Raw genomic sequence first — 57,671 nt, 5'->3', positions numbered from 1 at the left:
TGGCCATCGCCCTGTGCAGCTCGGTGTTTTATCAGCGCCTTGGGCTGGTAAAAACCGCCGTGCTCGGCATCGTTTTACAGGTGATTTCCACTTTCGGCATTCCCTTTACCAGCAATATCTATGTGATTTACCTGTGGCAGGCGCTGGCGGGGTTCTCGTTCGGTATGGCCTTTGCCGCATTCATGTCGCTCAGCGTAGTGAATACCTCGTCTGATGAACAATCCACGCGAATGGGACTATTCCAGACCATTTATTCCTGCGGCATGTTTGTCGGGCCGGTAATGATGGGCGTAATGATGCAACATATTAACCTGTCGTCCGGTTATATATTGATTGCCGCCCTTTCCGTTGTGGCCGCTATTGCCACGCCGCTGTCCGCTCGATGGGTATATGCCCGTAAAACGCAAACCTCAGCCCAATTATTAAAAAACGGTGCGTACGCTGCCGCGCCGGATCAATAACCCTTTCTGAAGTAAACACCCTTTCCCGGCTCGCCGGGAGGACAACTGACATCTGAAAAAGGTAAGGAGAAGCGAGTGTCCTGGAAATTAAAAACCGGTAAATCTACCGAAGAGCGCCAGCAAGCCAACCAGCAAATAAGAGAAACGGTTGAACAAATACTTGCGGATATTGAAAAACGCGGAAATAAAGCCATTCGCGAATTATCCATTAAATTCGATCGTTATGACCGTCAGGATTATCGTCTGACGTCCGCGGAGATTGACCGCTGCATAAAACAGTTAAGCCGCCAGGATATTCAGGATATTGAATTTGCCCAACAGCAGGTGGCGAATTTTGCCCGCGCGCAGAAAGAATGTCTGCGGGACCTGGAAATTGAAACGCGTCCCGGGGTGATCCTCGGACATAAAAATATTCCGATTAACGCCGTAGGATGTTACGTGCCTGGCGGAAAATATCCCCTGCTCGCCTCCGCGCACATGTCGATCATCACTGCCAGCGTGGCGGGGTGTTCAAGAATCATCAGCTGTGCCCCGCCGTTTAACGGTCAGCCCGCCCCGGCGATTGTCGCGGCGCAAAAAATGGCTGGCGCAACGGAAATCTATGCCCTTGGCGGCATTCAGGCGATAGGCGCCATGGCGCTGGGCACGGACTCGCTGGCACCGGTCGACATGCTGGTCGGGCCCGGTAACGCCTTCGTTGCGGAGGCCAAACGCCAGCTGTTCGGCCGGGTAGGTATCGATCTGTTTGCCGGTCCGACGGAAACGCTGGTGATTGCCGATGACACTGTTGACGCGGAAATGTGCGCCACTGACCTGCTGGGCCAGGCCGAACACGGCGTCACCACCCCTGCCATCCTGCTGACGAACTCGCTTCAACTTGCCAAAGAGACGCTCAGCGAAGTGGAACGGCTGCTGGAAAAGCTCCCTACCGCCGACATTGCCCGCCAGTCGTGGCAGGACTACGGGGAAATTATCGTCTGCGACAGCCACGAAGAGATGCTGCTGGAGGCAGATCGTATCGCTTCCGAACATGTTCAGGTGATGACCGACCGGGACGACTGGTTCCTGGCTAACCTGACCAATTACGGCGCGCTGTTCCTTGGACCGCGTACTAACGTGGCCTACGGCGATAAGGTGATCGGCACCAACCACACCCTGCCCACGCAGAAAGCCGCACGTTATACCGGCGGCCTGTGGGTGGGCAAGTTCATGAAAACCTGCACCTTCCAGAAAGTCCTCAGCGACGAAGCCACTGCCGAAATCGGCAGCTATTGTTCCCGTCTGTCGCTGCTGGAAGGGTTCGCCGGACATGCCGAGCAGGCCAATATTCGCGTGCGCCGTTATGGCCAGACGGAAGTTCCCTACGCTACACCGGCCCCGGTCAGGGAAAAGGTGTAAGTCATGACGCTTTTGCAAACGCCCTCTTTCACCCTGCACGGCAAACGCGCGCTGGTGACCGGCGGGTCAAGAGGGATTGGCTTCGCCGCCGCCGTCGCCCTCGCACAGGCGGGAGCAGAGGTATGGATCGCCGCCCGGGGCCGCGAGGCGCTGGCGCATGCCACAGGTCTGGCAGCGGAACACAGTCTCGCATTTCACCCGCTGGAACTGGATATTACCGACACTCAGGAGGTGGCGCGTGTGCTGGCGACGTTGCCCACGCCCGACATTCTGGTGAACAGTGCCGGGCTGGCCCGCCACCAGCCGTTTCTTGAGGTGAACGAGGAAAATTTCGATGCGGTGATGGCGCTTAACCTGCGCGCCACCTTTTTTATCAGCCAGCATGTGGCGCGCAGAATGCGGGCGGACGGTAAGGGGGGATCGATTATTCACATCTCATCGCAAATGGGACACGTTGGTGGCCCCGAGCGTAGCGTGTACTGTGCCTCCAAATTCGCGCTTGAAGGGTTAACCCGAACGATGGCGCTGGAGCTGGGCGATGCGGGGATCCGTGTCAATACGCTGTGCCCGACCTTCATTGAAACCGACCTGACGCGTTCGTCGCTCGCCGACCCGGCATTTCGCCGCTATGTGCTGGACAACATCAAACTGCGCCGGCCAGGCAGGCTGGAGGACATTATGGGGCCGGTGGTGTTCCTCGCCTCTGAGGCCGCCGGGCTGATCACCGGCAGCGCCCTGATGGTTGACGGCGGCTGGACGGCTACGTGAGGGATGCAATGGAATATCCGCTTCTGGACAATACCGATCTGCCACTGGTGCTGCTTGGCGGCACGCTGTGTAACGCCCGGCTCTGGCAGCCCGTCATTGAACGGCTGAACGTCTCAGCGGTGCTGTGCATCACGCTGACGGGCGCAGAGTCCGCGCCGCAGGCGTCACGGCGGTTATTAAAGGTTCTGCCGCCGCGCTTTCTGCTGGCAGGCTTTTCGCTCGGCGCGATTGTCGCGCTGCAAATGGCCGCCGACGCGCCAGAAAGAGTGAACGGGCTGACGCTGATTTCCGTTAATCCGTTGCCCGTTGCGCCAGACACCCTCGCTTCACGCCGGGAAGCGGTACACACCGCACAGGCGCGGGGCCTGGCCGACTGGCTGGTCTCCTCGCTGTGGCAGAGCTATGTCGCCCCGTCACGTCTGTCCGATCGTATCCTGCAAGAGACTATTTGCCGAATGGCGCAAGAGTGCGGCATTGAGACCTTTGCGAAGCAAACGGAAATGGCCATTCACCGGCAGGACAACCGGGCTGCGTTTAACGCCCTCTCCTGCCCCACATTACTTCTAAACGGCGCGCAGGACGTTATCTGCACGCCCCATCATCATCAGCTACTGGCAGCAGGCAACGCGAACGTGACCAGGCATACGGTGGAGGCTGGCGGGCATTTTATTCCGCAGGAAACCCCGGATGAGATCGCGCCGCTGCTGCGTCAGTGGATAACGGAGTGCATACAGTGCGCAAAAACAGTTTAAAGACCGCATTTCTGGAAAATACCCCAATCGTTAACGGCTGGCTGGCGATCCCGTCCGGGTATAGCGCGGAAATTATGGGCCATCAGGGTTACGACGCCGTCACCGTCGATTTGCAGCACGGCATGATTGATTTTGCCAGCGCGTTGTCGATGCTACAGGCGCTATCGAGCACGCCTGCCGTGCCGCTGGTGAGGGTGGCAGATAACGATCCGGCGCAAATCATGCGCGTATTAGACGCCGGCGCGTATGGCGTAATCTGTCCAATGATCTCCAGCGCGGAACAGGCTCGCCGTTTTGTCGCTGCCTGTCGCTATCCACCGCTGGGTGTTCGCTCCTTTGGTCCGGCCAGAGGTCTACTCTACGGCGGCAGTGATTATCCACAGCACGCTAACGACGAGATCCTGACGCTGGCAATGATCGAAACCCGCGAAGGGCTGGCGGATCTTGACGCCATCCTTGATACCGAAGGACTGGACGGTGTGTTTATTGGCCCCAACGATCTCTCGCTGACGCTGACCGGCAGCGCCAGCGCCGAATCCCAACATCCCGAAATGCTTGCTGCTATTGAGCGGGTGATTCACTGCTGCCGCCAGCAGCAGAAGATTGCCGGTATTTTCTGCACTTCCGGCGCGGCCGCCGCAGCGCGTATTGCGCAGGGTTTCCAGTTTGTTACCCCTGCAAACGACGTTATGCAGCTGGGTCGCGCCTCACGTGAAGCAATTGCCCTCGCCCGCGGCAACGCCATCCCTACCACCGGTGCATCCGGTTATTAAAAGGAGAAATGATGAAAACAATCCATCTTACCCAGAGCCAGGCACGAACACGGTTAATCGCCCCCGACGATATGGTTTCCTGCAATCTTGCTTTTATTGATTGCAAGCTGCCCGGTTCGCATCTCAAACAAAACTATTCCTTCATCGGCCCGGGTGTAACTCAGTCCAGCGAGCAGATTGTTAATATCCCCGAGCCGCACGGCTTTAACATTGGCGCGGCGGCTATGCCGAAAGGGGTAACCAATAACCTGCATCTGCATTTCACCGCAGAAGTGTTCCTGATCCATGAAGGGACATGGCGTTTTCGCTGGGGCGCCAACGGCGAGCATGAAGCGGAATTTAGCGCGCCCACCATCCTCTCAATACCGACCTGGATCTTCCGCGGTTTCACCAACGTCAGTAAAGAAGATACCTGCGGCATGGTATTTACCGTGCTCGGCGGGGACAACACGGGCGGCATCATCTGGCACCCGTCAGTGCTGGCGGCCGCCAGCGAGTACGGTATGTATCTCAGCAAGGATAATATGCTGATTGCGCAGGAGGCAGGTGAGCCAACGCCCGATCCCGCCACGCTGCTGACGCCGCTGTCAGAGCAATATATTGCCGGTCTGCGTGACTACAGCGTTGAGGAGATGCGCCAGCGTGCGGTAACCGGCGATGATCGCTGCTGGTCAGCGCAGGGACTGCTGGACTCGGTGCTGCCGGGACACGGCGGCGAAATTGCGCCGGTTATCGGTTTCGGCATTTCACAGGATCGGGATTCCGCTCCCGCTATCCTGAGCCCGCACGGTTTTTCCGTCGAATGGCTGCGGCTTGCTGACGACCACATTGTCGGTCGCCATCTCTGCCCGGATATTCAGGTGATCATGGTCTTTAAAGGCCAGCTGGAGGTGACCTGGAACGAGGCGGGTAAGGAAGTCAGCATTATCGCCCCGGAACGTTCGGTGATCTCCATTCCGGCAAACAGCTGGCGCCGCTACCGCGCGGTTGATGGCAATGTGGAGTTTATTCTGACGACCCGGGGCGATCAGCGTAAGCGCCTGTACTGGGACGAAGCGATCCTGCACCAGGCGAGAGAACACAATCGCTGTCTCGATCCTGATGGCTACGTGGCGGATGCCGACATCCTGCCAGCCACGGCCCGTCGGGCCGGAGAAAAAGTAGAAAAAGTGCCAGCAGCTAACTGATTTTTACGGCAAAGTGGCGCAAAATAGGGGGGCAGGGATCGCCTGCACCATCATCAATAATGATGCACATAAAACGGATTGCATGATAAACATGGATGGAAAATCAAATGTACAGACCCATAGTCGTTATCCTCTTTATTCTTCTGACGCTCGCCGCACTGATTGAAATGGGGATTATCTCTTTCGGCTAAACCTCCCCCCTCAGAAAGGCCACATTTGCGGCCTTTTTATTTATGAAATATGTGAAGTCGACAGTTTATTTTTATGCGTAGCAGAATCCAAACCCAAACCGAAAATATATTTTATTAATGCGATTCTTTGAAATATATCATACAGCAGATGATTTACCCTAACTTAAATCATAATTAAGCAGTCATTAATATTCTCTGGAATTATAAATAAAGCCTGTGTATTCAGTATTATCCCCCTATCATCTCTTCCACTACCTAATCCCGACCGCCTGTACGCCAACGCCTCTGTGGCGCGGTCCGCATAGCCAACAAAATATATTCGCGCTATCAATTAATTTTCTCTGCAATCACAGTGCAGGGTTTACAGACACTTAATTTGCACATTCAGATATTTATAGCTATATCATTTTTACAGCAAAATAAATAATACCTGCACAAATAATAAGGCTTATAAAACACGAAAATATAAATAAATAACAGTTTCTCATGTAAATAATTAGCTTCGCCCTGATGTTGCCACGTTGATTGCTGGCGGATCTCGGTCGCTCTAAAGAAAGCAACGGTAAATACTGTTTTATTCACAGTATTTTCGCCGGGAGCGCCCTCATCCCTTCAGAAAATATGGCCACGTCTGACACGCCGTAAACAATAACTCTGCTGGAGTAATAACTGTATGAGCCAAATATCTGTTATATCGAAACTAACTGGCGTGGAAACGACCACGGAAGGGACACAGATAACACTCGATCACTCCTCAATCGTTAAACTTAACGTGGATCGCGCCGACATCTCAGGTTACTCCCGCAGCGGAAACGATCTGGTGATTACCCTCAACTCGGGCGAAGTGATTACCCTTAAGAATTTCTACGTCACCGACGCGCAGGGCGTGAGCCAGCTGGTGCTTGAGGAGAGCGACGGTGCGCTGTGGTGGATTGAAGATCCAACCGGTGCCGCCACCTATGAATCCATCGCCTCCACGGACGCCCTACTGGCGGCGTCAGGGAGTGATACCGGCGGCGCCGCAGCGTGGCCCTGGGTGCTGGGTGGCCTGGCCGTCGCAGGTGGGATTGCCATTGCGGCGGGAACCGGCGGTGGAGGTGGCGGGGATGACGATAACAACAGTCCGAATCCCGGCAATCCGGGAAATCCTTCCGAGCCAGATACCACGCCTCCGGATGCCCCCACCAATCTACAGGTCTCACCTGACGGCAAAACCGTTACCGGTACCGCTGAGCCGGGCAGCACGATTACCCTGAAAGATGCCGATGGCAACACCATCGGAACGGGCAAAGCGGGTAGCGACGGGAAATTTACGATTGATCTCGGTACGCCACTCACCAACGGGGAACAGATCACCGCCACCGCCACCGATCCGTCCGGCAATACCAGCCAGGGCGGTCAGGTTACGGCACCGGATCTCACCGCGCCGGATGCCCCGGCCAATCTGGAGGTCTCCCCTGACGGCAAAACCGTCACCGGTACCGCTGAGCCGGGCAGCACCGTTACCCTGAAAGATGCCGATGGCAACACCATCGGAACGGGCAAAGCGGGCAGCGACGGGAAATTTACGATTGATCTCGGTACGCCGCTCACCAACGGGGAACAGATCACCGCTACCGCCACCGATCCGTCCGGCAATACCAGCCCGGGCGTTCAGGTCACGGCACCGGATTTAACCGCGCCGGATGCACCCGAGATTGTCACCGTCAATGATAACGTGGGCGCCGAAACAGGCCCGCTGAGCAACGGACAACGCACGGACGATGCCCGTCCGACGTTCAGCGGCATCAGTGAAGCCGGCACCGTCATTACCTTCTATGACAACGGGAAACCGATTGGCACCGCCACAGCCGATGCGACCGGGAAATGGAGCTTTACCCCGTCGACCAACCTGTCTGAAGGCAACCACGCCATTACCACCACCGCGACCGATGCCGCAGGCAATACCAGCCCGGCGTCCACGGCGGTAACTTTTGTAGTCGATACCGTCGCGCCTGGCGCGCCAGCGATCGTCAGCATCACCGATGATGTTGCGCCTGGCACCGGCACGCTCGGGAGTGGAAGCAGCACCAACGACCCGCGGCCACAGCTCACCGGCACGGCGGAAGCGGGCTCGACGGTCACCATCTATGATAACGGCATTGCCATTGGCACAGCGGTTGTGGGCAGTAACGGAAGCTGGAGCTTTACGCCGTCGGTGAATCTGAGCGAAGGCAGCCACCAGCTTACCGTGCGCGCCACCGACGTCGCCGGTAACACTGGCCCGGCCTCGCCGGTCTTTACCGTCACGGTAGATGTCACCGCGCCGCAAACGCCTTCCGGATTTATCATTAACGACGACACGGGCGTACTGAAAGGGGCGATCGGTGCCGGGCAATTTACCGATGCCTCAGAGCCGCGCCTGACGGGCAGAGGCGAACCGGGCAGCACGATCACGGTTTACGATAACGGCGTTGTTATCGGCACCACCACCGTTCTGCCGAACGGTACCTGGAGCATCACGCCGACGAGTCCACTGGCAGAAGGCACACACTCGATTACCCTGCGGGAAACCGATGCGGCAGGCAACCAGAGCGGTCTGTCTCAGCCGATCAACTTTACCGTCGATCTTACGCCGCCAGACATGCCGGTTGCGACGCTCAACTCCGCAGGCACCCAGATCACCGGTACCGCCGAGCCGGGCAGTAAAATCGTCATCACCAACAATGCCGGGCTGCAAATCGGGACCGCCACTGCCGACAGCAACGGCAACTATGTCGCCAACCTGAACCCTGCGCAGACCAACGGTGAGATTATCTCCGTGGTCGCCTCCGATGCCGCAGGCAACCAGAGCTCACCGGCGCTGGTTAACGCAGCGGATATCACCCCGCCTGCCGCACCGGGCAACCTGGTGGTGGCGGAAGACGGGGCCAGCGTCAGCGGAACCGCCGAGCCAAACAGCACAATCATCATTAAAGCGCCGGACGGTACGATCATCGGCCAGGCCACCGCCGGTCCGGACGGCACCTTTACCATCCCGATTTCGCCAGCCCAGACCAACGGCGAAGCCCTTGAAGTGACGGCCACCGACGGCAGCGGCAACACCAGCCCGTCTGGCTTTGCCGACGCGCCAGACAGCACCCCACCGCTGGCGCCGGAAAACGTGGTGATCTCTGCCGACGGCACCACCGTAACCGGTACAGCCGAGCCGGGCAGTACCGTCACCATTCGTGAAAATGGCGTGAAGGTCGGGGAAGCGGTCGCCGACGATCAGGGGAATTTCAGCGTAGATCTGATCCCGCCGAAAGCCAACGGCGAAGCCCTGACTGCCGATGCCACTGATACCGCCGGAAACACCGGTCCGACCGCGCCGTTTGACGCGCCGGACATCACCGCGGCACAAACCCCGGTCATCACGGGCGTGGTGGATGATGCCCCCGGCGTCACCGGTCCTGTCAGCCAGAACGGTCTCACCAACGACAGCACGCCAACCATCAACGGAACGGGCGAGCCTGGCACCACCATCACCCTCTACAGCGGTACTACCGAAATTGGCACCGCAGTCGTGTCGGCGAACGGTCAGTGGTCCATCACGCTGGAAACCGCGCTACCGGACGGCGGGCACGTACTGACGGCGACGGCGGTTGACGCCAACAATAACCTCAGCGGGACATCGAACACCTGGAGCATCACGGTGGATACCGCCGCCCCGGGCGCGCCGGCCATTACGCAGGTCATTGATGACGTACCGGGCCGCACGGGTGCGCTCGACACCAATGAAACCACCAACGACACGCTCCCGACGCTGAACGGTACCGGCGAGCCGGGCTCCACCGTGACGATCCGTCTGGACGGACAGGATATTGGTACTGCCGTTGTCAACAGCGGTGGCGCATGGACCTTCACGCCTACTACCCCATTAGTGAACGGGCAGCATACGTTCACCGTCGTCGCGAGCGATGCGGCGGGCAACGCCAGCGCACCATCAGCCGGCTTTACCTTTACCGTCGATACGACTCCGCCACCGGCGGCCACCATCGACACCGTTTCCGATAACGTGGGGCCCGTGCAGCTTCCGCTTAACAGCGGGGACACCACCGACGACACGCTGCCGCAGTTGCAGGGAACCGCACCGGACGGCACCACCATCACGATCTATGACGGAACCACCCTGCTCGGCACGGCGGTGCTCGACGGCAGCGGCGGCTGGAGCTTCACGCCAACCACGCCGCTGACGGACGGCCCGCACTCGCTGACGGTCCATGCAACGGATGAGGCGGGTAACACCACCATTTCGCCGCCGTTTGAACTGGCGATCGACACCACCGCGCCTGCAACGCCGGATATTCCTGAGATCACCGTCAACCCGGACGGCGGCACGCCGGGGACGGCCCTGAATCCTGGGGAGACCACCCGGGATACCACGCCAACCCTGAGCGGCTCGGGCACGCCGGGCGATACCGTCAACATTTACGATGGCGCCACCAAAATTGGTGAAGCCGAGATCGATGGCGACGGTAACTGGAGCTGGACACCCACCACTCCGCTGCCTGACGGCACCTACGATCTCTCCCTGACGGTGACCAACCAGGACAGCGCCGGGAACGAAAGCGCGCCGTCCACGCCGGTGACCATTACCATTGATACCGACGCGCCTGCCCAGCCGGGAACCCCAACGGTGACAGACAGCGTAAGCCAGATCACCGGTCCCGTGCTGGATGGCGAATCCACCAACGATCCGCGTCCGGTCCTGAGCGGCACCGGTACGCCAAATGACGTTATCACCATCTATGACCAGGTGGGTACAGGCGAGCCGCAGGCCGTGGGCAGCGTTACGGTGGACGGTAACGGTAACTGGAGCTGGCGTCCTGAGGACAACATTGGCGAAGGGACGCACGAATACACGGCGACCGCCACCGATGAAGCCGGGAACGAATCTGTGCCATCAGCCGGTATCACGATAACGGTCGATACCCTCGCCCCGGACACCCCTGTTATCAGCGACATCGCCGGCGCGCAGAACGGCGGGTCCACTAACGACACCACACCGACCCTGAGCGGAACCGGCACCACCGGCGAGACGGTGATCATCTACAACAACGGCGTGGAAGTGGATCGCGTTGAAGTCGTCAATGGCGGATGGTCCTACACCCTGCCGACGCAGACCGACGGCCCGCTGAATATCACCGTGGCTGCGGTGGACGATGCCGGTAACGTTAGCCCGGTAAGCCCGGTCTTTACGGTGGAGGTTGATACGCAGGCGCCAACCGTGCCGCAAATTGACGCCGTCTCTGACAGCCAGCTGACCAACAGCGTGCTTTACACCCGCGACGGTACGCCAACCCTCACCGGGATTGGCGAGCCGGGTTCGAGCGTCACCGTTTCTGTTGATGGTGTCGCATCGCCAGTGGTCGTGGAGGTTCAGCCGAACGGGACGTGGTCCTGGACCGCCGACCCTGCGCTTGCGGAAGGGCCGCACACCTTCTCGGTCGCCGCGAGTGATGCCGCGGGGAATACCTCCGTCAGCTCCGGCGATCTCAGCGTGACGGTGGATACGCTGCCGCCTGCAACGCCAACGAATATCGACATCGCCGAGCAGGGTACGCCGCTGACCGGGACGGCGGATGACGGAACCACGGTGACGGTTAAAGACGCCAACGGCAATATCATTGGAACCGGCGTTGCGACGGGAGGCTCCTTCACCATCGCCCTCTCCCCGGCCCAACTCGATGCCACTACGCTGACGCTCACCGCCACGGACCCCGCAGGCAATGTGAGCGACCCAACCACCTTTGACGTGCCGGACTCTCCGCTCGAGCTGCCTGCGGTGCCGGTGATTACAGCGATCAACGATGACGTCGATCCCGTCATTGGTGATGTGAAAGATAAAACCACCAATGACACCACGCCTACCCTTACCGGCACCGCCGATCCGGGTAGCGTGATCGCCATTTATCAGGATGGGGTGCTGGTTCCGCTGACCAACGTTGTTGCGGATGTGAACGGCAACTGGAGCTACACGCCGCTCCTGCCGCTGACGGAAGGGCCACATACCTTTGCCGTGACCGCCACGAATACCACCACCGGCGCGACCAGCGGGCAGTCGCCGATCGCGACCGTGACCGTCGACCTTACCGCCCCGACAGCGCCAGCCATCGGTGCGGTGACCGATGACGTAGGTCCGATAACCGGCCCAATCGCCGACGGGCAGAGTACCAACGACAACCGTCCTACCCTGACCGGGACAGGCACGGCCGGGGACACCATTACCGTGTACAATAACGGCGACCCGCTGGGCACCGTTGTTGTCGGTCCGACCGGCACCTGGAGCTACACGCCGCCTGCGCTGGACGACGGCAGCCACACCCTGACCGTGACCGCCACCGACCCGGCAGGCAATGAGAGCACCCCGTCGGCCGGGATCACCATTGTGGTCGACACCGTCTCCACCACGCCGGTGATTACCAGCGTGACGGATAACGCAGGCAATGCGGCAACGCCTGTCCCAAGCGGCGATCCAACCAACGACACCACGCCAACCCTGACCGGTACCGCCGAGCCGAACAGCGTCGTCGCCATTTTTGATGGCGCCACGCAGATTGGTACGGTGGCGGCAGACGGTACCGGCGCCTGGACATTTACCCCTGAAACCGCCCTCGGAGAAGGAACGCATGACTTTACGGTCAGAGCGACGGATCCGCAGGGCAACGTCAGCCAGCCGTCCGGCGTCTGGAGCATCAATATCGATCTGACGGCGCCACAGGTGCCGACGATCGATACGGTCAGCGACAACGCTCCGGGTGGCGTAACCGGCCCGCTTACCGCCGGGCAGGTCACCAATGACACCACGCCAACCCTGAGCGGCACCGGCCAGGCGGGTACCACCATTCACGTTCTGAATAACGGCGTGGAGATTGGTACCACTACGGTCGACGGCAACGGTAACTGGACCTTTACGCCGGATCCGGTTCTGACAGACGGGACATATAACCTGCGCGTCAACGCCAGCGATGATGTCGGAAACGTCTCCGCCAACTCGCCAGTGTTTGCCTTTACGGTGGATACCACTGGCCCTGCGGCCCCGGTGGTCACCACGGTGATAGACGATGTCAGCCCGGGAACGGGAATCATCGCCAGCAACGGTTCCACCAACGACACCCGTCCAACCTTCAACGGTACGGGGGAAGTGGGCGCAACGGTGCACGTTATTGTCGATGATGTGGAAATCGGCACGGCGGTCGTCAACGCCCAGGGTAACTGGACCTTCACGCCGACCACCGCGCTGGGTGAAGGGCCGCATACCATTACCTTCAACGCCACCGATGCCGCAGGCAATACCGGGGTCACCTCGCCACCGTTCAACCTGACGGTGGATACGTCGGTGCCCGACGCACCGGTCTTTACCCCTGCCACCGACAATGCCGGTCCCGTGCTGGGCCCGGTCGCCTCGGGACAAAGCACAGACGACACCACGCCAACGCTGAACGGCACCGCGGCAGCCAACGCGACCATCACCATCTATGAGAATGGTCAGCAGGTGGGCACCGCCGTGGCTGATGCCAACGGCGTATGGAGCTTCACCACCGGCACGCTGGCAAACGGCAGCCACACCTGGACCGCCACGGCAACCGATGCCGCGGGCAACGTCAGCCCTGCCTCACCAGGCTTTACGCTGGTTGTGGATACGACTGCGCCTGCCGCGCCGGTTATCACCCAGGCGATTGACGATGTTGGCACCATCACCGGGGCGATTGGCTCCGGCCAGACCACGAACGATCCTCTCCCGCGCCTGGTGGGGACCAGCGAGCCGCTGGCCACCGTGAATATCTACGAAGGCACTACGCTGGTGGGCACCGGTACTGCCGATGCTAACGGCAACTGGACCGTGGATATCACCGTGCCGCTGGGCACCGGGTCACACACCTTTACCGCAGAAGCAACGGATCAGGCGGGGAACACCGGCGCGCCGTCCGCCGACTTCAGCCTGACCATTGACACCACGCCGCCAGCGCTACCGGTGCTGACCAGCATCACCGACGACGTCGGTAATGCTGCGACGCCTGTCGCCAACGGCGGGTTAACCAACGATGCACGTCCAACGCTCACCGGTACGGCAGAAGCTGGCGCGACGGTAACCATCTATGACAATGGGGTACAGATTGGCACCGCGGTCGCCACCGGCGGCGCGTGGAGCTTTACGCCGTCCACCCCGCTGGCTGACGGGCCGCATAATCTGACCTTCTCCGCCACCGACGCCGTGGGCAACGCCAGCGCGCAGACCGGGGGTTACACCATCAATGTGGATGCCACCGCCCCTGTCGCACCGGCAATCACCTCGATTGTGGATGATGTGGGAACCGTCACCGGCCCTGTCACCGGCACCAACCCAACCAACGACACCCGTCCGACCTTAAACGGTACAGCGGAAGCCAATGCCACCGTACGTATTTACGACGGCACGACGCTGGTAGGAACCGTCACTGCCGATGCCAACGGCAACTGGACGCTGCCGCAAACCAGCACCACGCTGACCGAAGGTGCGCATAACTTCACCGCCACCGCCACCGATGCCGCGGGCAATACCAGCGCGCCATCGCCGATTATCACGATCAACGTTGACCTGACGCCGCCACCAGCCCCAACCGGGCTGGCGGTGATCACCAACGGGACGCAGGTTACCGGTACGGCGGAAGCGGGAAGTACCGTCACCATTACCAGCAGCACCGGAACCGTGCTTGGAACGGCCGTCGCGGACGGCAGCGGAAACTTCAGCGCCACCCTCACCCCTCCACAGACCGGCGGGGAGTCACTGATTGTCTTTGCTACCGATAAGGCCGGTAACGCAGGTATCACCACCTCCGTGATTGCCCCGATCACCACGATCCCGAACGCGCCGGTTATCGCTAACATCGACGATAACGTCGGCACGGTGACGGGCAACCTGACCAACGGGAAAACCACCGATGACACCACGCCAACCCTGAGCGGCACGGCGCAGCCGAACGCGACTATCACCCTCTATAACAACGGGGTGCTGATGGGCACAGTCACCGCGAACGCCAGCGGCAACTGGAGCTTCACCACCCCGGTGCTGAGCGAAGGGCCGCATGCCTTCACCGCCACGGCGAGCAACGGCTCGGGCACCAGCCCGATTTCCACGTCGACCACCGTCATTGTCGATCTCACTGCGCCAACAGCCCCGACCGGGACCTTCAACGCAGACGGCAGCGTACTGACCGGTAGCGCCGAAGCGGGCAGTACCGTCACCATCCGTCTGGCGGATAACTCAACGGTCACCGCCACGGCAGACAGCAACGGCTCCTGGAGCTACACCTTCCTCAATAAACAGACGGAAGGTCAGACGCTGCAAATCACCGCCACCGATGCGGCAGGCAACGTCTCGCTGCCCGGCTCAGCCCTTGCGCCGGTGGTGCCGCTCTCAGCCAGCACCAACGTTGAAGAGCTGGCGCTGACAACCACCGCAACGGTGACCAACTCGCAGTACAGCGACTATGGTTTCCTGCTGGTGGGCGCCGTAGGTAACGTGCTGACGCTGCTCGGCAACGACACCGCGCAGGTAGGTTTCACCGTCGGCAGCGGTGGCAGTGCGGATATTGCCGTGAACGCCAACGCCACGGGGGCCGTTCTTTCCCTGCTCAATACCCTTGAGCTGGTGGTACAGCGCTTTGACGCCGCCAACAACACCTGGACCACCGTGGTCGACACCGGACAGCCGCAGTTCGCTGACCTGCTGACCCTCGGCGCGACGGGGGTGTCGCTGAACCTGACCGGCCTGGCGGATGGTCAGTATCGCGTCCTGAGCTACAACACTAACCTGCTGGCAACCGGCTCTTACACCAGCCTCGATGTGGCGGTGAAAGAGACCAGCGCAGGCACCGTGTCCGGCGAGACCAGCGTTGTCGGGAACGTCATCACCGACGTGGATCCAACCGCAGGCAGCGACAACGCCCCGGCGGGCACCACCGTCACCGCGGTCACCAACGCCCAGGGCACCACCACCAGCGTCACGGCTGACGGCACGGTGATTCAGGGGCAGTACGGCACGCTGACCATCAACCTGGACGGCAGCTATACCTATAACCTGACCAACACCAGCGCCGCCGTCATTGGGCGCACGGAGAACTTTACCTACACCATCACCCACAACGGCACCAGCGCCTCGGCAAATCTGGTTCTGTCGCTGGGCGAAGGCACCAGCAGCAGCGGTATCGTGGCCGTGGACGATACCGCCTCGCTGACCTTCGATACCACCGTGGAGGCGATTAACAACGGCACCTCGTCGCAGGGCGGCTTTACCCTGGTGGGGATCAACCTTGGCAATACGCTGGGGCTGAACCTGCTGGACGATCTGGCCAACCCGATCATCTATAACGTGGAAGAAGGCACCACCCGCACCATGACCGTTCAGGCGTCCGTGGGCGGCGTGGCGCTGGCCTCGGTGTTCGACCTCTACATCTATAAGTTCAACAATGCGACGCAGACCTTCGAGCAGATGCGCGTTGAACCCGGCTGGCTGCGCGCGCCGCTGCTGGGCGGTACCTCCTCGCAGCTGACGCTGAATCTGCCCGCCGGCGAGTACCTGTTCCTGCTCAATACGGCGGCGGGGATCACCGCGCTGACGGCCTACACGCTGAACGTCTTGCAGGATCATGTCTACAGCGTGGCAAGCGTGAGCGAGAGCACGACCGGGGATGTACTGGCGGATGATATTGCACCAGCGGGTACCGTGGTCTCTGACGTGAACGGCGTGGCGGTGAACAGCAGCGGCCTGACGGAGATCACCGGCGAGTACGGTACGCTGCGGATCAACGCGGCCGGGGAGTACACCTACACCCTGGACAGCGGGGTCGGCGCGGACCATATCAGCACGCCGGATACCTTCGTCTACACCATCACCGCGCCTGACGGCTCGAAGGACACGGCATCGCTGAACATCACCCCAACCGCGCGCCCAATGGATGCGGTAAACGATGTCAGCACCGCGATGGACGTCACGTCGGTTCACCATACGTCAACCTATACGGATACCTCCGTCGGCACCGCCAGCTGGACTACCGCCCTGTTGGGGTCAACGCAGGGCAGCGGAAGCGGGACCTTCGTGGTGGATGCAAACACCGCGCTGCATAACGCCTCGCTGCACTTTAACGTGGCCTCGCTGCTGGCACTGGGCGGGCTGACGGTGAACTGGTCAATCACTGACGGGACGAATGTGATTCGCAGCGGCTCCTTCAGCGGAGGTTCGTTGCTGGGCGGCAACATCGACGTTCCGCTGACCGGGCTGGATCTCAACGCCGGGACCTATACGCTGAACTTTACCGGCAGCGTACCGGGGCTGAGCGTGGGGAACATCACCATTACCCCAAGCGTAAACGGCACGACCTACTCCCTGTCGCAGTTCGACGCCACAGGCACCCACACCGTTGACGGCAATATCTTCGACGGCACCGGTTCCGCAGGGGCGATGGACCAGCTGCACTCGGTGGATACCCGCGTGAGCATTACCGGCTACGACGGCGTTACCACCACGCTGGATCCGTACACCGGCAGCACGATGTCAAACATCACGGGCCACTACGGGACGCTGGCGATTGCCGCTGACGGCAGTTACACCTATACCCTCAACCCGGGGATCTCGCTCTCTACCATTACCAGCAAGGAGGTCTTTAACTACACCCTGACCGATGCCAACGGTGTGAAAGATACCGCGTCGCTGACCATTGACATGGCGCCGAAATTTGTCAGTTCGGAGCATAACGATGTGATTAGCGGCACGGCCTACGGCGACACGCTGATTTATCAGGTGTTGAACAATACGGCGGGTAACGCCACCGCAGGTAACAGCACGGGCGACCACTGGACGAACTTCTCCCTCACGCAGGGAGACAAGATCGACATTGGCGATCTGCTGGTGGGCTGGAACGGTAGTGCGTCGACGCTGGGGAACTATGTGTCTGTTTCACAAAGCGGTAACAATACTGTGATCTCCATCGACCGTGACGGCACGGGAGCCGCCTACACTAAATCTGCGCTCGTTACGCTGGACAACGTTCAGACCACCTACGACGAGCTTGTAAACCAGCAACACATCATTACCTGATAGCACCTGCAAGAAATGACCCGGGCGCGCACAGCGCCCGGGCATAAACAAAAAAGCAGTACTTTTTTATTAGGGACAAGACATGGGAAAGAAGATGCCTTACTGGTGGCTCTCGTGCTGCCTGATATCTGTGCCCGCTATCGCGGCAAACCCTGCGGCGATGATTAATACCGGACAATTAAGCGAAACGCAGGAACTCCCCTCTTTAAATGGTCGCGTGGCGCCCGTAGCCAGCAAAGCCGCCCCCGGCACGCTACAGCTGAATGAAGCGGTTAACCGCGCCGTGACCTGGCATCCGGCCATCAGTGAAGCCGTCGGCAAACTTTATCAGCAGAGCGAAAATGTGGACGTCGCCAAATCGAAATATTATCCGCAAATTAACGCCGGCATGGATAACGGCTATAGCCACGACGGTGACGATAATGGCTTTACCCCTTCGCTGGTGCTTTCTCTTTCGCAAATGCTTTACGACTTCGGCAAAGTCGCAAGCCAGGTACGCGCGGAAAACGCGGGCGTCGCCCAGCAGCAGGCCAACGTGCTGGTGAGCATCGACACCATCGCCCACGATACCGCCATCGCCATGGTGCAGGTGCAGACCTGGCAGCAGATGGTCGAGACCGCCAAAGAACAGCTGGATGCCCTGTCCTCCATCGGCACCCTGACGAAACAACGTAATGATGAAGGCGCAACGTCACTCTCTGACGTGGTGCAGACCGACGCCCGCATCGAAGGGGCGCGTGCGCAGCTGATGCAGTATCAGGCCAGCCTCGACAGCTCGCGCGCCACGCTGATGAGCCTGCTGGGCTGGGACAGCCTGAACGCGGTCAGCAATGACTTTCCGCAGAGCCTGGCCCGCAGCTGCGACATCGCCGAGCCGGACGATCGTCTGGTGCCCTCGGTATTAGCGGCCTGGGCGCAGGCCAACGTCGCGCAGGCTAATCTCGACTATGCCAACGCGCAAATGACCCCTACCGTTTCGCTGGAGCCGGAAGTTCGTCACTACCTGAACGACCGCTACGCCAGCAACGAAACGCGGGACCGCACCCAGTACTCCGCGTGGGTAAAAGTGCAGATGCCGCTCTATCAGGGCGGCGGCCTCACCGCCCGGCGTAACGCCGCCGGACACGCGGTGGAATCCGCCCAGTCCACCATCCAGCGCACCCGTCTTGAGGTGCGGCAAAAACTGCTGGAAGCGCGCAGCCAGGTGATGAGCCTGATGAGCACGCTTCAGATCCAGGGCCGTCAGGAAGCGCTCAGCGCCCGCACCCGCGAGCTGTATCAGCAGCAGTATCTCGATCTCGGTTCCCGCCCGCTGCTCGACGTGCTCAACGCCGAGCAGGAGGTGTATCAGGCGCGATTTACCCAACAGCAAACCGCCGGACAGCTGCATCAGCTTCAGCTCAACTGTCTGTACAACACCGGGCGCCTGCGTCACGCGTTCGATCTTGAAAACCGCACCATCCAGACCGTGGAGATCCAGCCATGAAGCAACGCGATATTCCGCAGGGTGAAAATATGACGGATGAGGCGCTGGAGCAGTGGGCGCAGGCGTTTGGCTATGTGGCGACGCGCTATCGCGTTGCCTGTTCGCCAGGCTCGCTGATCGCCGGCGCGCCGTGGCTGAAAGGCAAACCGATGGTGCCCGCCCTGACGCAGCTCGCCCGTGAAGCCGGGCTGACATTCCAGCTGCTGACGGCCGATCAGCACGCCATCAACAGCTGGCGTCTGCCGGTGGTGGTGGAGCTGAACGACGGTAAAATCGGCGTGATCGACAATTTCGACGGCGAGGATACGCTTGAGGTCAGCTTTTTCGACGACAACACGCACACCAACCGCCTGTCAATGAGCGCGATGCTGCCTGCCATCCGCCACGTCATCGCCCTGCGTCCGCTGGCGGCGCTGAAGGACAGCCGCGTGGATGCCTATATCTCAAAATACCGCCCGGACTGGCTCTACCGGCTGGTGATGCGCGACCTTCGCCCTTACAGCTGGGTAATGCTGGCGGCACTGTTCATTAACGTGCTCTCCCTCTCGGGCATCGTCTTTTCCATGCAGGTGTATGACCGGGTGATCCCCGCCCAGTCCTATCCGACGCTCTATGTGCTGACCATCGGGGTGCTGATCGCCACGCTGTTTGGCTTTGTGCTGCGCGTGGCGCGCGGACACATTATGGATCTGCTGGGTAAACGCTCGGATCTGCGCGTCTCGGATCGGGTGTTCGGCCACGCGCTGCGGCTGCGCCACAGCGCCATTCCGCGATCCACCGGCAGCTTTATCTCCCAGCTGCGCGAGCTGGAGCAGATCCGCGAGATGGTCACCTCCTCCACCATCTCCACCATCGTCGATCTGCCGTTTTTTATCCTGTTTGTGATTGTGCTGGCGATCATCGCTCCGCAGCTGGCGTGGATCGCCCCGGTGGCGGCGGTGATCATGGTCCTGCCTGGCCTGCTGCTGCAAAAGAAGCTGGCGGAGCTGGCGAAGCAGTCGGCGCATGAATCGACCCTGCGCAACGCGGTGCTGGTGGAGAGCGTGCAGGGGCTGGAGGACATCAAGCTGATGCAGGCGGAGAACCGCTTTTTGCAGCAGTGGAACAGCTATATCCAGATCACCGCCGAATCCGGCCTGCGCACCCGCGAGCTGACCCAGAACCTGATCAGCTGGGGGATGACCATTCAGAGCCTGGTGTATGCCGGGGTGATCGTGGTGGGCGCGCCGATGGTGATCGACGGCACCTTAACCACCGGTTCAGTGGTGGCCGCCTCAATGCTCGCCTCACGGATGATCGCCCCGATGGCGACGCTGTGCGGCGTGCTGGCCCGCTGGCAGCAGGTGAAGGCGGCCAAAGAGGGGCTGGACAGCATTATGCAGCTGCCGACCGAGAATCAGCGCGAAGAGACGCCGATCCGTCAGGACGTGCTGCGCGGACATTACCTGTTCGAGCAGGCGCAGTTCCGCTATCACCCGGAAGATCCGCGCATGGCGCTGCGCATTAACCGTCTGGAGATCAAAGCGGGCGAGAAAGTGGCGATCCTCGGGCGCAACGGCGCGGGCAAATCAACCCTGTTGCAGGCGATGGCGGGCGGGATGGATCTGGCGGGCGGTGAACTGCGGCTCGACAACCTCAGCCTGCCGCATCTGGACGTGGCTGACGTGCGGCGAAACGTCGGCTTTATGACCCAGAACGCCCGGCTGTTTTACGGCACCCTGCGCGAGAACATCACGCTCGGCATGCCGCGCGCCACCGATAAAGAGATCTTCGAGGTGCTGGAGATGTGCGGCGCGGCCAGCTTTGTGCAGAAGCTGCCGAAGGGGCTGGATTACCCGATTATGGAGAACGGTGTCGGGCTGTCCGGCGGGCAGCGGCAGTCCATCCTGCTGGCACGGATGCTACTGCGCGATCCGAATATCGTGCTGATGGATGAACCGACCGCTTCCCTTGATGAGCATACCGAGCGGGAATTTATTCAGCGCCTCGGAGCGTGGCTTGGCAACCGCACGCTGATTGTCGCGACCCACCGCGTGCCGGTGCTGGAGCTGGTGGAGCGCGTGGTGGTACTCAAAGATGGCATGCTGGTGATGGACGCGCCAAAAGCCCAGGCGCTGAACAACAGCCGTATGCAGCAACAGCAGCAGGCAACCGGACGGGAGTGGAAAAATGAAAATCAGTCAGCGTGACGTTGCCGCAGTAGAAGATCTGGATAACGCGCTCGACTCAGAAAGCGGTTATACCGGTGCCCGGCGCATTGTTTTCTTCTCCCTGCTGATGTTTGTGGTGCTTGGCGTCTGGGCGTGGTTCGGGGTGCTGGACGAAGTCTCAACCGGCACCGGGAAAGTGATCCCCAGTTCACGCGAGCAGGTATTGCAGTCGCTGGATGGGGGTATCCTCACCGAGCTGAACGTGCACGAAGGGGATCAGGTGCAGGCCGGACAGGTGCTGGCGCGACTGGATCCTACCCGCTCGGAATCCAACGTCGGCGAAAGCGCGGCGCGTTACCGCGCGTCGCTGGCCTCCAGCGCGCGTCTGTATGCCGAGGTGAACGATCTGCCGCTTAAATTCCCGCCGTCCCTGGCGAAATGGACCGACCTGACCGCCGCTGAAACGCGGCTCTACAACTCGCGCCGCGCCCAGCTTGAGGATACCCAGCGGGAGTTGCGCGCCGCGTTAGATCTCGCGAACAAAGAGCTGGCGATCACCCAGCGGCTGGTGAAAACCGGGGCCGCCAGCCACGTGGAAGTGCTGCGCCTGCAACGGCAGAAAAGCGACCTGGAGCTGAAGCTCACCGACGTACGTTCCCAGTATTACGTGCAGGCCCGTGAAGCGCTGTCGAAGGCCAACGCCGAGGTGGATATGGTGTCAGCGATCCTGAAAGGCCGCGAGGATTCCGTTACCCGTCTGACGGTGAAGTCTCCGGTGCGCGGGATCGTGAAAAACATCAAAGTGACGACGATTGGCGGTGTGATCCCGCCCAACGGTGAGCTGATGGAAATTGTGCCGGTGGACGACCACCTGCTGATTGAAACCCGCCTCTCGCCGCGGGATATCGCCTTTATCCACCCTAATCAGGAGGCGCTGGTGAAAATCACCGCCTACGATTACGCGATTTACGGTGGGCTGCACGGAGTGGTGGAGACCATTTCGCCGGACACCATTCAGGACGAAGCGAAGCCGGAGGTATTCTATTACCGGGTGTTTATCCGTACCAGCCAGGATTATCTGGTGAATAAGGCGGGCAGGCATTTCTCGATCGTGCCGGGGATGATAGCGACGGTGGATATTAAGACCGGGGAGAAAACGGTGCTGGATTATATGATCAAACCGTTTAACCGGGCGAAGGAGGCGCTGAGGGAGCGGTAGTCAAACGCCGGGTGGCGGCTGCGCCTTACCCGGCCTACATTCTCGCAGGCCCGCGCAAGCGCAGCGCCGCCGGGCATTAATCCGCACGCAAGACGTGGAATCCGCCTCGAAGAATTAACCTTTAGTCATGCATCACACTTCCCTTCAGCCATGACCAGGGTAATATTACTCGCAGACAAAACGCACTTGCGCACAGTGCAGGAGTGCATTACTATCCACTCAGCTTCAAGGACTGGAGCTTACCAGCATTATGATTAATCATTTTCGGGATCAATGGCTTGAGGATTTTTTTCTCTACGGGAGATCGAGCAATGTTATTCCTTTGAATCTGGAAACAGCGCTTGCAAGAAAGCTCGACATCATCAATGCGGCCATGTCGCACCTGGATTTACGATCGCCACCGGGCAATATGTATGAAGCATTGAGTCCTCCGTTGAAGGGATATTCCTCTATCCGGGTAAACAGACAATACAGGCTTGTATTTCGCTGGTCAGAGGGAAAAGCAGACGATCTCTATCTCTCTCCAAACAAGTACACGCAACACAAGTGAGGCATCACCTATGACACTTCAACAGGCACTCCGCAAACCCACCACGCCGGGCGAGGTGTTGCAGTATGAGTATCTTGAACCGCTCAATCTGAAAATCAACGATCTGGCAGAGATGCTAAATGTACACCGCAATACCGTAAGCGCGTTGGTCAATAACAATCGCAAACTTACTGCCGATATGGCGATCAAACTGGCAAAAGCCTTTAATACCACTATTGAATTTTGGCTGAACTTACAGCTAAACGTTGATATCTGGGAAGCGCAATCTAACTCCCGCACGCAGGAGGAGTTAAGCCGGATAAAAACCGTTGCGGAAGTCATGGCGAAGCGAAAATCCGGCAAGCCAGACGTTACCCTGCACGGGAACAGCGCATAACGGCATCTGCCATTATGCGCATCCTGTTACAGGGAAATTTTGAGGCGTCGAACCGCTTCTTTAAGCTGCTCATCCGTTGGGGTAACGAAAGACATGCGCAGCGTGGTATGGTCCGGCTCGTTGCAGTAGAAGAACTCACCCGGCACAAACACGACGCCGTTGCTCAACGTTTTTTCCAGCCATTTCGTCGTATTGATGCCGTTGTTCATTTTCGCCCACAGGAACATGCCGCCCTTTGGCTTGTGGAACGACATCACATCGCCCAGCTCCGCTTCCAGTTCCGTTGCAAAGGTCTGGTATTTCTGGCGATAGGCTTCGCGGATCATTTTAATCTGATTCGCCAGACGACCGGTTTTCAGATACTCGTACGTCATCAGCTGCGACAGCGTGCTGGTGTGCAGATCGGTGGTTTGCTTGAGGTTCACCACCGCGCGTTTCAGCCACTCCGGCACCAGCACCCAGCCCACGCGGGTGCCCGGCGCGAGGATTTTAGAGAAGGTGGAGGTGTACACCACGTTATCCTCATTGCCGATATCTTTGGCATGGGCAATCAGCGGGCGGAACGCTTCGTCGGTGTAGTTGATCTCGCTGTACGGGTCGTCTTCGATAATCACGAAGTCATAGCGCTTCGATAATTCCACCAGCTGTTTACGACGCGCTTCGGAGAGCGTCACGCCGCCCGGGTTACCAAAGGTTGGCACGATATAAACCGCTTTGATGGTTTTGGTGGCTACCAGCGCTTCAAGTTCATCCACTTTCATGCCGTCGCCGTCGGTGCCAACGGATTCAAAATTCGCCTGCGCCAGGCCAAAGACCTGCAACGCGGCGAGGTAGGTAGGCCGCTCCACGACGACCGTATCGCCCGGGTTAATTAACGCCCGCGCCAGCACGTCAAGCGATTGTTGCGAGCCGGAAGTAATGACCACGTCATCGGCTTTACAGGCGATGCCGCGACCTTGACAGATGCGTTGGATCTCTTCGCGCAGCCCCGGGACGCCTTCCGTCAGGCCATACTGGAACGCTTCGCCAAAATGCTGAGACAGCACGGCATCAGCAGCGATTTTTAAACCCTCATGATCGAACAGGTCCGGATTTGGAATACCGCCACCCAGCGAAATCACGCCTGCCATTTTGCTATGTTTTAATAATTCACGGATGGCAGAGGATTGCAGGCCCTGCGCGCTGCTGGCGAGTTTGTTTGCAGACATTCTTTACTTACCTTCTTTTTTTATATTGTGCCCAATCTTAGCAGAATATGGGCAATAAATTCCGTTAGCTTAGGCAGCGGCCGCAAATCCTGACGCCACAGTAAATGCACCGGCCTCGGCGCGGGCGTAAACGATTCCAGAACCCGAACCAGCCTGCCGCTCGCCAGCTCTTCCGCCACCAGCACTTCCGGTTGCAGCAGGAGTCCCGCCCCGGCTCGCGCCGCCATGCGTAAGCCGTAGCCGTCATTGCATCGTAAGACGGCATCACGCTTCCAGCGCACTTCGCCTTCCACTCCCGGCAGCCGCCACTCGTTACGCGCCGTCCAGACCGTGTGCGACAGGCACAGGTGATCCACCAGATCGGCTGGCGTTTGCGGCGTACCGTGACGCGCCAGATAATCCGGCGCGGCGCAGATCACCATGTTGTAGGGACACAGATATTTCGCCACCAGATCCTCATTACGGATCTCACCGATACGAATGGCCAGATCGACCCCTTCCTCTACCAGATCCACCATTCGGTTGGTGAGATCCAGTTCGATGCGCACTTCCGGGTAACGCTGCAAAAACGTGGCCGTCAGAGGCGCGATAACGCAGCCGCCAAACGAGGTAGGCGCCGTCACGCGCAGGGTGCCGGCGGGCGTGGCTCGCAGACGCTCAACCGCGTTTTCAGCAATCGAGACCTGCTCCAGCACGCGCCTGGCCTCTTCGAAATAAACGCGTCCGGCATCCGTCAGGCTCTGGCGACGGGTGTTGCGCTCCAGCAGCCGCGTACCGAGCTGCGATTCCAGCTGCGCAATATACTTCCCGACCATTACCGCCGACATCTCCAGCCGGGCCGCCGCGCCGGTAAAGCTGCCGCTTTCCACCACCGCGATGAACGTCTCCATGCCGCGAAGCTTATCCATATTACGAACCTCTGGTTAGTAATCTTCTAACATCAGCCCAGTTTATCTGAATTTTTATTTATTAAAGAATGAAGGCTCACAACATAAGGAGTCTGCTATGAAAATCGTCATTATTGGTGCCAGCGGTACCGTCGGTCGTGCTGTGACAGAAGAGCTAAGCCGTCGCCACGAGGTGATCCGCGTGGGTCGCACGCAGGGCGATCATCAGGTGGATATCACCTCGCAGGCGAGCGTGCAGGCGCTGTTCGAAAAGATCGGCCCGGTGGATGCGATTGTCTCCGCCAGCGGAGGGTTGCACTTCGGCCCGCTCGCAACCATGACCGACGGCGAGTTCAACCGGGGTTTGCAGGATAAGCTGCTGGGGCAGGTTCGTCTGGCGCTGACCGGCCAGCACTACCTGAACGAAGGTGGCTCGATTACGCTGATAAGCGGCATTGTGGCGCACGAGCCGATTGCCCAGGGCGTGAATGCCACCACGGTTAACGCCGCGCTGGAAGGGTTTGTGCGCGCCGCGGCCTGTGAACTGCCGCGCGGTATTCGCATTAATCTGATCAGCCCGACGGTGCTGACCGAATCCGCCGAAGCGTACGACGGCTTCTTCCCGGGCTTTGAAAGCGTTCCCGCCGCGACCGTTGCGCAGGCTTACCGCCGCAGCGTGGAAGGGGTGCAGAGCGGGCGGGTGTATAAGGTCGGTTATTGAACCTTACGGGCGGCGATCAGCACCAGCATCGGGCGCTCTGCCTCTTCTGCCAGCGCGGGCCAGGCGTCAATTTGCGCCTGCGTTGGTCCCCACTCATTGACTTCGCTTATTGTTAATCCGGCCTTGATCAGCGCGTTAAGCGTGGTGCCCAGCGTACGGTGGTATTTAATCACCCCGTCTGCCAGCCAGTTGCTGACGCGCTGGCTTTCGTCCTGATAATGGTTCACGCCCCAGAACCGCTCGCCGCTGTTGTCCGTCAGCCAGCCCTGACGGGAGGCGCAGGTGTAAATCGGGTGCTCCATTGAGAAGACCAGGCAACCGCCGGGTTTAAGCGCGCGCTGAACGTGGGCAAATAATGTGTTCAGTTCCGGCAGATAGTGCAGCGCCAGCGAGCTGTAGACCAGATCGAGGCTGTTCTCGTTGAGCTTGAGAGACTCCAGATCGCTACGCTGATAGTGAATCTGTGGATCGGCGGTGAGCTCCACTGCGCGAGCGAGCATCTTTTCGGAGATATCCACGCCCGTGACGTCAGACGCGCCCAGCTCACGCGCCGCGCGGCAGAACCAACCATAGCCGCAGCCAAGATCGATAACCGATTTGCCGGTTAAATCCGGCAGCATCGCCCTGAGCGCAGGCCACTCCGGCGCGCCGTCCAACCCCTGCACCGAGCGCGGAAGCTGAGCGTAGCCTTCGAAAAACGCCGGATTGTCGTAGATGTTTTGTGCCATGGCAGATCCCTCTTTAAGAATGTGCATAGCAGTATACTGCATTGTCGGGTGGCGGCTTCGCCTTACCCGACCTACAAAATCTCCGAACCGTAGGCCGGGTAAGCGCAGCGCCACCCGGCACCACATTAACCCACAGAGCCCCAGACCAGATTCCCCTTATGGAACGTCGCGGTACGCGGAGAGATGCGTGCCACGGCCTCGGCGGAACAGGAGGCATCTACCAGCACAAAGCTGGCGTCGTCCTGCGCTTTCGGCCACACGCGCTCACCTTTATCGTTTAGCGGCAGCACGTCGCCGGTGGCGATGCCCAGCGCACGCGAAAGCGTCTGCTCGTTCGGGCGAATATAGAGCTGTGCATAGAGGTTGGCTTTCTCCAGCATGTCCCCCAGACCGTACGGCGACCAGTGGTCGATCACGCTGTCGGTACCGGTCATGACAAACACGCCTTTATCACGCAGCTGCTTCAGCGGCATGTGCAGAGTGCCAATCGGCACGGTGGAGGCGATGGTCACCTGTTGTGCCGCCATGCGGGTGGCGATCTCATCCACCTCTTGCTCGTTAAGCGTCGCCAGGGCGAAGGCGTGGCTGATGGTCAGCTTCCCCTTCAGCGCCGGCGTTTTCTCCACGGTTTCGACCATGTAGTTCACCGCCGCCACGCCCGCCGGGCTGGTTTCATGCAGATGGATATCCACCCCTTTGTCATAATCCAGCGCAATCTGGAACATGGTGTCGAGGGATTTCTCCATCGCGCCGTCGACGTTGGTCGGGTCTAGCCCGCCCACGTAATGCGCCCCCGCCTGCATCGCCTCGCGCATCAGCTTTTCAGAATGAGACAGCAGCAGGCCGTGCTGCGGGAAGGCAACGATTTCGCAGTCAAAACCTGGGCTTCGGCGCGCCAGTACCGCCTGCAAATTTTCCAGGTTTTTCAGGCCGGAAACCGGCTCTATGTTGCAGTGGCTGCGGGCGATGGTTGACCCTTTGGACTGGAGCAGGTCGATCAGCTTTTCGGCGCGTTCTTGCGTGTAGGGCTGTAACTCCGGCAGCAGCTTCTGCTCCAGGCGGATCATGTCCTGAATGGTGGTGCCCGCCGGACGGTTCAGGGAGCGCCACGGGCCGCCGTAAAAGGTTTTATCCAGATGGATGTGCATGTCGCGCATCGCCGGAAGCATCAGCTTTTTGCCGGCGTCGAAGTGCGGCAGGGTCGCGTCGGCGTGGCTGTTGTTGTCGCGCAGGGCGACGATTTTCCCGTCCTTCATTTCCAGCGTTTTCAGCTCGGTGCGGGTGCTTGTCGCCACGCTGCCGTCGAAGTTAAACCCGGCTTCCAGCAGCACGTTGTCGAGATAGTAATGTTTTGCGGTGATGTTTATCGGTTTACCCGTCTCGCAGGTTGCCTTTGCTGAATCGGCAGCATACACGACGGAACCCGTGGCGCCAAACAGCGCGCAGGCGGTAACCATTTTGCCGCTCTGGCTGATAAACTCGCGGCGGCTTTTATTCTCACTCATCTTATCTTCCTTCATTAACAATGTGGGTACCCGTTTCACCGCGCAGCGCCGCGGGCAGGCAGTCCGGCGAGGTAATGATCACCCGCCTGCCGCCATGGCGTAAAAATTCCAGCGAGGCGACGATTTTCGGCAACATGCTGCCCGCCGGAAAATGCCCTTCTTCCATGTAGCGCGTCATCTGCGCCACGTTCACAGTGCTCAGCGCCTGTTGATTCGGCTTGCCGAAGTGGATGCACACTTTCTCCACGCCGGTGGTGATCACCAGCACGTCGGCGCGGATCTCGCGCGCCAGCAGCGCGGTGGAGAGATCTTTATCTATCACCGCGTCCACGCTCTGGTAATCGCCCTGTTCACTGCGCACCACAGGAATGCCTCCGCCGCCCGCGCCGATCACCACAAATCCTTTCTGCGTCAGCGCCTTGATGGCATCCGACTCAACGATGCGCCACGGCTGCGGTGAAGCCACCACGCGGCGATAGCCCCGGCCTGAATCCTCAACAAAATGCCAGTCCGGGTGCGCAAGTTGCAGTTCGTCGCGCTGCGCCTCGCTGAAAAACGCGCCGATGGGTTTCGTCGGGTGCGTAAAACCAGGATCGTTTTTATCCACCTCCACCTGGGTGACGACCGTGACCGCTTTTTGTTCCCCGCGCGCCGCCAGGCGGTTGTTGAGCGCCTGCTGGATCAGGTAGCCGATCCCGCCCTGGGTATCCGCCACGCAGTTTGCCAGCGGGGTCAGCGGCAGTCCTTCCCGCTCGTGGGCGATTTCGGCGCGGCGCAGATCCAGCCCCACCTGCGGGCCATTGCCGTGGGTGAGCACGATGTCATAGTCCGAAGCCAGCATTTCGAGCACCGACTCAGCCACCGCTTTGACCGCCTGCGCCTGATGCTCAATCGACTGGCTGGCGTTGTCTTTGATAATGCTGTTGCCGCCGATGGCGACGACCATAAGCTCTTTCATTTTGTTTCCTTTAGAAGGTGCGTTCTGGTGCCCTCATCCCGGCCCTCTCCCACAGGGAGAGGGGGATTAACAGAGGTATCCAGCACATGCTTCACCACAAACATCCCGCCCATCATCAGGTAGGCCGTGACGAACATCAGGGAACTGCCCTCGGCAAAGCCCACCACCGGCGCGTGGATCACCCCAAACAGCGCCAGCAGCGCTCCACCGGCCGCCGCGACGGCTCCACGCAGCGGTTTGTTGAGGATGGCGAAGATGGCGATACAGCCCCAGAGCATGCTGGCGAGCGGCGCGCCGTTGCCGAGATGCATCAGGCCTTCGTAGTAGATCCCCTTGCTGTGCAGCACGTCGGTGCCGATTTTCGCCGCGCTGGTCCCCGCCGCGCTCATCACGCTGTTCATCATGGTCAGCGCCCAGTTGGCGATCCACGGGAACAGGCAGATGAAGATGACGGGTACCTCCACTTTCGGGGTTTCCCTCACCACCTGGTTGGCGGTGACGACGCCGATAAACACCAGAATCGGCACGATGGCGGTCATCGGTATGATGGCGAGCATAAAGGCCCCCAGCCCGAACAGCGGCACGATGAACATGGTCACGCCGGACGCCAGGGTGTAGCCGATGCTGGCGCCCATCGCTTTCCAGCCAGGATGGCCGACGTAGACCGTGACCGGGAACGGATTGCCCATCAGGCAGCCGAGCATCGAGGCCAGACCGTTCGCCAGCATTACCTTGCGGGTCGGGTATTCATCCCCCGCCGCGTGGGCGCTTTCGATGTTCTCCAGGTCAAAGATGTAGTTCGCCAGCCCCAGCGGTACGGCGGACGCCAGATACGGCAGCGCGTGCGGCAGTCCTTGCATGAAGCTGTCCACGTGCACTTCTGGCGGGTTAAAGCCGAATGATGACATGGACGCTTTAATGGCATCCGGGCTTTGCAGGCCGGAGATCCACGCAAGCAGAGTACCGGCAATTAACAGCAGCAGGCCGGTCGGGATTTTGGCAAAAATCGGCTTTTTACCGAACCAGTTAATGAAGATCAGCAGCAGGACGATAAACGACACGGTCGGCGCTTCGAACGCCTGCAACATCGGGTTCATCGCCAGCAGCAGCAGGCCAAGACCGGACAGGCACGACAGCAGCACGGTACGCGGGATCATCTTGCGGATGGTTTCCCCCAGGAAGGAACCGCCCGCGAGGATCATCGCTTCCACAAAGCACCACACCAGGCCAATCTGAATCGCGAAATCCGCATCGCCGGTTTGCTGGTAAACCGGCATTAAGACCAGGAAGGTCACGGTAAAAATCGACGGCGCGCTTGGGCCGGACGGCAGCGCGGTGACGTCCGTTCGTCCGGTGGCGCGCGCCATTTGCAGGCCAAACCACGTATAGCAAAGACTCGCCACCAGCACCGCCAGCCCGAAGGCTGGCGCGATGCGTCCATAAACAATCTCCTTCGGGATGCCGACGACAAAAATGAGCAGCCCCATCATGGTCAGCAAATTGGTCAGGTTGTTGGTCATCAACCCGAAATAAGCTGCCCAGTCACCTCTTTTCCACTCCAGTTTCATGTTTTTCATGGATGCATACCTTATAGAACGTAGCGATCGCGGAAGGTTAACAGCGCCTTTTCAAAACAGCTAAACGGCGGGTGAACGATGCCCGCCCCAATCATGCCGATCCCGGCGTCCTTGTGGGCAATGGCGGTATTAATGACCGGCAGAATGCCGCTGCCCGCGACCTTCGTAATGTCGATGGCGGTCGGGATGCCCATAAAAGACAGCAGCGGAATGGTGACGTTCGGGTTTTCGCCGAGGGTGATTTCGCGCATCTGGCGAGAAAAATCGATGGCTTCCTCCACCGTGCCGCCCACCAGCGCAACGATGGCCGGGGCCGTCGCCATTGCAAAGCCGCCGATGCCGTAGGTTTCGGTAATCGCGCTGTCGCCGATATCCAGCCCGGAGTCTTCCGGCTTATAGCCCGCGAACATCGGGCCGATCACCTGCTGCGCCGGGCCGGTGAACCACTGCCCCGGCAGGCCGGAAACGCGCAGGCCGAACTCGTAGCCGTTGCGCGCCATGGTGGTGACGACGGTGCTGTACTCAATGCCGTGGGCGGCATCCAGCGCGGCCTTACACATCGCCATCCACGTCGGACCGGAGAAGTAGTCGCTGCTGGCGACAAACTCGAACACTTCACGCTGCTGCGCCACCGGATAGCCCGCCTGGATCAGCCCCGGCGTCAGCGCCTGAATAAGCAGCGTGGTGCCCGCGTTGTTGCGGTTGTGGCACTCGTCGCCCATGTGCAGCGCCTGGGCCAGCATCAGGCGCAGGTCGATTTCGCCGATAATCTTCATCGCGTCGCGCAGCATCGGGCCGAGCACGTCGCGCATCCAGTTCAGGCGCTCGATCACGCTCTGGTCGTTAGCCCCCATGCGCAGGATCTTCGCCATCTGCTCGCTGAGGTTGGTGAAGGCGCGGTTGCCGTAGGTTTTGTTCTCAACGATGTGCATAAACATCGACGCGGAGGTGACGCCCGCCATCGAGCCCACGCAGTCGTGCTCGTGGCAAGGCGAGAACGTAATATCTCCGGAGGCGGCGATCCTTGCCGCATCGTCCAGATCTTTCGCCAGCCCTTCAAACACCAGCGCGCCGGTAACCGCGCCTTTCATTGCCCCGCACATGTTCTCCCAGGAGACGGGCGGACCGGCGTGCAGAATGGTGGTGCGGGTCATGCCCGGCACCACGTTGATCGCCTGGTCATAGCCCACCAGCACCGGATGGGACTGAATAATCCGCTCAAGGGCAATTTTGTTCGCGGCGGCAATTTTCTCCGCCAGCGGTTTTTCCGCCAGCCGATCCAGCGCGTCCACCACCTGCATATTGCCCTGCCCCGGCGGCGTCCAGTCGAGCTGGGTCACGGGAACGTGCTGTTTTTTGAGGTCGTCGCTGAACATCGCAATCCCGACGTTAATCACGTTCAGCGGCTGGTTGAATAAGATCGTCATTATGCTCTCTCCCCTTTGCAGACAAATTCGCGTGCCAGTAATCCGGTATTGGTGCTGCTGCTGGCCCAGATGACGCCTGCATCAGTCAGCAGCTGGCACTGCTGCGCCAACGACTGCGGATCCTGATCGGTGCCGAGCACGTAGCCGAGAATTTCCAGCGGACGGTTGTCGGCTTTCGCGATCGCCTGTGCCTCTTTGATCGCCTCGATCATCACCCCAACCGGATCGTCATGCGCGCCAAAGCCAAGCACGAAATCCATCACGATCACCCCCACCTGCGGATCGCGCGCCTCCTGTAGCAGGCGGCTGATGCGGTTGGTCGGGTCGATCATCGGGTGTGGCTTGCCGTTGGTGAAGTCGTCGTCACCGAAATCAAGGAAGGTGTGGGCCTGGCTGACGCTGATGTCTTTCAGACGCCTGGCCGGATCCGGCTGGATGTTGCTGTAAACATCGTCAAATTTCTCCAGCGCGGCAAACATCGCTTCGTCGCACAGGGTGCCGCCGCAGAACAGGCCGCGAATGTACTTCTGCTGCGGCGTCAGGCGGGCGCGTACCTCTTCGATCAGCGGCCAGTTGAGCGGATGTAAATCCAGGTCGTCTTTTTTAATGCCGGTAAGCAGCACCGCTTTCAGGGCCGCCTCTTTGGTGCCACGAGCAAACTGCAAACCGTCTTCATCGGCTGGCGGTTCGTTGCGGCCCAGGAAGCACACAACCACAGGCTTGCGGCAGGCGCGTGCCCGGGCCAGTACTTTCTCAGCCACCGCGGGTGCAGGCGGTTTGGAGATGAGCGCTATCACCCGGGTCGCGTCGTCCGCCTCCAGCATGTCGATAGCATCGAGCATCATCAGGCCGCCGATCTTCTCGCTGAGATCGCGTCCGCCGGTGCCAATCAGCTGCGACACGCCGCCGCCGAACTCGTGAATGCGCACGCTCAGCTCCTGGCTGCCGGTGCCGGAGGCGCCAACGATGCCAATCTGCCCGCGACGCACCGCGTTGGCGAAGCACAGCCCCGCGCCGTTGATAATGGCGGTGCCGCAGTCTGGCCCCATCATCAGCAGACCCTTTTCATGCGCCAGCTGCTTCAGCGCCAGCTCGTCGTCGAGCGATACGTTATCGGAGAACAGCATCACGTTAAGATCGTTTTCCAGCGCCTGGCGCGCTTCCCGCGCGGCGAAGGTGCCGTTGACGGAAATCACCGCAAGGTTGCTGTCCGGACGATGGGTTTTGGCGCTGGCAATCGTCGCGTAGCGTGCTTCATGGGAGCCAGTGCGCTCTTTACGCGTGAATAACGCTTCAATGGCGGCCAGGGTTTCCTCATTCGCCGCGTCGCCTTTAATAACGATCATCAGGTCGCCGTTTTTCGCGTCCGCTAATTCCGGCGTTAATAGCCCGAGGTTTTTTAATACCCCTTTGTTCATTTCCGTCGCCATCGCCACAAACGCCTGCTCGACGCCCGGCAATTTATTGGCTTTGGTGGAAACCGACATTAAGGAAACCGAATCGAAATACGTATTCTTTTTTATGACGATTTTGGTTGGCATTATTTTCACCTGTTTAAGATAAAAGGGGGCCGCCGTCGTGCTAAATGCACGTCGGTAACAATGCGTTTATTGATTAACGGCCAGCCAGGGGAAGGCTGACCGAATGCACTATGCGCCTGCCGCCAGCAGCAGGTCTGCGATCGCGTTGAAGCCTTTTTCCCGCGCCAGCTCGAGCGGGGTTTTGCCGTATTTATCGGTCATGTGCGGGTTCGCGCCGTGATCGAGCAGCAGCTTCACAATTTCCTGCTGCTTTGCGCCGCCGTCGTTTAATACGATGGCCTCCAGCAGCGGCGTCCAGCCGACAAAATTGGTGTGGTTGACGTTGATGTCGGTTTTTTCCAGCAGCTCACGCACGATTTCAACGTGCCCTTTTTCACTGGCAGGGGTAATGCCCACGCCGCCAAAGCGCGTCAGACGATCGAGATCCGGATTTGCCGGAAGGACAATGCGCAGCAGGGTTAAATCATTGGTCAGGCAGCCGATCAGGAAGGGGTTAAAACAGGTCTGGTCCTGTTTATCAATATCCGCCCCGGCGGCAATTAAAAACTCCACACAGGCGTAATGCTTTTTCAGGCTGGCAATAATAATGGCGGTTCTTTTCTGGCGGTTGGTCGCGTTAATATCCACGCCTTTCTCCAGGCAGGCTTTTAGCGCGTCGATATTGCCCTCTTCTGCCGCCAGCAGAAATTCTGTAACCAGTGCAGTTGCAGACATATTCAGACTCCCTATGTTTCACTTCTGATGACCTGAGAATAGCAACAGCCTGGTCATAAAAGAATCCGCTTAAAAATGATTCATCGACACGCAATTCATTGTTGAGTTAAATTCAACAGTCCGGGAGAAATGTGCGTCTGTGCAACCTTTTTCTTATGTTTTACCGCTTTTATGCGCTTCAGGCTGCATTATCCTTATGGCTGAAAAAGCCTTACACAGCGCGGTTCTACGTAAAAATCCAGAACTGTGATCGACATCAACTATGATGTAACGCCGCTGTTAAAATATGTTCAAAACTGATGGTCACCAGGAGCCATAATATGAATTCCATCTTTACCGAAGAGAATTTGCTGGCCTTCACCACCGCGGCACGTTTTGGCAGTTTTAGCAAAGCGGCTGCCGAGCTGGGCGTGACCACCTCCGCCATCAGCTACACCATCAAACGCATGGAGACCGGACTGGACGTGGTGCTGTTTGTACGCAACACGCGCAGCATTGAGCTGACCGAATCCGGTTTTTATTTTTATCGTAAAGCGACCGACCTGCTGAATGACTTTCATGCCATCAAGCGCGGGATTGATACCATTTCTCAGGGCATTGAGACGCGGGTGCGCATCTGCATAAATCAGCTTTTGTATACGCCACGCCATACCGCGCGTTTGCTCCAGGTGCTGAAAAAACAGTTTCCCACCTGCCAGATCACAGTGACGACCGAGGTGTATAACGGCGTCTGGGATTCCATCATTAATAATCAGGCCAATATCGCCATTGGCGCGCCGGATACGCTGCTGGACGGCGGCGGCATTGATTACACCGAGATAGGGGCGATCCGCTGGGTATTTGCCATCGCGCCCACGCATCCGCTGGCGTTCGCCCCGGAGCCCATTTCCGAAAGTCAGCTGCGTCTGTATCCCAATATCATGGTCGAGGACACCGCGCATACCATCAACAAGAAGGTGGGCTGGCTGCTTCACGGTCAGGAGGCGATTCTGGTGCCGGACTTCAACACGAAATGCCAGTGTCAGATCCTGGGGGAAGGTATTGGCTTTTTACCGGAATATATGACGCGTGAGGCGGTGGAGGACGGGCTGCTGGTAACGCGGCGGATCAATAATCCACGTCAGGATTCGCGCATGCTGCTCGCCACGCAGCATGCGGCGACCGGTCAGGTCACGCGCTGGATCAAACAGCAGTTTGGCCCGGAAGGCGTGCTGACCCGGATCTACAGTGACTTACTGTGGCGTACCTAGCTCTTCGTCTGAACCCAAAACGCGTGGATAAGACCGGGGAAGTAGCCCAGGATGGTCAGAAGGATATTCAGAATAAACGCCCAGCCCAGCCCCTTGCCAAGCAGCACGCCCAGCGGCGGGAGAATAATCGTAAAAACAACGCGCCAAAAACCCATAAAAAACTCCGTGCAAGCTAACCAATTGAAAATTATAAAAGACACTTCTCTAAGCGTAGCCAGTTTACGGTTAACTGCCATGCGTCTCTCGCGCTTTTACCTGCCTTTACCCTCTTTACACTGGCTTAAACCCCCGCCTTAAATGCTCTACTGTTCTGAAATTGACCTTAAGGAAACGCAATGTCTCTTTCTCTTATTTCGCCGCAGCAGGCAAACGCGCTGATTGCTGAAAGTGATGCCGTGGAACCGACGTACCTGATAAGGAGTATCTGAAAGATTAGGCTGTACCCCGCCCCCGGACGTGGGCTATGGTGAAGATCATGACAATGATGAGGAGGTGCTATGTTTTCTGTCGGTGATTATGTCCAACCGCGTCAGGGCGGTCCGAAACTGAAAGTGCTCGAAGTGAATGGTGAAAACATTGTGGCTGTGCAGGCCAGCAATGAGCAGGGCGAGAAATATCACCTGAAAGCGGCGGACGTGGTTCTGTACTCCGAAGACGGTGACTTTGGCGTCTGCTAAGTCAATAATCGGGCGGAATACACCGCCCGAATAATCATCAGATCAGGAAATCTTCCAGCGATTTACCATTTGCCAGTGCGGTTGCAATTGGCTTTGGCGTACGCCCCTGGCCGGTCCAGGTTTTTTCTTCACCGTTCGCGTCAATAAAACGATATTTCGCCGCACGCGCTTTACGTTTTTTCGTCGGCTGACCCGCCTGCGCCAGATCACTGCCTAACAGATCGCTCGGAGAAATACCGTCAGCTTTCATCAGTTCCAGCAGAGCATTAATTTTATCCTGCTGTTCAGCGCGTTGACGCTCTAATTCAGCCTGCTCGCTGCGTTTTTCTTCAGTGACAATCCGGAATTTTTCCAGCACTTCTTCCAGAACATCCATGGATAATTCACGTGCCAGCGCCCGGAGGGTACGAATATTATTAAGATTCTGTAACGTTAAAGCCATAATAATGAAAAACCTTTCTTCGTGTGTATAACATAAATCAGGCAACAGAATAATTGATTTTTGTTCTGATATCTACCCACCCTGACGTTTTGACATTATTGTAAATGTTTTAGAATATCCCGTTAATATAACCCCGAAATATATGTCTGTTTTAATGCGTAATATACCGCCCTTCCCCAGGCCAAAAACCCCTGTTTAAAACAGTTCAAAAAACCGCCTCCACTCTCCCACACAACAGAGGTTTTACACGCGCACTGATAAACTAATCCATTGATTTATTTTAACAAAAGATGGACAGGGAGAGAAAATAACGAAGCGCGCAAAAAACGCACAACTTTAGAGAATTTTATGGCTAAAGCGCCTTCAAATAAAAATTAATCACTACTTGTTAGTTAAAAGCCAGAGAGATACGCTATACACTCATAGCAAACCAACCTAAAGCACTAAAGGCCGCAGGTAAAACGCCACTTTTTTGTCCTGTTCGAGGGGTTCAGACATGTTCTCACCGCAGTCTCGCCTGCGCCATGCGGTAGCGGATACGTTCGCGATGGTCGTTTACTGTTCCGTCGTGAATATGCTGATTGAAATTTTCCTGTCGGGAATGTCCTTTGAGCAATCCCTCTCGTCGCGCCTGGTGGCCATTCCGGTGAATATCATGATTGCCTGGCCGTACGGCCTGTATCGCGATGCAGTGATGCGTTTAGCCCGGCGTATTAGCCCGGCGGGTTGGGTAAAAAACCTGGCGGACGTGCTGGCTTACGTAACGTTCCAGTCCCCGGTGTATGTGGTTATTTTGCTGACGGTGGGCGCAGACTGGCATCAAATCGCCGCTGCGGTAAGTTCAAATATCGTGGTATCCATGCTGATGGGTGCGGTGTACGGTTACTTTCTTGACTACTGCCGCCGCCTGTTTAAAGTCAGCCCTTATAGCCAGGCAAAAGCGTAAGGTAAGGCGACTGGCTCAGGCCAGTCGCAGAGTTATTGTACGTCGCCAAACAGCCCTTTCAGGAACCGCTCCAGCGCCATACGCGAGCTGAAACCGTGCGGAATACCATAATGTTCATGCGTCTCGCCGCCTAAATAGAGCGGAAATTGCTGATAATGATCGCAGGTTTTAATATCCGAGGCGGGCTCAGCAAATGACAGGCTTCTGTCTTTGAGTGTCGGGTGAATAATGAGAGCAGTACGCCCCATTCTTGCTTCACGGTTGACGTAAACATAATTCTCACCACGGCGATATCCGTACGCTTTTGATGTTACCTCATCCATGGTGAACCCTTCTTTTTCAAGAACGCGCGCCACCTCATCGGGTCGTAAATACATATCTTTTCCTCATTATCATTCCTGCCCGGCAACCTTACAGTATTCAGCATTAGCAGGGCTTTCAGAATATTCCATAAACTGCCCGATAAGCCGTGACTCGCTTCAGATATTACATTTCTGGACTAAACTAAACGGGAACACAAATTATGGAGGATCGTATGTTTAACAGACCGAACCGAAACGATATTAATGACGACACACAGGATATTCGTAACGATGTCAGCCAATTAGCGGACACGCTGGAAGCCGTATTGAAATCCTGGGGCTCTGACGCGAAGGACGAAGCAGATGCCGCGAAACGTAAGGCTCAGTCTCTGCTGCGTGAAACGCGGGCAAGGATGAATGGCCGCTCACGTACCACTCAGGCGGCCTGCGACATGGCCAGCTGCGCCACCACCTTCGTACGTGAAAAACCACTTTGTACGCTGGGAACGGTCGCGGCGGTCGGGATTTTTGTCGGCGCCCTGCTTAGCTTGCGTAAGTAAGCGCGCGTTCTCAGCCCCGGTCGCCTCAGGCGCCGGGGCTTTTCTTTGCCTGACAGCCTGAAAAACCCGCACAGCCCGCCCTGCCCCGCCAGGCTCATCGTTGGGGCCTTATTAATCTGTATTTCCCATATCTTGTGTGGTTGAAACTTATCGCAACTACATCTAGTATTCCCTTTAGAAAGACACACACAACATGACGCGTTTACTCGCGCCGTTCTCTCATTCTAAATGGAAATACGAATCATGAGCATTATTATTTACACTCGTAACGATTGTGTTCAGTGCCACGCCACGAAACGGGCGATGGAGAGCCGCGGCGTGGCATTTGAGATGGTCAATATTGATCAGGTGCCCGACGCGGCAGACACCCTGCGGGCGCAGGGTTTCCGTCAGCTTCCGGTTGTCGTTGCCGGCGACACCAGCTGGTCTGGCTTCCGTCCGGACATGATCAACCGCCTTGCCGCTCAGGGCGTCAGTGCATGAGCACGCTGGTCTACTTTTCCAGCAGCTCGGAAAACACGCTTCGGTTTATGGAGCGTCTCGGGCTGCCCGCGATACGCATTCCGCTGAACGAGCGGGAGCGTATTCAGGTAGACGAACCCTACATTCTGGTGGTGCCCAGCTATGGAGGTGGCGGCACCGCAGGGGCTGTGCCTCGTCAGGTGATCCGCTTTCTGAACGATCCCCATAACCGGCAGCTGATTCGCGGCGTGATCGCCGCAGGCAATCGCAACTTCGGCGAGGCCTTTGCCCGCGCCGGGGATGTCATCTCTCAAAAATGCGGCGTGCCGTATCTCTATCGTTTTGAACTGATGGGGACACAGCAGGACGTAGAGAACGTGCGTAAAGGAGTGAACGAATTTTGGCAACGACAACCGCAGAACGCGTGATTCAGGCGACGCCGGATTACCACGCATTAAACGCCATGCTAAACCTCTATGACCGCGAGGGGCGCATTCAGTTTGGCAAAGATCATGAGGCGGTGGACGCCTTTTTTGCCGCTCATGTACGCCCGAACAGCGTCGTCTTTGGCAGCCAGCAGGAACGTCTCGACTGGCTGGTAAAAGAGGGTTATTACGAAGAGCGTGTCCTGACACGCTACGACCGCGCCTTCGTGGTGGCATTGTTTGAACGGGCGCACGCCAGCGGTTTTCGCTTCCAGACGTTTCTCGGCGCGTGGAAGTATTACACCAGCTACACCCTGAAAACCTTTGACGGCAAACGCTATTTAGAAAGCTTTGAAGATCGGGTGGTGATGGTGGCGCTGACGCTGGCGCAGGGCGATGAAGCGCTGGCCGAAAGACTCACGGAGGAGATCCTCTCCGGTCGCTTCCAGCCCGCCACGCCAACGTTCCTTAACTGTGGGAAAGCCCAGCGCGGCGAACTGGTCTCCTGCTTCCTGCTGCGTATTGAAGACAATATGGAGTCGATTGGCCGTGCGGTGAATTCGGCGCTACAGCTTTCGAAACGCGGCGGCGGCGTGGCGTTTCTGCTTTCGAACCTGCGGGAAGCGGGCGCGCCGATTAAGCGCATCGAAAACCAGTCTTCCGGCGTCATCCCGGTGATGAAGATGCTGGAAGATGCCTTCTCATACGCCAACCAGCTTGGCGCACGTCAGGGCGCGGGTGCGGTTTATCTGCACGCGCACCACCCGGACATTCTGCGTTTTCTGGATACCAAACGTGAAAACGCCGACGAAAAGATCCGCATCAAAACCCTGTCGCTTGGCGTGGTGATCCCGGATATCACGTTTAAGCTGGCTAAAGAGAATGCCGACATGGCGCTCTTCTCACCGTATGACGTTGAGCGGATTTACGGCAAAGCCTTTGGCGACGTGGCGATAAGCGAGCTGTACGACGAGCTGGTGGCCGACGATCGCATTCGCAAAAAAACCATCAACGCCCGCGATTTCTTCCAGACGCTGGCTGAAATTCAGTTTGAGTCCGGCTATCCGTACATCATGTACGAGGACACGGTGAACCGCGCGAACCCGATTGCCGGGCGCATCAACATGAGCAATCTGTGCTCGGAGATTTTGCAGGTCAACAGCGCGTCCAGCTACGACGAGAACCTCGACTACGCGGACGTGGGCAAGGATATCTCCTGTAACCTCGGGTCGCTAAATATTGCCCATACCATGGATTCACCCGATTTTGGCCGCACGGTAGAGACCGCCATTCGCGGGCTGACGGCGGTATCGGACATGAGCCACATCCGCAGCGTACCGTCCATTGAGGCGGGCAACGCCGCGTCGCATGCCATCGGCCTTGGGCAGATGAACCTGCACGGCTATCTGGCGCGGGAGGGCATCGCCTACGGTAGCCCGGAAGGGCTGGATTTCACCAACCTTTATTTCTACACCATCACCTGGCATGCGCTGCATACCTCGATGATGCTGGCGCGCGAACGCCACCAGCGGTTCGCAGGCTTTGAGCAGTCCCGCTACGCCAGCGGAGAGTATTTCAGCCAGTATCTGGAAGGCGACTGGCAGCCGAAAACCGAAAAAGTACGCGCGCTGTTTGCCCGCGCTGGCATCACCCTGCCGACGCGTGAGATGTGGCAACAGCTGCGTGAAGAGGTGATGCGCTACGGCATTTATAACCAGAACCTTCAGGCGGTGCCGCCAACCGGCTCCATTTCCTATATCAATCACGCCACGTCGAGCATCCACCCCATCGTGTCGAAGATTGAAATCCGTAAGGAAGGCAAAACCGGGCGTGTCTACTACCCTGCCCCGTTTATGACCAACGAGAATCTGGCGCTGTACCAGGACGCCTATGAGATTGGCCCGGAAAAGATCATTGATACCTACGCCGAGGCGACTAAACATGTGGATCAGGGGCTGTCGCTGACGCTCTTCTTCCCGGACACCGCCACCACGCGGGATATCAACAAAGCGCAGATCTATGCCTGGAAGAAAGGCATCAAAACGCTGTACTACATTCGCCTGCGCCAGCTCGCGCTGGAAGGCACCGAAATTGAAGGCTGCGTGTCCTGCGCGCTGTAAGGAGAAAGGATGAAACTGTCACGCGTAAGTGCCGTTAACTGGAACAAAATTCAGGATGATAAAGACCTGGAGGTCTGGAACCGCCTGACCAGCAACTTCTGGCTGCCGGAAAAGGTCCCGCTCTCCAACGATATTCCGGCCTGGCAAACTCTGAGCCATGCCGAGCAGCAGCTGACAATCCGCGTCTTTACCGGCCTGACGCTGCTGGACACCATTCAGAATACCGTGGGTGCGCCCGCGCTGATGAGCGACGCGCTAACCCCGCACGAAGAGGCGGTAATGTCGAATATCAGCTTTATGGAGGCGGTGCATGCCCGCTCTTACAGCTCGATTTTCTCCACCCTGTGCCAGACCAGAGACGTGGACGCGGCCTACGCCTGGAGTGAAGAGAGCGCGTCATTGCAGCGCAAGGCAGATCTGGTGCTGGAATATTACCGGGCCGACGAGCCGCTGAAGAAGAAGATCGCCAGCGTGTTCCTGGAATCTTTCCTCTTCTATTCCGGCTTCTGGCTGCCTATGTACTGGTCGAGCCGGGGCAAGCTCACCAACACCGCCGATTTGATTCGCCTCATCATCCGCGATGAAGCGGTACACGGGTATTACATCGGCTATAAGTATCAGAAAGGGCTGGAGAAAGTCAGCGCGGAAAAACGCGAGGAACTCAAAGGTTTTGCCCTCGATTTACTGATGGATCTGTATGACAACGAGCTGAGCTATACCGAAGAGCTGTACGCCGGAACGGGCTGGGAAGAGGACGTAAAAGCCTTCCTCTGCTATAACGCCAACAAGGCGCTGATGAACCTGGGCTACGAAGCGTTATTCCCACCAGAAATGGCGGAGGTGAACCCGGCGATCCTCGCGGCGCTGTCGCCCAACGCCGATGAAAACCACGACTTCTTTTCCGGGTCCGGCTCGTCGTACGTGATGGGTAAAGCGGTGGAAACGCAAGACGAGGACTGGGATTTTTAATGAATGAATTAACGTTCATTAATTAACTCTGCATTTCATTATTTCCAGCCGAATATTCCACTACGTACTACACTGTAATTTCCCCGTCATATTCGCCTGAATCACACCGATTCAGGCGAAATTTCCCGATGCAGCAGCAAAAAATTGAGAAAAATTCAAACCGCCCTCAGCCCTTTATTCATGGGAAATTCAGCCGTTTCGCTTGCGGCAAAATTCCGCCCTCAGGCCGGTCCAGGGTTGTCTCAGATTCTGAGTATGTTAGGGTAATGCCAGTTAACTATTTACCATGGTAATCATATCGACATAAACAAATAACAGGACACTCTCTATTGCATGGCAATTAAATTAGAAGTGAAAAATCTTTATAAAGTATTTGGCGAGCACCCGCAGCGCGCATTCAAATATATTGAGAAAGGCCTTACGAAAGAGCAAATTCTGGAAAAAACCGGGCTATCGCTTGGCGTTAAAGACGCCAGTCTGGCCATTGAAGAAGGCGAGATTTTTGTCATCATGGGATTATCCGGTTCGGGTAAATCCACTATGGTTCGCCTTCTCAATCGCCTGATTGAACCCACCCGCGGACAGGTGCTGATAGACGGCGTGGATATCGCCAGAATATCAGACGCAGATCTCCGCGAGGTGCGCAGAAAGAAAATTGCGATGGTGTTTCAGTCATTTGCACTGATGCCGCACATGACGGTACTCGATAATACCGCCTTTGGCATGGAGTTAGCCGGCACGCCCGCTCAGGAACGTCAGGAAAAAGCCCTTGATGCACTGCGTCAGGTCGGGCTGGAAAATTATGCTCATGCGTATCCGGATGAACTCTCCGGCGGTATGCGTCAGCGTGTGGGATTAGCGCGCGCATTAGCGATTAATCCGGACATCTTATTAATGGACGAAGCCTTCTCAGCGCTCGATCCCTTAATTCGCACCGAGATGCAGGATGAGCTGGTAAAATTACAGGCCAAACATCAGCGCACCATTGTTTTTATTTCTCACGATCTGGATGAAGCCATGCGTATTGGCGACCGTATCGCCATTATGCAAAATGGTGAAGTGGTGCAGGTCGGCACACCGGATGAAATTCTCAATAATCCGGCGAATGATTATGTGCGCACCTTCTTCCGCGGCGTGGATATTAGCCACGTATTCAGTGCGAAAGATATTGCCCGTCGAACACCAAACGGCATTATTCGTAAAACGCCAGGTTTTGGCCCGCGCTCCGCGCTGAAGCTGTTGCAGGACGAAGACCGTGAATACGGTTATCTGGTTGAACGCGGCAATAAATTTGTCGGCGTGGTCTCCATTGACTCTCTGAAAACCGCCCTGAGCGAAAACCAGGGAATCGATGCGGCGTTGATTGACGCTCCGCTTGCCGTGGACGCCGAAACGCCGCTCAGCGAGTTGCTCTCTCACGTGGGTCAGGCGCCGTGCGCCGTGCCGGTCGTCGGTGAAGAACAACAGTACGTTGGCATCATCTCAAAACGGATGCTGCTACAGGCTTTAGATCGCGAGGGGACAAACAATGGCTGATCAATCAAACCCATGGGGCACCACTGAAGCAGCGGACAGCGCGGCGCAATCTGCCGATGCGTGGGGGTCGACGCCTGCGCCTGCCGATGGCGGCGGCGCGGCAGACTGGCTCAACAGCGCACCAGCGCCTGCCCCAGAGCATTTCAATATTATGGATCCGTTCCACAAGACGCTGATCCCGCTGGATAGCTGGGTAACGGAGGGGATCGACTGGGTCGTTACCCACTTCCGTCCGGTGTTCCAGGGGATCCGCATCCCGGTGGATTACATCCTGAACGGCTTCCAGCAGCTGATGCTGGGCATGCCCGCGCCGGTGGCGATTATCCTGTTCTCGCTGATCGCATGGCAGTTCGGCAGCGCGGGTATGGGGATCGCCACGCTCATCTCCCTGATTGCCATCGGCGCGATTGGCGCGTGGTCTCAGGCGATGATCACCCTGGCGCTGGTGCTGACCGCCCTGCTGTTCTGCGTGGTGATCGGCCTGCCGATGGGGATCTGGCTGGCGCGCAGCCCCCGGGCCGCGAAGATTATTCGCCCGCTGCTGGATGCGATGCAGACCACGCCAGCGTTCGTTTACCTGGTGCCTATCGTCATGCTGTTCGGCATCGGTAACGTACCGGGGGTGGTCGTGACCATTATCTTCGCCCTGCCACCGATTATTCGCCTGACCATTCTGGGCATTAACCAGGTGCCTGCGGATCTGATAGAGGCATCGCGCTCGTTCGGCGCCAGCCCGCGTCAGATGCTGTTTAAGGTTCAGCTTCCGCTGGCGATGCCGACCATTATGGCAGGTGTTAACCAGACGCTGATGCTGGCGCTGTCGATGGTGGTGATCGCCTCGATGATTGCCGTTGGCGGGTTAGGTCAGATGGTACTGCGCGGCATTGGCCGTCTCGATATGGGGCTGGCGACCGTCGGCGGCGTCGGGATTGTGATCCTCGCCATCATTCTTGACCGCCTGACCCAGGCTGTCGGTCGTGATTCACGTAGTCGCGGCAACCGTCGCTGGTACACCACCGGCCCTGTCGGGTTACTCACCCGCCCATTTACAAAATAAGGAACAACGATGCGACATAACGTACTTTTTGCCACAGCGTTTGCGACCCTTGTCTCCACCAGCGCAGTTGCCGCTGACCTGCCGGGCAAAGGCATTACCGTGCAGCCGGTGCAGAGCACCATTTCGGAAGAGTCCTTCCAGACCCAGATTGTCAGCCGTGCGCTGGAGAAACTGGGCTATACGGTGAATACCGCCAGCGAAGTGGATTACAACGTGGGCTATACCTCCATTGCCTCCGGTGACGCCACCTTTACCGCCGTGAACTGGCAGCCGCTGCACGACGACATGTATGCCGCCGCAGGCGGTGACAAGAAATTCTACCGCGAAGGCACCTTTGTGACCGGCGCTGCGCAGGGATATCTGATCGACAAGAAAACCGCCGATAAATATCACATCACCAATATTGAACAGCTGAAAGATCCGAAGATCGCAAAACTGTTTGATACCAACGGTGACGGTAAAGCCGACATGATGGGCTGTTCGCCGGGCTGGGGCTGTGAAGCGGTGATTAACCACCAGAACAAAGCCTTCGATCTGGCGAAGACCGTCGACGTGAGCCACGGCAATTACTCTGCGATGATGGCCGACACCATCGCCCGCTTTAAAGAAGGCAAGCCGGTGATCTACTACACCTGGACGCCGTACTGGGTGAGCGACGTGCTGAAGCCGGGCAAAGACGTGGTGTGGTTGCAGGTGCCCTTCTCCTCCCTGCCAGGCGAGCAGAAAGATATCGACACCAAACTGCCAAACGGCATGAACTATGGCTTCCCGGTGAACACCATGCATATTGTGGCGAACAAAGCCTGGGCCGAGAAAAACCCGGCGGCGGCGAAGCTGTTCTCGGTGATGAAACTGCCGCTGGCAGACATTAACGCCCAGAACGCGATGATGCACGCGGGTAAATCATCCGAAGCTGATATCAAAGGCCACGTGGATGGCTGGATCAAAGCCCACCAGCAGCAGTTCGATGGGTGGGTGAAAGAGGCGCTTGAGGCGCAGAAGTAAAACATTTTCCCTCACCCTAACCCTCTCCCAGGGGAAGAGGGAACGATGACCACCCTCTCCCCCTGGGAGAGGGTCGGGGTGAGGGGATCAAACCGCCCCCAACCTTAACCGCACAATCCACCACGTAACAATTCCCCAACATTCACCATCATTGGTTATTATGTTTCCGGAAAAATAATCACTTAACTCACGATTCCTGAAACTAATGACAAAAACAACTCAAGGGCTTAGCCCCGCACTCATCCTTTTAATGTCCGTGGCAACGGGTCTGGCCGTCGCCAGCAACTATTACGCACAACCACTGCTCGACACCATCGCACGCGCCTTCGATCTTTCAGCCAGCTCCGCCGGGTTTATTGTCACCGCCGCACAGCTCGGCTATGCGGCCGGGCTGCTGTTCCTGGTGCCATTAGGCGATATGTTTGAGCGCCGGATGCTTATCGTCTCCATGACGCTGCTGGCGGCGGGCGGGATGTTGATCACCGCCAGCAGCCAGTCGTTAACGATGATGATTATCGGCACCGCGCTGACGGGGCTGTTCTCGGTGGTGGCGCAAATTCTGGTTCCCCTCGCCGCGACGCTGGCTTCCCCGGAAAAACGCGGCAAAGTGGTCGGCACTATCATGAGCGGCCTGCTGCTGGGCATCCTGCTGGCGCGAACCGTTGCCGGGCTGCTGGCGAGCCTCGGCGGCTGGCGCACCGTTTACTGGGTGGCGAGCGTGCTGATGGTTATCATGGCGCTGGCCCTGTGGCGCGGCCTGCCAAGGGTGAAGCAGGAAAATCACCTGAACTATCCGCAGCTCCTCGCCTCCGTTTTCAGCCTCTTTACCCGGGATAAACTCCTGCGCACGCGCGCCATTCTGGGGTGTCTCACCTTCGCTAACTTCAGCATCTTATGGACGTCGATGGCGTTTCTGCTCGCCGCACCGCCGTTTAACTACTCAGAAGGCGTGATTGGCCTTTTCGGGCTGGCAGGCGCGGCTGGCGCACTGGGCGCGCGCCCGGCGGGTGGGCTGGCCGACAAAGGCAAATCTCATATGACCACCTCCGCAGGGCTGGTTTTACTCCTGCTCTCCTGGGCGGCCATCTGGTACGGACATGTCTCCGTGCTGGCGCTGATTGTCGGTATTCTGGTGCTCGACCTCACCGTGCAGGGTGTACATATCACCAACCAGACCGTGATTTACCGCGTGAAGCCGGATGCCCGTAACCGTCTGACGGCCGGGTACATGACCAGCTACTTTATCGGCGGCGCGGCGGGCTCGCTAATCTCAGCCTCCGCCTGGCAGCACGCGGGCTGGACGGGCGTATGCGCCATCGGCGCCATCGTCGCGGCGATAAATCTGCTGGTATGGTGGCGCGGCTATCACCGTCAGGAAGCAATTCACTAAGTTTTACATTGCTTTGGGCCCCCTGGGGTGTAAAGGGGGCCTGCATCTGTTAAGGTAACGGTAATCATTTATCCCAGAAATTTTACTGTGGGTGACATATTTACTACCGGCATGAATAGTTCAGACCCCTGTCCTCACATCCCCTCTTTCGCGGGTACACACCCCACGCTCTCTGTGCTCACCGGGTCACGGATTTACCCGGCGCTTTCTGATGGTGACATACGTTTGGCGGATATAACCGCACAAATAATTCATTTACATTATTTGTCACTGTCGTTACTATATCGGCTGTAATTAATGAGGTTATGCCCAAAATGGATAGTTCGTTTACGCCCATTGAACAAATGCTTAAGTTCCGCGCCAGTCGTCATGAGGACTTCCCGTATCAGGAAATCCTGCTGACCCGCCTGTGCATGCACATGCAGGGTAAGCTGCTGGAAAATCGTAACAAGATGCTGAAAGCGCAGGGGATTAACGAGACGTTGTTTATGGCGTTGATTACGCTGGAGTCTCAGGAAAATCACAGCATTCAGCCGTCGGAACTGAGCTGTGCGCTGGGGTCATCCCGTACCAATGCGACCCGTATCGCGGATGAACTGGAAAAGCGCGGCTGGATTGAACGCCGTGAAAGCGATAACGATCGCCGCTGCCTGCATCTGCAACTGACCGAGAAAGGTCACGAATTCTTGCGCGAAGTGCTGCCACCGCAGCACAACTGCCTGCACCAGCTCTGGTCTGCCCTCAGCACCGCCGAGCGCGACCAGCTTGAGCACATTACTCGCAAGCTGCTCACCCGTCTGGACCAGATGGATGAAGACGGCGTCATCCTTGAGGCGCTGCGCTAACGCGACGATCCGCTCAACATTCCAGATTGCTAAAAAGAAAAACTGACAGGCCAGCACGTGAAACTGCTGGCCTTTCTGACAACAGGTCGGCTCAGCCGATGTGAAAATAAAAAGATCGTGGAGAACAACAATGAGCGCAAATGCGGAGAACACCCTCCCGCAGCAACCGGCCAACAAAAAGGGCAAACGTAAGAGCGCCCTTATTCTGCTGACCTTGCTCTTTATTATTATTGCCGTGGCATATGGGATCTATTGGTTTTTAGTCTTGCGTCATGTTGAAGAGACAGACGATGCATACGTGGCAGGGAATCAGGTTCAAATCATGGCCCAGGTGTCAGGCAGCGTGACGAAAGTCTGGGCTGATAACACCGACTTTGTGAAAAAAGGCGATGTGCTGGTCACGCTCGACCCGACCGACGCCCAACAGGCGTTTGAAAAAGCACAGACGGCGCTGGCCTCCAGCGTTCGCCAGACCCGCCAGCTGATGATCAACAGCAAGCAGCTTCAGGCCAATATCGACGTGCAGAAAACGGCCCTGGCTCAGGCGCAGAGCGACCTCAATCGTCGTGTTCCTCTCGGCACCGCCAACCTGATTGGCCGTGAAGAGTTGCAGCACGCCCGCGACGCGGTGGCCAGCGCACAGGCGCAACTGGACGTGGCGATCCAACAGTACAACGCTAATCAGGCGATGGTGCTGGGTACCTCTCTGGAAAACCAGCCAGCGGTGAAACAGGCGGCGACCGAAGTGCGTAACGCATGGCTTGCCCTGCAACGTACCAAAATCGTCAGCCCGATGACCGGCTACGTTTCCCGTCGTTCCGTACAGCCAGGGGCGCAGATTAGCACCACCACGCCGCTGATGGCGGTCGTTCCGGCAAACAATCTGTGGGTCGATGCGAACTTCAAAGAGACCCAGCTGGCGCATATGCGTATCGGCCAGACCGCGACCGTGGTCAGCGATATTTACGGCGATGACGTCAAGTACACCGGAAAAGTGGTCGGTCTGGACATGGGGACCGGCAGCGCGTTCAGCCTGCTGCCTGCACAGAACGCCACCGGCAACTGGATCAAAGTGGTACAGCGCTTGCCTGTGCGTATCGAGCTGGATCCTAAGCAGCTGGCAGACCATCCGCTGCGAATTGGCCTTTCCACGCTGGTGACGGTCGATACCGCCAACCGCGACGGTCAGATCCTCGCAAGCCAGGTGCGCAGTACGCCAGCTTATGAAAGTAACGCCCGTGAAATTAGCCTCGATCCGGTCAATAAGCTGATCGATGACATCGTGAAGGCAAACGCCGGTTAAGCCGAAGGTGAGCGTTATGCAACAGCAAAAGCCGCAAAAACCGCTGGAGGGGGCGCAGCTGGTCATTATGACCATTGCGCTGTCGCTGGCGACATTCATGCAGGTGCTGGACTCCACCATCGCAAACGTGGCGATCCCTACGATCGCCGGGAACCTTGGCTCATCGCTGAGCCAGGGGACCTGGGTCATTACCTCGTTCGGGGTGGCGAACGCCATCTCCATTCCCATCACCGGCTGGCTGGCGAAGCGCGTCGGTGAAGTGAAGCTGTTCCTCTGGTCGACGATCCTGTTCGTGCTGGCCTCCTGGGCCTGCGGCATGTCCAGCAGCCTGACGATGCTGATTTTCTTCCGCGTCATCCAGGGGATTGTCGCCGGGCCGTTGATTCCGCTGTCGCAGAGTTTGCTGCTGAACAACTATCCGCCCGCCAAGCGCTCCATCGCGCTCGCGCTGTGGTCGATGACGGTGATCGTCGCCCCAATTTGCGGGCCAATCCTCGGCGGCTATATCAGCGATAACTATCACTGGGGCTGGATCTTCTTCATCAACGTGCCCATCGGTGCGCTGGTGGTGCTGATGACGCTACAGTCTCTGCGTGGTCGCGAAACGCGGACCGAACAGCGGCGGATCGACGGCATCGGGCTGGCACTGCTGGTTGTCGGCATCGGCAGCCTGCAAATCATGCTCGACCGCGGCAAAGAGCTGGACTGGTTTGCCTCTACGGAAATCATTGTGCTGACGGTGGTCGCCGTGGTGGCCATCAGCTTCCTGATTGTCTGGGAGCTGACGGACGATAATCCGATAGTCGACCTCTCGCTGTTTAAATCGCGAAACTTCACCATCGGCTGCCTCTGTATCAGTCTCGCCTATATGCTCTACTTCGGCGCGATTGTTCTGCTGCCGCAGCTGTTGCAGGAGGTGTACGGCTATACCGCAACCTGGGCGGGGCTGGCCTCCGCGCCGGTGGGGTTAATTCCGGTTCTGCTGTCGCCGATTATTGGCCGTTTCGCCCATAAGCTCGACATGCGCAGGCTGGTGACGTTCAGCTTCATCATGTACGCCGTGTGCTTCTACTGGCGCGCGTATACGTTTGAACCGGGAATGGACTTTGGCGCCTCCGCGTGGCCGCAGTTTATTCAGGGCTTCGCCGTAGCGTGCTTCTTTATGCCGCTGACCACCATTACGCTTTCCGGCTTACCGCCTGAGCGGATGGCGGCGGCATCGAGCCTGTCGAACTTCACCCGTACGCTGGCGGGCTCCATCGGGACTTCGATCACCACCACGCTGTGGACCAACCGGGAATCGATGCACCATGCTCAACTCACCGAAGCGGTGAACCCGTTCAACCCTAACGCTCAGCAGATGTATAGCCAGCTTGAGGGGATGGGGATGACGGAGCAGCAGGCGTCCGGCTGGCTTGCCCAGCAGATCACCAACCAGGGGCTGATTATCTCGGCAAACGAGATTTTCTGGATATCGGCGGGGATCTTCATCGTCCTGCTGGGGCTGGTGTGGTTTGCCAAACCACCGTTTGGGGCCGGTAGCGGGGGCGGTGGGGCGCACTAGCCCTGTGCACGGGTTGCCGGGTGGCGGCTACGCCTTACCCGGCCTACGATCGTAGGCCCGGTAAGCGCAGCGCCACCGGGCAACAATCGCCCCCCTTGTCCAAAACGCGACAGCGATTGTCAGTTCCGATAAAGCAGCGCGCCTGAAATCGATTCACGATAGTGAAAAGACAACAGGAGCGCACCATGCTGAACACACCCGCCGAAAAATACCAGCCTTACCCCACCCTTTCGTTGCCCGACCGCCGCTGGCCGGAGCAGATTATCACCCGCGCCCCGCGCTGGCTCTCGACCGACTTACGCGACGGTAACCAGGCGCTGGCCGAGCCGATGGACAGCGCGCGCAAGCTGCAATTCTGGGATCTGCTGCTGAGCTGCGGGTTTAAAGAAATCGAAGTCGCCTTCCCGTCCGCCTCGCAGACGGACTTCAATTTTGTGCGTCAGCTGATTGAGGAGAACCGCATCCCGGATGACGTCACCATTCAGGTGTTAACGCAGGCGCGGGACGATCTTATCCGTCGCACTTTCGACTCCCTGCGCGGCGCGAAGCAGGCCACCGTTCACCTGTATAACGCCACCGCCCCGCTGTTCCGCCGTCTGGTATTCGGCATGGAGAAAGCGCAAATCGTCGAGCTGGCGACGCGCGCGACGCGCCTGATTCGTCAGCTGTGTGAAGAGAACCCTGACACCCGCTGGCAGTACGAGTACTCCCCGGAAACCTTCTGCTTTACCGAACCGGAGTTTGCGCTGGAGATTTGTGAAGCCGTGGCGGAGATCTGGCAGCCGTGCGCGGCGCGTCCGATGATCGTCAACCTGCCCGCTACCGTCGAGGTGAGCACGCCGAACGTCTATGCCGACCAGATCGAGTATTTCTGCCGCCACTTCAGCCGCCGCAGTGACGTCTGTATCAGCGTGCACCCGCATAACGATCGCGGTACCGGCGTCGCCAGCGCAGAGCTGGCCGTCATGGCCGGGGCTGACCGCGTGGAGGGCTGCCTGTTTGGTAACGGTGAGCGCACGGGCAACGTCTGCCTGGTGACGCTGGCGATGAACCTCTACAGCCAGGGCATTAGCCCGAATCTGGATTTCAGTGATATGAATCGGGTGGTTGAAACGGTAGAAACCTGCAACCAGCTGCCCGTCCATCCGCGCCATCCGTGGGCGGGTCGTCTGGCTTACACCGCCTTCTCCGGCTCGCACCAGGATGCCATCAAGAAAGGTTTCGATGCCCGTAAGCCTGGCGAACGCTGGGAGATGCCCTATCTGCCCGTCGACCCGCAGGATATTGGCTGTACCTATGAAGCGGTGATCCGCGTGAACAGCCAGTCAGGAAAAAGCGGAAGCGCCTGGCTTATTGAGCAAAACCACGGCCTGAAATTGCCTCGCGCCCTGCAACAGGATTTTAGCCAGCACGTGCAGCAGGAAACGGATAACCATGGAAAAGAGATGACGCAGAATGCGCTCTGGCAGCTGTTCCGCGCCCGCTACGGCCTGGTGGCGAGCCCGCCATTAGCGCTGCAATCGTACCGCAGCGACAGCCAGCAGGACGGCCAGCTGCGGCTGACGGCAAGCGTCGCCACGCAAGGGGGCACCCGCCAGCTGGAAGGCCAGGGAAACGGTTTGCTCTCCGCCGCCGCTCACGGCTTAAGCCGCTGGATCAACGCACCGTTTGTGATCAAGGATTATCACGAACATACGTTAGGCGAACGCAGCGACAGCCGCTCGGTGGCCTATATCCGCTGCCTGTTCCAGGATGGGACCAGCCGCTGGGGCGTGGGCATCGACAGCGACGTGGCACGCGCGTCGATTCAGGCGCTTTTTAACGCGGTCAGTCGTTCCTGAAGTAATCGCTGGGTGAGAGACCCATTACCCGGCGAAACATTGCCGTAAAGGCGCTGTGGCTGCCATACCCCAGATCCAGCGCCACGCGTAATACCGGCTGGCCCTGTGCCAGCCGCACTAAGGCTTCCAGCAGTCGCGCCCTTCTCACCCACTCGCCGTAGCTCAGGCCTGTCTGCTGCTGAAAATGGCGGTTCAGCGTGCGTTCGCTCATCCCCACAATACCTGCGGCCTGGGCGCTGCTCCAGCTTTCTCCCGGGGCCATTCGAATCTGCTGGCAGAGGTGGCGCAGCGCTTCGCTTTCCGGCTCGGGCAGGTGAAACGGCAGTACCGGCATGAGGCGAATTTCATCGAGGATCAGCTCATAAACACGTTCATCGCGGCTTCCGGGTGCGTAAGATTCAGGAAGCGTAAGGGAGGTCAGGATCAGCTCGCGCAGCAGGGGCGAGATCTGCACGATCTGGCAGGTCGCCGGAAGATCGGCGCGCGCCAGCGGGTCGATAAACAGCGTGCGGGCAGCAACGTTGCCGGTGATGCGCAAGGCGTGCTGCGTACCCGCAGGTAGCCAGACGCCGCGACCGGGCGGCACCACCCAGCAGCCGGATGCGGTATCGACCCGCACGACGCCGGTGAGGCTGTGCAGGAGCTGCGCGCAGTCGTGCTGATGCCACGGCTCGCTGTCGCCATGAGCATAATCATGCGAAAACGGCACAAGCGGGCGATGGGTAAAGGAGAAGGTGGTGGTTGTCGTCATCAGGATTGTAGGCCCGGTCAGCGAAGCGCCACCGGGCATCCACAGGCACGATACTAAATGTGCAGTTCCTGAAGTTTTTCTTTTGGCAGGGCCAGCTCGTCATTGCTGTTTACACGAACATCACGTTCGATGATATGACGGGCAATCTCCTGAGCTTCTTCCAGAGAGTGCATCTGGTAAGTGCCGCACTGGTAAACGTTCAGCTCAGGGATCTGGTTCTGCTCTTTCACCTTCAGCACGTCTTCCATCGCCGCTTTCCACGCATCCGCGACGCGTTTCTCATCAGGCTGACCAATCAGGCTCATGTAGAAACCGGTGCGGCAGCCCATCGGAGAGATATCGATGATCTCCACGCCGTTGCCGTTCAGGTGGTCGCGCATGAATCCGGCGAACAGGTGTTCCAGCGTGTGAATGCCTTTCTCTGGCATCACTTCTTTATTGGGCACGCAGAAGCGCAGGTCGAAAACGGTGATCGTGTCGCCGTGCGGCGTGTTCATGGTCTTCGCCACGCGGACTGCTGGTGCTTCCATACGGGTATGGTCGACAGTAAAGCTATCTAATAACGGCATACGTCACCTCCGATAGTGATTTTTTTAAAATAAACTGAACTCTTCTACAGAATGCGCGTCTGAGTATATGAAAGACGCGCATTTGTTATCATCATCCCTGAATTCAGAGATGTATATTTTGGCCACAGCGATGTGGCCTTTTTCTTTTTGGTTCAGGCCTGCTTCGCCAGAAACGCCTCAAACGACTCCGTATCCGCCGCTTCGACCTCTTTCTGACGCACAACGGACGCATCACGCTCTGTCACAAAATCCGCTTCGCTCAGGATCTCTAACGGCTCCTGCATCAGCATCTCACGGTACTCCGCTGAGAGTGAACGCCCTGTGCCACCAATTCCCTGCTCAATCATAGAACGCAGAATACGTGCTGAGAATGTCAGTTCCGGGTTATCAAAGCTTTCAACCAGTTCGTCGCAGACCTTCTGGTAAGCTTCGCCGCCGTACACGCTGTCCAGCGTCTGGGCTACGCGCTTCAGGTCATGGAACAGATCCTTCCCTACCTTAGACAGTGGGAACTGAGCCGTTTCACAGCCAATACCTAACGTCAGACCCGGCTTGCGCCCTTCCAGAATCACGCGATTCCAGTTGGCACGGGTACACAGCAGTTCGTCGGAACTCATTTCCGGCGCATCCGCCAGTACGCACCAGACCATAAACAGGTCAAGGAAGCGAATCTGCTGCTCGTCAACGCCAATCGGTGAGAACGGGTTGATATCCAGCGAGCGCACTTCAATGTATTCGATCCCGCCGCGCTGTAGCGCATCCGACGGCGTTTCACCGCTGCGCGTCACGCGCTTCGGACGAATCGGCGCATACAGTTCATTTTCAATCTGCAACACGTTAGTGTTAATTTGCAGGCGCTTACCGTCTTTTTCGAGGCCGATTTTTTCGTACTCTTCCGACGGGGTTTTTATCGCCCGCTTCAAGCCTGCCACATATTCGTGCAGATCGTTAAACGTAATTCCGAGATTACTTTGCGATTTATTGGTATAGCCAAGGTCGCTCAGGCGCAGGGAGGTCGCATACGGCAGGTAATACATGCCACATTCGGTCTTCTCGAACGGCAGCGTGGTCGGTTTCCCTTGCAGGAACGAAGAACAGACGGCCGGTGACGCGCCGAACAGATACGGAATAACCCAGCCAAAACGGTAGTAGTTGCGGATCAGGCGGAAGTAACCCGCGGAGATCGCTTCTTTATCCGTTTCACCGCACTTCGCCTGCCAGAACGCCATCGGCAGAGAAAAGTTGTAGTGCACGCCAGAGATCGTCTGCATCAGTGCGCCGTAGCGATTTTTCAGTCCTTCGCGATACAGCGTTTTCAGCCGACCAATATTCGAGGTGCCGTACTGCGCCAGCTCGATATCCTGCCCCTGCTCGATATAGCACGGCATGCTGAGCGGCCACATACGCTCGTCGCCGAGGTTGCGGGCGGTGAAGCGATGCACGTCGCGCATGATCGTCAGCATATGATCAATATCACCGTCTACTGGCGTGATGAACTCCAGCAGCGCTTCGGCGAAATCGGTTGTGATCCATTTATGTGTCAGCGCCGAGCCTAACGCCTTCGGGTGTCCCGTAGTCGCTAAGCTACCATCCGCATTTACGCGCAGCGTTTCGCGCTCAAGCCCACGCTGAATACCCTTCAGTGCCTGAGGGTGATTTTCCAGCCAGGCCAGCGCCTGTGATACGTCCGGGATCAATTTGACCTCCCGCCTGTCAAAAAATTGTCACTCAGCATAATTGTAATGGTTGACGATTGAAGGTCGCGAATTCATTCCACCAATTAGTGCCACCACGTCATACCCTGTAGTGTTACCCATGCCAGTAAAACATAGCGTAACGCCTTGCCAAGGCACAAAAAAAAGAGCACCGGTCCCCAGGAAATGCGCATCCATCCCGCCAGCAGACACAGTAAATCGCCTATTACAGGCATCCAGCTTAATAACAGCGTGGCAGCGCCATAGCGTTTTAGCCAGCCGACTGCCTTTTCCTGCCAGCGAGATTTTTCGCGTAGCGGAAAGAAACGTCCAAGAATAACGTTAGTCAGCCCTCCAAGGCTATTACCCATTGTTGCTATTAAGACCAGCAACCAGGGCTGACTTACACCGGACAACAGCATCGCCACCAGCACCACTTCCGAATTCCCCGGTAAGAGGGTGGAGCTTAAAAAACTGCTGGCGAATAATGAAGCGAGTGACAGCGCGTCACTCACAGTAAGCGAACGTCCACCGCCGCCATTCCGGCATCACGCGCGGCCTGAATGCCAAAATCAGCATCTTCAAACACCACGCATTTTGCAGGTGGAACACCCATTAATTCTGCACAGAGCAGGAAGGTATCCGGTGCGGGTTTGTGATGTTTAACATGATCGGCGGCAACGACGGCAGAAAAATAGTGGCGCAGGCCAAGGTGGTTGAGTAGCGCTTCAGCAATCGCGCTCTCGCTGCCCGTACCGACAGACATAGGACGACGCCCGTGCCACTCCTTGACGACGTCAATGAGTGGTAAAGGCTGCACGGTGTCTAACAGTATGGCTTTTACCGCGTCGGTTTTTTCACGCGCGAGCTGATGCGGGTCGAGATCGGCCTGATTCAGCTCAATCACGGCCTGTGCGATACGCCAGGTGGGCGATCCATTGAGGGCAATCATCGCCTGTAAATCGAAACGCATACCGTAACGGCCCAGGACTTCGGTCCAGGCCTGACGATGCGTGGGTTCGGTATCCAGGAGGGTGCCGTCCATGTCGAAGATCAAACCGTCATACTGTGCGTACATCGTGCTCTCGCTAAACGATTAACAAAGCATTACTTTATCGTAAAAGGGGATCTTTGTCGCTGACAGAGAGAGTGATTGCTGACGAAACGTCGAAGGAATAAACAAAGGAGGAGAATATGGTGCATCCGGGAGGATTCGAACCTCCGACCGCTCGGTTCGTAGCCGAGTACTCTATCCAGCTGAGCTACGGATGCATCGGGATTTACTGCTG

General features: G+C 58.1%; 46 protein-coding genes and 1 tRNA gene (1 of these 47 cut by a window edge). 29 read left to right on the top strand and 18 right to left on the bottom strand.

Translation table 11 applies throughout. The features are described 5' to 3' along the window. The 12 genes from SK54_RS07315 to SK54_RS07260 form a co-directional block, all read left to right on the top strand. Positions 1-461 carry the 3' end of an MFS transporter gene (locus SK54_RS07315; RefSeq protein ID WP_022651680.1) on the top strand. It extends 778 nt beyond the left edge of the window, so only the last 461 of its 1,239 coding nucleotides appear in the window; the start codon falls outside the window, past its left edge; its stop codon occupies positions 459-461. 75 nt (positions 462-536) lie between these two features. Next, on the top strand, positions 537-1,859 hold the full coding sequence (hisD, locus tag SK54_RS07310; RefSeq protein ID WP_017692807.1) for a histidinol dehydrogenase: 1,323 nt from the start codon (positions 537-539) through the stop codon (positions 1,857-1,859). Between the two features lie 3 nt (positions 1,860-1,862). Continuing rightward, positions 1,863-2,627, top strand: a complete 765-nt coding sequence (locus SK54_RS07305) for an SDR family NAD(P)-dependent oxidoreductase (protein ID WP_023304287.1) — start codon at positions 1,863-1,865, stop codon at positions 2,625-2,627. A gap of 8 nt (positions 2,628-2,635) precedes the next feature. After that, entirely contained in the window at positions 2,636-3,379 is a 744-nt protein-coding gene (locus SK54_RS07300; RefSeq protein WP_045328307.1) for an alpha/beta fold hydrolase, read from the top strand. Next, positions 3,361-4,152, top strand: a complete 792-nt coding sequence (locus SK54_RS07295) for an HpcH/HpaI aldolase family protein (RefSeq protein ID WP_023295301.1) — start codon at positions 3,361-3,363, stop codon at positions 4,150-4,152. Before SK54_RS07300 ends, SK54_RS07295 begins: the two co-directional genes overlap by 19 nt. Before the next feature lie 11 nt (positions 4,153-4,163). Further along, positions 4,164-5,339 (top strand): cupin domain-containing protein, encoded by a 1,176-nt coding sequence (locus SK54_RS07290; RefSeq protein WP_023295302.1) that lies wholly within the window; start codon positions 4,164-4,166, stop codon positions 5,337-5,339. Between the two features lie 864 nt (positions 5,340-6,203). Further along, positions 6,204-17,627, top strand: coding sequence for a BapA/Bap/LapF family large adhesin (locus tag SK54_RS07285; protein ID WP_048246978.1), 11,424 nt, complete (start codon positions 6,204-6,206; stop codon positions 17,625-17,627). An 82-nt stretch (positions 17,628-17,709) separates the two neighbouring features. Then, complete coding sequence (locus SK54_RS07280; protein WP_048246976.1) at positions 17,710-19,113, top strand: TolC family outer membrane protein; 1,404 nt, start codon at positions 17,710-17,712, stop codon at positions 19,111-19,113. Next, positions 19,110-21,302: a type I secretion system permease/ATPase gene (locus tag SK54_RS07275; protein WP_047716689.1), complete on the top strand. Its 2,193-nt coding sequence runs from the start codon at positions 19,110-19,112 to the stop codon at positions 21,300-21,302. Before SK54_RS07280 ends, SK54_RS07275 begins: the two co-directional genes overlap by 4 nt. After that, positions 21,283-22,482: an HlyD family efflux transporter periplasmic adaptor subunit gene (locus SK54_RS07270; protein ID WP_017382757.1), complete on the top strand. Its 1,200-nt coding sequence runs from the start codon at positions 21,283-21,285 to the stop codon at positions 22,480-22,482. Before SK54_RS07275 ends, SK54_RS07270 begins: the two co-directional genes overlap by 20 nt. Positions 22,483-22,732: 250 nt before the next feature. After that, the gene (locus SK54_RS07265) at positions 22,733-23,032 is read left to right on the top strand and encodes a type II toxin-antitoxin system RelE/ParE family toxin (protein WP_048246973.1); all 300 of its coding nucleotides are present in this window, start codon (positions 22,733-22,735) and stop codon (positions 23,030-23,032) included. A gap of 10 nt (positions 23,033-23,042) precedes the next feature. Next, positions 23,043-23,408: a HigA family addiction module antitoxin gene (locus SK54_RS07260; RefSeq protein WP_015571639.1), complete on the top strand. Its 366-nt coding sequence runs from the start codon at positions 23,043-23,045 to the stop codon at positions 23,406-23,408. 26 nt (positions 23,409-23,434) lie between these two features. Here SK54_RS07260 and SK54_RS07255 read toward each other — a convergent pair whose 3' ends face one another. Continuing rightward, on the bottom strand, positions 23,435-24,616 hold the full coding sequence (locus tag SK54_RS07255) for an aminotransferase-like domain-containing protein (RefSeq protein ID WP_015571640.1): 1,182 nt from the start codon (positions 24,614-24,616) through the stop codon (positions 23,435-23,437). A gap of 20 nt (positions 24,617-24,636) precedes the next feature. Next, positions 24,637-25,524 (bottom strand): LysR family transcriptional regulator, encoded by an 888-nt coding sequence (locus SK54_RS07250; protein ID WP_033487545.1) that lies wholly within the window; start codon positions 25,522-25,524, stop codon positions 24,637-24,639. Between the two features lie 97 nt (positions 25,525-25,621). On the opposite strand from SK54_RS07250, the gene SK54_RS07245 reads away from it, so the two are divergent. After that, a complete protein-coding gene (locus tag SK54_RS07245; protein WP_045906890.1) occupies positions 25,622-26,224 on the top strand; it encodes a short chain dehydrogenase in 603 nt (200 codons plus the stop codon). Here the strand turns inward: SK54_RS07245 and SK54_RS07240 are convergent. The 7 genes from SK54_RS07240 to SK54_RS07210 all read right to left on the bottom strand — a co-directional run bounded on the left by SK54_RS07240 (position 26,218) and on the right by SK54_RS07210 (position 34,674). Further along, positions 26,218-26,952, bottom strand: a complete 735-nt coding sequence (locus SK54_RS07240) for a class I SAM-dependent methyltransferase (protein WP_048246966.1) — start codon at positions 26,950-26,952, stop codon at positions 26,218-26,220. The two genes, SK54_RS07245 and SK54_RS07240, sit on opposite strands and share 7 nt — an antisense overlap. Positions 26,953-27,077: 125 nt before the next feature. Next, positions 27,078-28,457 carry an amidohydrolase family protein gene (locus SK54_RS07235; protein ID WP_048246964.1) on the bottom strand — a complete coding sequence of 460 codons (1,380 nt, stop codon included), beginning with the start codon at positions 28,455-28,457 and terminating at the stop codon, positions 27,078-27,080. A 1-nt stretch (position 28,458) separates the two neighbouring features. Beyond that, entirely contained in the window at positions 28,459-29,415 is a 957-nt protein-coding gene (locus SK54_RS07230) for a carbamate kinase family protein (RefSeq protein WP_048246962.1), read from the bottom strand. After that, positions 29,412-30,992, bottom strand: coding sequence for a hypothetical protein (locus tag SK54_RS07225; protein WP_015571646.1), 1,581 nt, complete (start codon positions 30,990-30,992; stop codon positions 29,412-29,414). Before SK54_RS07225 ends, SK54_RS07230 begins: the two co-directional genes overlap by 4 nt. A gap of 11 nt (positions 30,993-31,003) precedes the next feature. After that, positions 31,004-32,419, bottom strand: coding sequence for a YlbE family protein (locus SK54_RS07220; protein WP_015571647.1), 1,416 nt, complete (start codon positions 32,417-32,419; stop codon positions 31,004-31,006). After that, positions 32,419-33,960 (bottom strand): acyl-CoA synthetase FdrA, encoded by a 1,542-nt coding sequence (gene fdrA, locus SK54_RS07215; RefSeq protein ID WP_045906887.1) that lies wholly within the window; start codon positions 33,958-33,960, stop codon positions 32,419-32,421. Before fdrA ends, SK54_RS07220 begins: the two co-directional genes overlap by 1 nt. A 108-nt stretch (positions 33,961-34,068) precedes the next feature. Beyond that, positions 34,069-34,674, bottom strand: coding sequence for an ankyrin repeat domain-containing protein (locus SK54_RS07210; RefSeq protein ID WP_015571649.1), 606 nt, complete (start codon positions 34,672-34,674; stop codon positions 34,069-34,071). A 320-nt stretch (positions 34,675-34,994) separates the two neighbouring features. On the opposite strand from SK54_RS07210, the gene SK54_RS07205 reads away from it, so the two are divergent. Continuing rightward, entirely contained in the window at positions 34,995-35,924 is a 930-nt protein-coding gene (locus SK54_RS07205; RefSeq protein WP_015571650.1) for a LysR substrate-binding domain-containing protein, read from the top strand. Here the strand turns inward: SK54_RS07205 and SK54_RS07200 are convergent. Then, positions 35,921-36,079 carry a YqaE/Pmp3 family membrane protein gene (locus SK54_RS07200; protein ID WP_003862203.1) on the bottom strand — a complete coding sequence of 53 codons (159 nt, stop codon included), beginning with the start codon at positions 36,077-36,079 and terminating at the stop codon, positions 35,921-35,923. The two genes, SK54_RS07205 and SK54_RS07200, sit on opposite strands and share 4 nt — an antisense overlap. Positions 36,080-36,421: 342 nt before the next feature. Between SK54_RS07200 and SK54_RS07195 the strand changes: the two genes are divergently transcribed. Then, on the top strand, positions 36,422-36,601 hold the full coding sequence (locus SK54_RS07195; RefSeq protein ID WP_015571651.1) for a YodC family protein: 180 nt from the start codon (positions 36,422-36,424) through the stop codon (positions 36,599-36,601). Between the two features lie 37 nt (positions 36,602-36,638). On the opposite strand, the gene stpA is transcribed toward SK54_RS07195, so the two are convergent. Beyond that, positions 36,639-37,043: a DNA-binding protein StpA gene (gene stpA, locus SK54_RS07190; RefSeq protein ID WP_017382768.1), complete on the bottom strand. Its 405-nt coding sequence runs from the start codon at positions 37,041-37,043 to the stop codon at positions 36,639-36,641. Positions 37,044-37,539: 496 nt separating this feature from the next. Between stpA and alaE the strand changes: the two genes are divergently transcribed. Beyond that, on the top strand, positions 37,540-37,989 hold the full coding sequence (gene alaE, locus SK54_RS07185; RefSeq protein ID WP_015571653.1) for an L-alanine exporter AlaE: 450 nt from the start codon (positions 37,540-37,542) through the stop codon (positions 37,987-37,989). A 32-nt stretch (positions 37,990-38,021) separates the two neighbouring features. Here the strand turns inward: alaE and SK54_RS07180 are convergent, their stop codons facing one another. Then, entirely contained in the window at positions 38,022-38,366 is a 345-nt protein-coding gene (locus SK54_RS07180; RefSeq protein ID WP_006811693.1) for a DUF2002 family protein, read from the bottom strand. Between the two features lie 158 nt (positions 38,367-38,524). Here SK54_RS07180 and SK54_RS07175 point away from each other — a divergent pair, with 158 nt between their 5' ends. The 13 genes from SK54_RS07175 (at position 38,525) to leuA (ending at position 53,368) form a co-directional block, all read left to right on the top strand. Continuing rightward, positions 38,525-38,851 (top strand): ElaB/YgaM/YqjD family protein, encoded by a 327-nt coding sequence (locus tag SK54_RS07175; RefSeq protein WP_017382769.1) that lies wholly within the window; start codon positions 38,525-38,527, stop codon positions 38,849-38,851. Between the two features lie 243 nt (positions 38,852-39,094). Further along, positions 39,095-39,334, top strand: a complete 240-nt coding sequence (gene nrdH, locus SK54_RS07170) for a glutaredoxin-like protein NrdH (protein WP_017382770.1) — start codon at positions 39,095-39,097, stop codon at positions 39,332-39,334. Next, positions 39,331-39,741 (top strand): class Ib ribonucleoside-diphosphate reductase assembly flavoprotein NrdI, encoded by a 411-nt coding sequence (gene nrdI / locus SK54_RS07165; RefSeq protein WP_015571656.1) that lies wholly within the window; start codon positions 39,331-39,333, stop codon positions 39,739-39,741. The genes nrdH and nrdI overlap by 4 nt, the downstream gene beginning before the upstream one ends. After that, positions 39,714-41,858 carry a class 1b ribonucleoside-diphosphate reductase subunit alpha gene (gene nrdE / locus SK54_RS07160; RefSeq protein ID WP_032669334.1) on the top strand — a complete coding sequence of 715 codons (2,145 nt, stop codon included), beginning with the start codon at positions 39,714-39,716 and terminating at the stop codon, positions 41,856-41,858. Before nrdI ends, nrdE begins: the two co-directional genes overlap by 28 nt. A 9-nt stretch (positions 41,859-41,867) precedes the next feature. Then, positions 41,868-42,827, top strand: a complete 960-nt coding sequence (gene nrdF, locus SK54_RS07155) for a class 1b ribonucleoside-diphosphate reductase subunit beta (protein WP_017382773.1) — start codon at positions 41,868-41,870, stop codon at positions 42,825-42,827. Between the two features lie 333 nt (positions 42,828-43,160). Next, complete coding sequence (gene proV, locus SK54_RS07150; protein ID WP_015571658.1) at positions 43,161-44,363, top strand: glycine betaine/L-proline ABC transporter ATP-binding protein ProV; 1,203 nt, start codon at positions 43,161-43,163, stop codon at positions 44,361-44,363. After that, a complete protein-coding gene (gene proW, locus SK54_RS22470) occupies positions 44,356-45,420 on the top strand; it encodes a glycine betaine/L-proline ABC transporter permease ProW (RefSeq protein WP_015571659.1) in 1,065 nt (354 codons plus the stop codon). Before proV ends, proW begins: the two co-directional genes overlap by 8 nt. A 9-nt stretch (positions 45,421-45,429) precedes the next feature. Then, positions 45,430-46,425 carry a glycine betaine/L-proline ABC transporter substrate-binding protein ProX gene (gene proX / locus SK54_RS22465; RefSeq protein ID WP_017382774.1) on the top strand — a complete coding sequence of 332 codons (996 nt, stop codon included), beginning with the start codon at positions 45,430-45,432 and terminating at the stop codon, positions 46,423-46,425. A 205-nt stretch (positions 46,426-46,630) separates the two neighbouring features. Next, on the top strand, positions 46,631-47,815 hold the full coding sequence (locus SK54_RS07135) for an MFS transporter (RefSeq protein ID WP_023304299.1): 1,185 nt from the start codon (positions 46,631-46,633) through the stop codon (positions 47,813-47,815). A 314-nt stretch (positions 47,816-48,129) separates the two neighbouring features. Further along, a complete protein-coding gene (emrR, locus tag SK54_RS07130) occupies positions 48,130-48,660 on the top strand; it encodes a multidrug efflux transporter EmrAB transcriptional repressor EmrR (RefSeq protein WP_017694792.1) in 531 nt (176 codons plus the stop codon). 130 nt (positions 48,661-48,790) lie between these two features. Next, positions 48,791-49,963, top strand: coding sequence for a multidrug efflux MFS transporter periplasmic adaptor subunit EmrA (emrA, locus tag SK54_RS07125; RefSeq protein ID WP_017382776.1), 1,173 nt, complete (start codon positions 48,791-48,793; stop codon positions 49,961-49,963). 16 nt (positions 49,964-49,979) lie between these two features. Then, positions 49,980-51,527, top strand: a complete 1,548-nt coding sequence (gene emrB, locus SK54_RS07120) for a multidrug efflux MFS transporter permease subunit EmrB (RefSeq protein WP_006811709.1) — start codon at positions 49,980-49,982, stop codon at positions 51,525-51,527. Positions 51,528-51,712: 185 nt separating this feature from the next. Beyond that, on the top strand, positions 51,713-53,368 hold the full coding sequence (gene leuA, locus SK54_RS07115) for a 2-isopropylmalate synthase (protein ID WP_017382777.1): 1,656 nt from the start codon (positions 51,713-51,715) through the stop codon (positions 53,366-53,368). Here the strand turns inward: leuA and SK54_RS07110 are convergent. The 6 genes from SK54_RS07110 to SK54_RS07085 form a co-directional block, all read right to left on the bottom strand. Continuing rightward, positions 53,355-54,119: an AraC family transcriptional regulator gene (locus tag SK54_RS07110; RefSeq protein ID WP_003862181.1), complete on the bottom strand. Its 765-nt coding sequence runs from the start codon at positions 54,117-54,119 to the stop codon at positions 53,355-53,357. The two genes, leuA and SK54_RS07110, sit on opposite strands and share 14 nt — an antisense overlap. Before the next feature lie 53 nt (positions 54,120-54,172). Further along, on the bottom strand, positions 54,173-54,688 hold the full coding sequence (gene luxS / locus SK54_RS07105) for an S-ribosylhomocysteine lyase (protein ID WP_017382778.1): 516 nt from the start codon (positions 54,686-54,688) through the stop codon (positions 54,173-54,175). Between the two features lie 152 nt (positions 54,689-54,840). After that, a complete protein-coding gene (gene gshA / locus SK54_RS07100; RefSeq protein ID WP_023304302.1) occupies positions 54,841-56,385 on the bottom strand; it encodes a glutamate--cysteine ligase in 1,545 nt (514 codons plus the stop codon). 83 nt (positions 56,386-56,468) lie between these two features. Further along, on the bottom strand, positions 56,469-56,897 hold the full coding sequence (locus tag SK54_RS07095; RefSeq protein ID WP_017692791.1) for a YqaA family protein: 429 nt from the start codon (positions 56,895-56,897) through the stop codon (positions 56,469-56,471). After that, positions 56,894-57,460: a fructose-1-phosphate/6-phosphogluconate phosphatase gene (gene yqaB, locus SK54_RS07090; RefSeq protein ID WP_015571665.1), complete on the bottom strand. Its 567-nt coding sequence runs from the start codon at positions 57,458-57,460 to the stop codon at positions 56,894-56,896. Before yqaB ends, SK54_RS07095 begins: the two co-directional genes overlap by 4 nt. 117 nt (positions 57,461-57,577) lie before the next feature. After that, positions 57,578-57,654, bottom strand: a tRNA-Arg gene (locus tag SK54_RS07085). Between the last annotated feature and the right edge of the window lie 17 nt (positions 57,655-57,671).

The sequence above is a fragment of the Enterobacter sp. MGH120 genome (assembly GCF_001037725.1).
Classification (GTDB): Bacteria; Pseudomonadota; Gammaproteobacteria; order Enterobacterales; family Enterobacteriaceae; genus Enterobacter; species Enterobacter hormaechei_C.
The sequence above is the reverse complement of the archived record's forward strand: the minus strand, read 5'-3'. Positions and strand labels throughout refer to the sequence as shown.

Bases quoted from the DNA above. Each gene is read 5' to 3' on its own strand.
- SK54_RS07305 (WP_023304287.1), top strand. From the start codon at position 1,863: ATGACGCTTTTGCAAACGCCCTCTTTCACCCTGCACGGCAAACGCGCG.
- SK54_RS07300 (WP_045328307.1), top strand. From the start codon at position 2,636: ATGGAATATCCGCTTCTGGACAATACCGATCTGCCACTGGTGCTGCTT.
- SK54_RS07290 (WP_023295302.1), top strand. From the start codon at position 4,164: ATGAAAACAATCCATCTTACCCAGAGCCAGGCACGAACACGGTTAATC.
- SK54_RS07285 (WP_048246978.1), top strand. From the start codon at position 6,204: ATGAGCCAAATATCTGTTATATCGAAACTAACTGGCGTGGAAACGACC.
- SK54_RS07280 (WP_048246976.1), top strand. From the start codon at position 17,710: ATGGGAAAGAAGATGCCTTACTGGTGGCTCTCGTGCTGCCTGATATCT.
- SK54_RS07275 (WP_047716689.1), top strand. From the start codon at position 19,110: ATGAAGCAACGCGATATTCCGCAGGGTGAAAATATGACGGATGAGGCG.
- SK54_RS07270 (WP_017382757.1), top strand. From the start codon at position 21,283: ATGAAAATCAGTCAGCGTGACGTTGCCGCAGTAGAAGATCTGGATAAC.
- SK54_RS07265 (WP_048246973.1), top strand. From the start codon at position 22,733: ATGATTAATCATTTTCGGGATCAATGGCTTGAGGATTTTTTTCTCTAC.
- SK54_RS07260 (WP_015571639.1), top strand. From the start codon at position 23,043: ATGACACTTCAACAGGCACTCCGCAAACCCACCACGCCGGGCGAGGTG.
- SK54_RS07255 (WP_015571640.1), bottom strand. From the start codon at position 24,616: ATGTCTGCAAACAAACTCGCCAGCAGCGCGCAGGGCCTGCAATCCTCT.
- SK54_RS07250 (WP_033487545.1), bottom strand. From the start codon at position 25,524: ATGGATAAGCTTCGCGGCATGGAGACGTTCATCGCGGTGGTGGAAAGC.
- SK54_RS07245 (WP_045906890.1), top strand. From the start codon at position 25,622: ATGAAAATCGTCATTATTGGTGCCAGCGGTACCGTCGGTCGTGCTGTG.
- SK54_RS07240 (WP_048246966.1), bottom strand. From the start codon at position 26,952: ATGGCACAAAACATCTACGACAATCCGGCGTTTTTCGAAGGCTACGCT.
- SK54_RS07235 (WP_048246964.1), bottom strand. From the start codon at position 28,457: ATGAGTGAGAATAAAAGCCGCCGCGAGTTTATCAGCCAGAGCGGCAAA.
- SK54_RS07230 (WP_048246962.1), bottom strand. From the start codon at position 29,415: ATGAAAGAGCTTATGGTCGTCGCCATCGGCGGCAACAGCATTATCAAA.
- SK54_RS07225 (WP_015571646.1), bottom strand. From the start codon at position 30,992: ATGAAAAACATGAAACTGGAGTGGAAAAGAGGTGACTGGGCAGCTTAT.
- SK54_RS07220 (WP_015571647.1), bottom strand. From the start codon at position 32,419: ATGACGATCTTATTCAACCAGCCGCTGAACGTGATTAACGTCGGGATT.
- fdrA (WP_045906887.1), bottom strand. From the start codon at position 33,960: ATGCCAACCAAAATCGTCATAAAAAAGAATACGTATTTCGATTCGGTT.
- SK54_RS07210 (WP_015571649.1), bottom strand. From the start codon at position 34,674: ATGTCTGCAACTGCACTGGTTACAGAATTTCTGCTGGCGGCAGAAGAG.
- SK54_RS07205 (WP_015571650.1), top strand. From the start codon at position 34,995: ATGAATTCCATCTTTACCGAAGAGAATTTGCTGGCCTTCACCACCGCG.
- SK54_RS07200 (WP_003862203.1), bottom strand. From the start codon at position 36,079: ATGGGTTTTTGGCGCGTTGTTTTTACGATTATTCTCCCGCCGCTGGGC.
- SK54_RS07195 (WP_015571651.1), top strand. From the start codon at position 36,422: ATGTTTTCTGTCGGTGATTATGTCCAACCGCGTCAGGGCGGTCCGAAA.
- stpA (WP_017382768.1), bottom strand. From the start codon at position 37,043: ATGGCTTTAACGTTACAGAATCTTAATAATATTCGTACCCTCCGGGCG.
- alaE (WP_015571653.1), top strand. From the start codon at position 37,540: ATGTTCTCACCGCAGTCTCGCCTGCGCCATGCGGTAGCGGATACGTTC.
- SK54_RS07180 (WP_006811693.1), bottom strand. From the start codon at position 38,366: ATGTATTTACGACCCGATGAGGTGGCGCGCGTTCTTGAAAAAGAAGGG.
- SK54_RS07175 (WP_017382769.1), top strand. From the start codon at position 38,525: ATGTTTAACAGACCGAACCGAAACGATATTAATGACGACACACAGGAT.
- nrdH (WP_017382770.1), top strand. From the start codon at position 39,095: ATGAGCATTATTATTTACACTCGTAACGATTGTGTTCAGTGCCACGCC.
- nrdI (WP_015571656.1), top strand. From the start codon at position 39,331: ATGAGCACGCTGGTCTACTTTTCCAGCAGCTCGGAAAACACGCTTCGG.
- nrdF (WP_017382773.1), top strand. From the start codon at position 41,868: ATGAAACTGTCACGCGTAAGTGCCGTTAACTGGAACAAAATTCAGGAT.
- proV (WP_015571658.1), top strand. From the start codon at position 43,161: ATGGCAATTAAATTAGAAGTGAAAAATCTTTATAAAGTATTTGGCGAG.
- proW (WP_015571659.1), top strand. From the start codon at position 44,356: ATGGCTGATCAATCAAACCCATGGGGCACCACTGAAGCAGCGGACAGC.
- proX (WP_017382774.1), top strand. From the start codon at position 45,430: ATGCGACATAACGTACTTTTTGCCACAGCGTTTGCGACCCTTGTCTCC.
- SK54_RS07135 (WP_023304299.1), top strand. From the start codon at position 46,631: ATGACAAAAACAACTCAAGGGCTTAGCCCCGCACTCATCCTTTTAATG.
- emrR (WP_017694792.1), top strand. From the start codon at position 48,130: ATGGATAGTTCGTTTACGCCCATTGAACAAATGCTTAAGTTCCGCGCC.
- emrA (WP_017382776.1), top strand. From the start codon at position 48,791: ATGAGCGCAAATGCGGAGAACACCCTCCCGCAGCAACCGGCCAACAAA.
- emrB (WP_006811709.1), top strand. From the start codon at position 49,980: ATGCAACAGCAAAAGCCGCAAAAACCGCTGGAGGGGGCGCAGCTGGTC.
- leuA (WP_017382777.1), top strand. From the start codon at position 51,713: ATGCTGAACACACCCGCCGAAAAATACCAGCCTTACCCCACCCTTTCG.
- SK54_RS07110 (WP_003862181.1), bottom strand. From the start codon at position 54,119: ATGACGACAACCACCACCTTCTCCTTTACCCATCGCCCGCTTGTGCCG.
- luxS (WP_017382778.1), bottom strand. From the start codon at position 54,688: ATGCCGTTATTAGATAGCTTTACTGTCGACCATACCCGTATGGAAGCA.
- yqaB (WP_015571665.1), bottom strand. From the start codon at position 57,460: ATGTACGCACAGTATGACGGTTTGATCTTCGACATGGACGGCACCCTC.